Source organism: Planctomycetota bacterium, from assembly GCA_016872555.1.
In the GTDB taxonomy this organism is placed as follows: Bacteria; Planctomycetota; Planctomycetia; order Pirellulales; family UBA1268; genus F1-20-MAGs016.
Map to the genome: position 1 here is coordinate 57672 of VGZO01000011.1, position 49810 is coordinate 107481.

Annotated in this window: 40 protein-coding genes (1 of these 40 running past the window's edge); 16 read left to right on the top strand and 24 right to left on the bottom strand. The window is 71.5% G+C overall.

The genetic code is table 11. The annotated features are described in order from the left end of the window. On the bottom strand, positions 1-1918 hold the 5' portion of the coding sequence (locus tag FJ309_05650; protein MBM3954085.1) for a vitamin B12-dependent ribonucleotide reductase. It extends 1220 nt beyond the left edge of the window; only the first 1918 of its 3138 coding nucleotides appear in the window; its start codon is at positions 1916-1918; its stop codon lies beyond the left edge, outside the window. A gap of 712 nt (positions 1919-2630) precedes the next feature. Between FJ309_05650 and FJ309_05655 the strand changes: the two genes are divergently transcribed. The 3 genes from FJ309_05655 (at position 2631) to FJ309_05665 (ending at position 5714) form a co-directional block, all read left to right on the top strand. Continuing rightward, on the top strand, positions 2631-3158 hold the full coding sequence (locus tag FJ309_05655) for a type 1 glutamine amidotransferase (GenBank protein MBM3954086.1): 528 nt from the start codon (positions 2631-2633) through the stop codon (positions 3156-3158). 185 nt (positions 3159-3343) lie between these two features. Beyond that, on the top strand, positions 3344-3868 hold the full coding sequence (locus FJ309_05660; GenBank protein ID MBM3954087.1) for a transcriptional repressor: 525 nt from the start codon (positions 3344-3346) through the stop codon (positions 3866-3868). Between the two features lies 1 nt (position 3869). Beyond that, complete coding sequence (locus FJ309_05665) at positions 3870-5714, top strand: hypothetical protein (protein ID MBM3954088.1); 1845 nt, start codon at positions 3870-3872, stop codon at positions 5712-5714. A 5-nt stretch (positions 5715-5719) separates the two neighbouring features. On the opposite strand, the gene FJ309_05670 is transcribed toward FJ309_05665, so the two are convergent. After that, on the bottom strand, positions 5720-6772 hold the full coding sequence (locus tag FJ309_05670; protein ID MBM3954089.1) for a hypothetical protein: 1053 nt from the start codon (positions 6770-6772) through the stop codon (positions 5720-5722). A 60-nt stretch (positions 6773-6832) separates the two neighbouring features. Further along, a complete protein-coding gene (locus tag FJ309_05675) occupies positions 6833-7825 on the bottom strand; it encodes a hypothetical protein (GenBank protein MBM3954090.1) in 993 nt (330 codons plus the stop codon). A gap of 38 nt (positions 7826-7863) precedes the next feature. On the opposite strand from FJ309_05675, the gene FJ309_05680 reads away from it, so the two are divergent. After that, the gene (locus FJ309_05680; protein MBM3954091.1) at positions 7864-9126 is read left to right on the top strand and encodes a biotin--[acetyl-CoA-carboxylase] ligase; all 1263 of its coding nucleotides are present in this window, start codon (positions 7864-7866) and stop codon (positions 9124-9126) included. Here the strand turns inward: FJ309_05680 and FJ309_05685 are convergent. Beyond that, positions 9083-10180: a hypothetical protein gene (locus tag FJ309_05685; GenBank protein MBM3954092.1), complete on the bottom strand. Its 1098-nt coding sequence runs from the start codon at positions 10178-10180 to the stop codon at positions 9083-9085. The genes FJ309_05680 and FJ309_05685 overlap by 44 nt on opposite strands. 628 nt (positions 10181-10808) lie before the next feature. Continuing rightward, on the bottom strand, positions 10809-12029 hold the full coding sequence (locus FJ309_05690) for a myo-inositol-1-phosphate synthase (protein ID MBM3954093.1): 1221 nt from the start codon (positions 12027-12029) through the stop codon (positions 10809-10811). A gap of 138 nt (positions 12030-12167) precedes the next feature. Here FJ309_05690 and FJ309_05695 point away from each other — a divergent pair, with 138 nt between their 5' ends. Then, complete coding sequence (locus tag FJ309_05695) at positions 12168-13376, top strand: pyridoxal phosphate-dependent aminotransferase (GenBank protein ID MBM3954094.1); 1209 nt, start codon at positions 12168-12170, stop codon at positions 13374-13376. A 25-nt stretch (positions 13377-13401) separates the two neighbouring features. Here FJ309_05695 and FJ309_05700 read toward each other — a convergent pair whose 3' ends face one another. Then, complete coding sequence (locus FJ309_05700) at positions 13402-14067, bottom strand: DUF1080 domain-containing protein (protein MBM3954095.1); 666 nt, start codon at positions 14065-14067, stop codon at positions 13402-13404. Positions 14068-14129: 62 nt separating this feature from the next. Between FJ309_05700 and FJ309_05705 the strand changes: the two genes are divergently transcribed. Both FJ309_05705 and FJ309_05710 read left to right on the top strand, forming a co-directional pair. Continuing rightward, the gene (locus FJ309_05705) at positions 14130-14825 is read left to right on the top strand and encodes a hypothetical protein (protein MBM3954096.1); all 696 of its coding nucleotides are present in this window, start codon (positions 14130-14132) and stop codon (positions 14823-14825) included. A gap of 68 nt (positions 14826-14893) precedes the next feature. Continuing rightward, on the top strand, positions 14894-18655 hold the full coding sequence (locus FJ309_05710) for a hypothetical protein (protein ID MBM3954097.1): 3762 nt from the start codon (positions 14894-14896) through the stop codon (positions 18653-18655). Positions 18656-18688: 33 nt separating this feature from the next. Here the strand turns inward: FJ309_05710 and FJ309_05715 are convergent, their stop codons facing one another. From FJ309_05715 to FJ309_05740, 6 genes are all read right to left on the bottom strand, one after another. Further along, positions 18689-19894 carry an 8-amino-7-oxononanoate synthase gene (locus FJ309_05715; protein ID MBM3954098.1) on the bottom strand — a complete coding sequence of 402 codons (1206 nt, stop codon included), beginning with the start codon at positions 19892-19894 and terminating at the stop codon, positions 18689-18691. A gap of 4 nt (positions 19895-19898) precedes the next feature. Next, complete coding sequence (locus tag FJ309_05720; protein MBM3954099.1) at positions 19899-20366, bottom strand: EVE domain-containing protein; 468 nt, start codon at positions 20364-20366, stop codon at positions 19899-19901. A gap of 7 nt (positions 20367-20373) precedes the next feature. Further along, positions 20374-21063 (bottom strand): hypothetical protein, encoded by a 690-nt coding sequence (locus tag FJ309_05725; protein MBM3954100.1) that lies wholly within the window; start codon positions 21061-21063, stop codon positions 20374-20376. 159 nt (positions 21064-21222) lie between these two features. Further along, positions 21223-22770 (bottom strand): hypothetical protein, encoded by a 1548-nt coding sequence (locus FJ309_05730; protein ID MBM3954101.1) that lies wholly within the window; start codon positions 22768-22770, stop codon positions 21223-21225. Between the two features lie 303 nt (positions 22771-23073). Further along, positions 23074-23808 carry a hypothetical protein gene (locus FJ309_05735; GenBank protein ID MBM3954102.1) on the bottom strand — a complete coding sequence of 245 codons (735 nt, stop codon included), beginning with the start codon at positions 23806-23808 and terminating at the stop codon, positions 23074-23076. Then, complete coding sequence (locus tag FJ309_05740; GenBank protein MBM3954103.1) at positions 23805-25256, bottom strand: lactate utilization protein; 1452 nt, start codon at positions 25254-25256, stop codon at positions 23805-23807. Before FJ309_05740 ends, FJ309_05735 begins: the two co-directional genes overlap by 4 nt. Positions 25257-25455: 199 nt before the next feature. Between FJ309_05740 and FJ309_05745 the strand changes: the two genes are divergently transcribed. Continuing rightward, a complete protein-coding gene (locus FJ309_05745; GenBank protein ID MBM3954104.1) occupies positions 25456-27084 on the top strand; it encodes a type II/IV secretion system protein in 1629 nt (542 codons plus the stop codon). A 28-nt stretch (positions 27085-27112) separates the two neighbouring features. Beyond that, entirely contained in the window at positions 27113-28345 is a 1233-nt protein-coding gene (locus FJ309_05750; GenBank protein ID MBM3954105.1) for a CvpA family protein, read from the top strand. Between the two features lie 7 nt (positions 28346-28352). Here the strand turns inward: FJ309_05750 and FJ309_05755 are convergent, their stop codons facing one another. The 6 genes from FJ309_05755 to FJ309_05780 all read right to left on the bottom strand — a co-directional run bounded on the left by FJ309_05755 (position 28353) and on the right by FJ309_05780 (position 34601). Further along, the gene (locus FJ309_05755; protein ID MBM3954106.1) at positions 28353-29072 is read right to left on the bottom strand and encodes a (Fe-S)-binding protein; all 720 of its coding nucleotides are present in this window, start codon (positions 29070-29072) and stop codon (positions 28353-28355) included. Between the two features lie 32 nt (positions 29073-29104). After that, positions 29105-29989 carry a succinate--CoA ligase subunit alpha gene (gene sucD / locus FJ309_05760; GenBank protein MBM3954107.1) on the bottom strand — a complete coding sequence of 295 codons (885 nt, stop codon included), beginning with the start codon at positions 29987-29989 and terminating at the stop codon, positions 29105-29107. A 36-nt stretch (positions 29990-30025) separates the two neighbouring features. Next, positions 30026-31213: an ADP-forming succinate--CoA ligase subunit beta gene (sucC, locus tag FJ309_05765; GenBank protein ID MBM3954108.1), complete on the bottom strand. Its 1188-nt coding sequence runs from the start codon at positions 31211-31213 to the stop codon at positions 30026-30028. Between the two features lie 161 nt (positions 31214-31374). Further along, positions 31375-32229, bottom strand: a complete 855-nt coding sequence (locus FJ309_05770) for a hypothetical protein (protein MBM3954109.1) — start codon at positions 32227-32229, stop codon at positions 31375-31377. Positions 32230-32261: 32 nt separating this feature from the next. Continuing rightward, entirely contained in the window at positions 32262-33419 is a 1158-nt protein-coding gene (locus FJ309_05775) for a glycosyltransferase (GenBank protein MBM3954110.1), read from the bottom strand. Between the two features lie 207 nt (positions 33420-33626). Further along, positions 33627-34601 (bottom strand): SDR family oxidoreductase, encoded by a 975-nt coding sequence (locus FJ309_05780; protein ID MBM3954111.1) that lies wholly within the window; start codon positions 34599-34601, stop codon positions 33627-33629. A gap of 116 nt (positions 34602-34717) precedes the next feature. Between FJ309_05780 and FJ309_05785 the strand changes: the two genes are divergently transcribed. Next, positions 34718-35542, top strand: a complete 825-nt coding sequence (locus FJ309_05785) for a TIM barrel protein (GenBank protein ID MBM3954112.1) — start codon at positions 34718-34720, stop codon at positions 35540-35542. 28 nt (positions 35543-35570) lie between these two features. On the opposite strand, the gene FJ309_05790 is transcribed toward FJ309_05785, so the two are convergent. Together FJ309_05790 and FJ309_05795 are read right to left on the bottom strand one after the other, a co-directional pair. Continuing rightward, complete coding sequence (locus FJ309_05790; GenBank protein MBM3954113.1) at positions 35571-36947, bottom strand: DUF4147 domain-containing protein; 1377 nt, start codon at positions 36945-36947, stop codon at positions 35571-35573. After that, positions 36944-37798 carry a hypothetical protein gene (locus tag FJ309_05795; GenBank protein MBM3954114.1) on the bottom strand — a complete coding sequence of 285 codons (855 nt, stop codon included), beginning with the start codon at positions 37796-37798 and terminating at the stop codon, positions 36944-36946. The genes FJ309_05790 and FJ309_05795 overlap by 4 nt, the downstream gene beginning before the upstream one ends. A 229-nt stretch (positions 37799-38027) precedes the next feature. Here FJ309_05795 and ribB point away from each other — a divergent pair, with 229 nt between their 5' ends. From ribB to FJ309_05810, 3 genes are all read left to right on the top strand, one after another. Next, positions 38028-39236, top strand: coding sequence for a 3,4-dihydroxy-2-butanone-4-phosphate synthase (gene ribB, locus FJ309_05800; GenBank protein ID MBM3954115.1), 1209 nt, complete (start codon positions 38028-38030; stop codon positions 39234-39236). A 121-nt stretch (positions 39237-39357) separates the two neighbouring features. Further along, positions 39358-40308 (top strand): hypothetical protein, encoded by a 951-nt coding sequence (locus FJ309_05805; GenBank protein MBM3954116.1) that lies wholly within the window; start codon positions 39358-39360, stop codon positions 40306-40308. A 151-nt stretch (positions 40309-40459) separates the two neighbouring features. Next, the gene (locus FJ309_05810; GenBank protein MBM3954117.1) at positions 40460-43063 is read left to right on the top strand and encodes a TPM domain-containing protein; all 2604 of its coding nucleotides are present in this window, start codon (positions 40460-40462) and stop codon (positions 43061-43063) included. 52 nt (positions 43064-43115) lie between these two features. On the opposite strand, the gene FJ309_05815 is transcribed toward FJ309_05810, so the two are convergent. Then, entirely contained in the window at positions 43116-44165 is a 1050-nt protein-coding gene (locus tag FJ309_05815) for a PDZ domain-containing protein (protein ID MBM3954118.1), read from the bottom strand. A 530-nt stretch (positions 44166-44695) separates the two neighbouring features. On the opposite strand from FJ309_05815, the gene FJ309_05820 reads away from it, so the two are divergent. Then, the gene (locus tag FJ309_05820) at positions 44696-45601 is read left to right on the top strand and encodes a hypothetical protein (protein ID MBM3954119.1); all 906 of its coding nucleotides are present in this window, start codon (positions 44696-44698) and stop codon (positions 45599-45601) included. A 488-nt stretch (positions 45602-46089) separates the two neighbouring features. Here the strand turns inward: FJ309_05820 and FJ309_05825 are convergent, their stop codons facing one another. Next, positions 46090-47229 carry a DUF1559 domain-containing protein gene (locus tag FJ309_05825; GenBank protein MBM3954120.1) on the bottom strand — a complete coding sequence of 380 codons (1140 nt, stop codon included), beginning with the start codon at positions 47227-47229 and terminating at the stop codon, positions 46090-46092. A gap of 89 nt (positions 47230-47318) precedes the next feature. On the opposite strand from FJ309_05825, the gene FJ309_05830 reads away from it, so the two are divergent. Further along, positions 47319-47651 (top strand): hypothetical protein, encoded by a 333-nt coding sequence (locus FJ309_05830; GenBank protein ID MBM3954121.1) that lies wholly within the window; start codon positions 47319-47321, stop codon positions 47649-47651. Positions 47652-47859: 208 nt separating this feature from the next. On the opposite strand, the gene FJ309_05835 is transcribed toward FJ309_05830, so the two are convergent. Together FJ309_05835 and FJ309_05840 are read right to left on the bottom strand one after the other, a co-directional pair. Continuing rightward, positions 47860-48108, bottom strand: a complete 249-nt coding sequence (locus FJ309_05835; protein MBM3954122.1) for a hypothetical protein — start codon at positions 48106-48108, stop codon at positions 47860-47862. Positions 48109-48182: 74 nt separating this feature from the next. Continuing rightward, the gene (locus FJ309_05840; GenBank protein ID MBM3954123.1) at positions 48183-49358 is read right to left on the bottom strand and encodes a DUF1559 domain-containing protein; all 1176 of its coding nucleotides are present in this window, start codon (positions 49356-49358) and stop codon (positions 48183-48185) included. A 31-nt stretch (positions 49359-49389) separates the two neighbouring features. Here FJ309_05840 and FJ309_05845 point away from each other — a divergent pair. Continuing rightward, on the top strand, positions 49390-49810 hold a 421-nt coding region (locus tag FJ309_05845; GenBank protein MBM3954124.1), incomplete at its 3' end, for an ISAs1 family transposase.

Sequence of the window (49810 nt, forward strand, 5' to 3'; positions counted from 1 at the left end):
CGCGCTCATCGTAGCCCAGCGTCCGCAGCGCCAGCGGCACGGTCTGGTTGACGATCTTCAGCATCCCGCCGCCGGCGAGCTGCTTGTATTTCACCAGGGCGATGTCGGGCTCGATCCCGGTGGTGTCGCAGTCCATCAGGAAGCTGATCGTGCCGGTCGGCGCCAGGACCGTCGCCTGGGCGTTGCGGTAGCCGTGCTCCTGGCCGTGGGCGACGACGTCGTCCCAGATCCGCCGAGCGGCGTCGCGCAGCTCGGCGGGGCAGGCCGGATCGATCGCGTCGACCGCCGTGCGGTGCATCCGCATCACGTTGTTCATCGGTTCGCGGTTGGCCGCGAACCCCTCGAACGGGCCGACGGCCGCCGCCAGCTCGGCGCTGGTGCGGTTGGCGGCGCCGTGGAGGATCGCGGTCAACGCCCCGCACAGCCCGCGGCCGGCGGCGCTGTCGTAGGCCAGGCCGTTGGCCATCAGCAGGCTGCCGAGGTTGGAGTAGCCGAGTCCGAGCGGGCGGAACAGATGGCTGTTGCGCGCGATCCGCTTGGTCGGATAGCTGGCATGGTCGACGAGGATCTCCTGGGCGACGAAGAAGATCCGGCAGGCGGCGGCGAAGCGCTCGACGTCGAACGAGCCGTCGGCCCGGCGGAACTTCATCAGGTTGATGCTCGCCAGGTTGCAGGCGGTGTCGTCGAGGAACATGTACTCGCTGCACGGGTTGCTGGCGTTGATCCGCCCCGAGTTGGGGCAGGTGTGCCAGCGATTGATCGTGGTGTCGTACTGGACGCCCGGATCGCCGCACTTCCAGGCGCACTCGGCCATCCGGCCCAGCAGGGCGCGCGCCTTGTGGTGTGGCCCGGCCTTCGACGGGTCGGTCACCCAGCGCGTCGTCCAGGTGTCGTCGCGGTCGACCGCCTCCATGAAGTCGTCGGTGACGCGGACGGACAGGTTGGCGTTCTGGAACAGGATCGAGCTGTAGGCCTCACCGTTGAAGTTGGCGTCGTAGCCCCCCTTCTCGATGAGGATCCGCGCCTTCTTCTCCTCCTTCGCCTTGCACTCGATGAACTCCATGATGTCGGGATGGTTGATCTTCAGCGACTGCATCTTCGCTGCCCGGCGCGTCTTGCCGCCGCTCTTCACCACCGCGGCCACCTGGTCGTAGACGCGCATGAACGACAGCGGACCCGAGGGCTTGCCGCCGCCGGCGAGCTTCTCGCGCTGGCTGCGGAGCGTCGACAGGTCGGTGCCGGTGCCGGAGCCGAACTTGAAGAGCATCGCCTCGCTCCGCGCGAGCTCCATGATGTCTTCCATGTTGTCCTGGACGCTCTGGATGAAGCAGGCGCTCCCCTGCGGATACTCGTACGGGTTTTGCGGCTGGACGACGTCGCGCGTCGCCTCGTCCCACCGCCAATTGCAGGGGGCTCCGCTGACGCCGTATTGGTGGAACAGGCCGACGTTGAACCAGACCGGGGAGTTGAAGGCGCCGTGCTGGTGGACGCACAGCCAGGCGAGATCACGGTAGAAGTTCTCGCCGTCCTGGCGCGACTGGAAATAGCCGTCGGCGATTCCCCAGTCGGCGATCGTGCGGGCGACACGGTGGACGAGTTGCTTGACCGACTTCTCGCGCTGCGGGGTGTGGATCTCCCCGTAGAAGTACTTGCTGACGACGACGTTGGTCGCCAGCTGGCTCCACGCGGCCGGGACCTCGCAGCCGGTCTGCTCGAAGAGGACCTTGCCGTCCTCCCCCTTGATCGCGGCAGTCCGGAGATCCCACTCGGTGGTGTCGAACGGCGAGCCGACGTCAGTGGGGCAGAACGTCGCCGGCACCGCGAGCGGGCGACGCGCCGGCCGGCCCGACGGGCCGGTCTGGGAGCCCGTGCGGCCCGGGGCGGTGGCGGCTCCGGCGGTGGATTCGAAAGAGGTCATCGGCGGTCCTCCGGTCAGGCAAACGTGTCCACACCAACAAGTATACTACAGTATAGTTCCCGTGCCGCCGGCTCCCGGGTCGTCGGGGCGGGAATCTCCGGTGCCGGCCGGTGGCTCGGGCCGGAGATGGCTGGGCTCCATCCCCCCGGCTCAGGTGGTTCCGACAGGCTCCCCCCCGACCGGTTCCCGAGCGATCCGGTCGGCAGTCGGGAGCCAAGTTCGCGCTGCCCGGGACTCCCCCCGGCCACCACGGCATGTCAGGGGCGCAAAGACAGCGAAAAAGCAGATCCATCTGCATGCTATCGCAAGATCTGGTAGACGAGAGCTCGCGGACCACTTCATATGGTCCTCACGGAGCCGGGGCGTGAATGTAGCCACTGGTCGGGGGGAGTCAAGCCGCATTCGGCCAACCTTGTCCCGACGGTCGTAAGTCCGCTGGTTCCTTGGTTTTTGTGGGTGTTCTCCAGCCCTGGTTGCACCGCCGTGACCGACCAGCTTTCGGTGGGGGATCGCGACGGCGAGCGGCATGCCGGTCTGGCGGCGGACGCCACTGCCAAGCGTTCGCTCGCCAGCCGAGCGAACGCCGCGAACAATGCCCGGCGAGGGGCCGCGGGTTTCCCACCGGCCGAGCACGCGTGCATGAACGATCCGCAACACGACGAGGTGGCCGGTGAACGACACGATCGGGGTTGGTATCGGCTCCGGCCTGCGGATCCTGGTGATCGTCGGCCAGGACTACGAGGATCTCGAGCTGTGGTATCCGAAGCTGCGGCTCGAGGAGGCCGGAGCGCACGTCACCGTCGCCGGTCCGGTAGGTGGGCAGGTGTACTCCGGGAAGCATGGCTATCCCTGCCGCGCCGATGCGGCCCTCGCCGAGATGGAGAGCGCCGATTTCCACGGCGTCGTGATCCCCGGCGGCTGGATGCCCGACGCCCTGCGCCGTGACGGCAAGGTTCTCGACCTCGTCCGCAGCTTCGCTGCCGAGGGCAAACTCGTGGCGGCGATCTGCCACGGGGGTTGGATCCCGATCTCGGCCGGTGTGTACCGCGGCGTGCGGGTGACCGGCAGCCCCGGCATCCGTGACGATCTGGTCAACGCCGGAGCACGGTGGAGCGACGAGCCGGTCGTGATCGACGGCAATCATGTCACCAGTCGCCGGCCGGGTGACCTGCCGGCGTTCTGCCGGGGGATCCTCGCGGTGCTCGCGCAACGGGCTGCCGGCGGTCCCCGGACGGCGTGACGGGCACCGGCACCGCCGCTGGCCGGCACGCGGTCCGTGAGGGGCCGCGGTCGGCTCCGCGCGCGTCGCCCCGGCCGATCGGGGGATCCGGCCCCGGCGTGGTGGTTTCGAACGGGGCACGCGGACGACCGGGGGCCGCGTGTTCGGTGTCGGTCGGTGCGGCGGCCGTGGTACCATCCGGAGGTATGCCATCCGACCCCGCCATCTCCGTCGACGCGCTCAAGAAGACGATCCGAGCCCTCGGCCTGCGCTGCACGGCGGCCCGGCTGGCGGTGCTCCAGCACCTGATCGCCGCCACCGGTCCCGAAACGCACGCCGAGGTCTCACAAGCCCTGGTGGACACAGGCTTCGACCGGGCGACGATCTACCGCAACCTCACCGAGCTGACCGAGGCGGGTCTCGTGTCACGGATCGAGTTGGGGGATCATGTGTGGCGGTTCGAGATTCGCAAGGTCGGCCGCGACGGCACCCGGTCGATCAGCCACCCGCATTTCGTCTGCACCTCCTGCGGGGAGGTGTCGTGCCTCGACGACGTCGACGTCGCGATCACCCCCAAGCCGCCGGTTCGGCCGGCCGAACCGAAGCCCGCGCCCGCACGGCCGGGGCGGCCGCGCGCGGCCGCGGAGCGGATCACCGAGCCACCGGAGAAGCCGGCGATCCACACCGTCACCGACGTGCTCCTCAAGGGGCGCTGCGGGAACTGTGGGTGACGTGGCCCGTCTGGCGGGCTCATGGTTTCGGGCCTGTAGCCGGCTGATCGCGATCGTCCTCGGTCTGGCCGGAGCAGGCGTGGTCCCCTCCGCTCCGGCCGCTCCCCCGGCCGCCGTCGCGGCGGGGCTCGACGAGCAGGCCACGATCCTGCGCGGCCGCGCCGACGCTCTCGGAATCCGTGGCATCCTCCGCCTGGCACTCGAGGCGGCCGGGGCGGGCCACGATGCGGCGATCGTCGACGACGCGCTGTTCTGCGCGCGGTCGATGCAGGATCGGGACCCCGCCAGTCAGTGGGTAGGGAACTTCCGCTGGCGACTCGGCGACGAGCGGGTGATCGACGAAAACGCGGTCGAGTTCGCGGTGCAGCTGCTCTCGCTGATCGCGCTCGACCACCGTGCGCGACTCACGCCGGAGTCGCTGCGGCGACTCGACGAGCTCCTCGCCGACGCCCTCCCCGCGCTCCGCCGACACCGCGTGCCCCTCGGCCAGACCAACATCGCCCTGACCAGGATCTGGAACCTCCTCGCCCTCGGCCTCCTCGGCGACGCGGAGGCCCGGCGCGAAGGTGAGGAAGCCTGGCACTCCTGGCTCGACTTCACCCGCGCCCGCGGCATCACCGAAGCGCTCTGCCCGACCTACTATGGTGTCGACCTCGACGCCCTCGGCCTGATCGCGACCCGCGCCCAAGCAGACGTGGTGCGCGGGGAGGCACGGCAGGTCCTGGCGTACCTCTGGACGTCGATCGCCGCTCATTGGTACGCGCCGAGCGGCCGCCTCTCCGGGCCCCACGCGCGCGACACCGACTGGTTGTTCGGCCGTGGGCTACTCGACGAGCATGCCGCCGCCGCCGGGTGGATCCCGTTTCCGGAGGCGGGCGACGCCACCGAGTGGCTGCCCGGGAGCCGCCATGCCGGGCTGACGGTGTTCCGCACGGCCTGCCAACGGCCGCCGCCCCCTGTCGTCGATCGGTCACGGTGCAGCCGCGTGCCCCGGTTCGTCGTCGAACGCCACGGCACGCACCCCTGGCAGCGGTCCACCGACCACGTCGGCCGACTGGGCAGTATCGGCATCGCCGGCGAGACCCGCGGCGCCGAGGACAAGGCGCTGGTCGTCAACCTCGGCGGCGGCGCGACGACGGTCAACGTGACGCTGGTCTACGACGGCCACGGCGATCCCTACGGCCGGCGCCGCGACGTCGGCGCCGACGGCCACCGCAAGGCGCGCCATCTGCGGCCATTTCTCGTCAGCTCCCAGGACGGCCCGCGCGTGACGGCCGCCTGGCACCTCGATCCCGCCGATCCGGTGCACCGCCTCGAGGGAACGGAGCGGTCGGTCGCCGCCCACCTGCTCGTGCCGGCCGACGCCACGGTCTGGGACGAGGCCGGGCCGTGTGCCAGCGGGGCCGTGCTGCCGGCCGACGCGGTCGCGTTCGTCGAGCGTGAGGGAACCGTGCTCGCACTGCGCTCGGTCGTGCCCACCGCGACGGAACGCTCTCCGGCACGGTGGCGGCTGGTCGACGACGGCGCACGCCATGGCGCGCGGCGCCTCTCGGCGGAGCCGGCGGGGGGTGGCGGGCTGGCGGCGCTGCTGGTGATCCTCGACCTCGAACTGTGCGAGGGGCTCGGTGCTGCCGGCTTCGCCGCCTTGCGGAGGGAGTTCGCGGCGCGGGGGGTGACCGCCGAGCGATCCGCCGACCGTCTGGCGGTGCGCGGCAGCCTGCCGCTCGAGGCCGATCTCGTCGCCCGCCGGCCGCTCGCCTTCCGGCCGCTGCTGGCCGAGGGCGCCCTGCTCTTGCTCGACGGCGCCGAGGTCGGCCGGCCGCTGCTCGCGCCGGCGACCCCGTGAGCGGCTCAGTACCAGAGGCCGACGCGTACCAGGAAGGTGTCGTCGGGACGGTAGTCGGCGGTGTCGGTGACGTAGTACTCGACCAGCCGGCCGGTGACCCAGCCGGTCTCGACGCGGACGCTCGCGCCGAGATCGGCGGGGCGGCGTTCCCAACCGGCCAGCAGCCGGTAGTCGTGGTACACGACGACGTCGTCGGCGCCGTCGTCGCGCCGCACCGCCCACTGGTTGCCGCCGAACTCGCCGGCGAGGTACAGCCAGTGGCTCGCCCGGGGCCGCTCGGCAATCCGCCATGCCAAGCGCGGACGGGGAAAGATGAGCTCGTAGCGCCGGTCGTCCGCCGGGGTCCAGAGCAGGCCGCCGGCGGGCAGCAGATTGACGTCGTAGCGGTCGAGGTAGATGACGCCGGCCACGACCCGCAGCTCGTCGGTCGCCTCCCAAGCGCCGAAACCATGTCCGGTGATCCGCAGCGCCTGGGCGGAGTCGTTGTGGAAGTCGCTGTACCACCCCGGTGCGACCGCCAGATCGACGCCCAGCCGCGCGCCGGCCTTGCGGAGCCAGCGCGCCTGCAGCCAGGCGTCGTACAGGCCGGCCGGCAGGCCGGGGTCGGCCGGCCCCGCCACCTCGTCGACGAACGTCGCCCCGAACCCAGGCGTGAGCAGCAGGGGGGAGTCGACGGTCGGGGCGGGCAACCCGATCGTGAGGCTCGTGTCGATCGTCGTCAGCCCGAGGCCGTCGGATCCGAGGCGCGGCAGTTCGGTGACGGTGACGATCGCCTGCTGCAGGGCCCCCGGCTTGGCCCCCGGCGGGAGCTTGCGGCCGGCCGGCGGCTCGAACTCCTGCGGCGGTTGGCCGGGTGGCGCCAGGTCGTCGGGGAGGAGCGGCTCGGTGAGGTCTTGGGGGTCGCCCAGCGCCGCCAGACGGATCCGCGAGAAGAATCCCTCGTCGACCGGCGGCAGCGGGAGGAGCGCGCCGCCCTGGGGAGCGGGGAGGAGTGCCGGTTCCTCGGCGCCGGCCGTGCCGCATGACGCCGCCAGCGCCGCCACGAGCACCAAGCGCACGCACGGCCGTCGCGGTCGCGGGAGCGGTTCGCTGCGGGACACGGCGCCCCCTACGGTGCGTCAGTAGGCGAGGCCGAGCCGGAGCATGAGTGAGTCGGGCAGGTCCTGGATCTGCGGCGGGCCGTCGACGTAGAACAACTGCCGGTAGAAGACGTAGCCGACCTCGAAGCTGCCCGCCAACCCGAGCGGCACCTTGGGGACCCACTCGGCACCCACCGAGACGCGGATGTCGTTGTAATCGAACGGCGAGATCTGTCCGGTGTCGCGCCGGAACGTCCAGGCGCCGCCGCCGTACTCGCCGGCGACGAAGCCCCACACCGAATGGCGCCCCATCTCGGTGAATTTCCGCGCCGCCTTCGGGGCGGGGAAGAAGATGTCGTAGCGGCTGTTGGCGTCGGGCACCCAGGTGAGGCCGACCGCGGGGAGGAGCTTCACCTGATTGCGGTCGAGGTACACGATCCCCGCCTTGCCCTGCATCGTCGGGGTCAGCTGGAGGGTGCCGATCGCCCGCCCCATGATGCGCCAGCTTTCCCACACCAGCACGTCCCAATTGGTGAAGATCCCGACGCGGATCCCCAGTTCGGCGCCGAACAGCGGCGTGAACTGCGGGTTCCAGGCGGCGTCGAGAAACACGTCGTAGGTGCTCGGCGGCAGGTCGGCGAGCATCGTCGGGGTCGTCTCCGGGCCGTTCCACAACTGTAGCCCGAAGCCCGGGGTCACCAGCAGCGGGGCGTGATTGAGGTTGGCCTGCGAGTGGTAGAAGAACGGCAGGGCGAACGTCGCGGTGGTGTCGAATTCGTTGATGCCGACGCTCGTCCCGTTGCCGTCGCCGAAGATGTAGGCCCAGCTGCCGCGCACCCCTTGGTAGAGGCGCATCGTCTGCTGCATCGTGGGGTTCTGCGTCGACATGCCCTGGGGAAAGAGCGACGCCGGGGTGTTGCCCGTGCCCTGTGTCGGTACGAGCGACGGCGCGCCGGGCTGCCAACCGGGATAGCCCGGCTGTCCGCCGAGGGCCGACGGCGCCGACATCCCCGTGGCGGGGGCGGCTGGCATCCACTGCCCGGCCTGCGGCGCGTAGGGATCCCAACTGGATGGGGGTGGAGCGAGCGGCGCGCCGAACGTGGGGTTCTGCGCGATCCGGTCGAGCGACGACGGGGCCGGCGCCGGCAACGGGACCGTCTGCGCGACCCCGTCGGCGGCGCCTGCGAGGGCGGCCAGGACGAGGAACGGAAACGGACCTCTTCTCCGCACGGTGGGCTCCGCCGGTGGCGTGTCGACGCGCCGCGCCGGCTCGTGGCAGCGGCGCGGAAAGGGAGTCAATCCTGGCGGGGGTACCGCGCGGTCGGCGCGCCGGTCAAGGCCGGGACGACCGGGGGCGGTCGAGGGGGCCTGCCCATCCTGCCCCGGCTCGCTGGCCACCGCGGCGTGCCGGTGGACGGTGCCCTGCCGGTCCGCCGACAATCGCCTGCGGTTCACCGGACGTGGCCGTGCCGGTCGTCGCACGCCGTGCGATCGACCGATCGCCGTGGGTGGAAAAGAGCATGACGTCCGCCGCCGTCGATCCGATCGACTCCCCGGCCCTCCGCGCCCTTCTCGGCGGTGGCGCTGTCGAGCACCTCGGCGTCACGGCGTCGACGATGCAGCGGGCGCGGGAGCTGGCGGCTCTTCCGGCCGCCCTGCTCCCGGCGGTCGTGGTCGCCGATCGGCAGACGGCGGGGCGCGGGCGACAGGGGGCGGCATGGTGGCAGGCGCCCGGCAGCCTGACGACCAGCATCGTCGTCGATGCCCGTGACCTCGGCGGCGCGGAACCGGCGGCGTGGTGGAGCCTGGCGGCGGCGGTGGCGCTGGCCGCCGCGCTCGAAGACCTCGCGCCCCGTGTCGTGCCACGCGTCCGCTGGCCCAACGACCTGTTCGTCGACGGGCGGAAGCTCGCCGGGATCCTCGTCGAACGTGTCGGCGAGCGCCGCGCCGTGTTCGGCATCGGCGTCAACACCACCGGCAGCGCCGCTGCCGCCCCGCCGGCCCTCCGCGACCGCGTCGCCACCTGGCCCGACCTCACCGGCGCGATCCTGCCGCGGCAGGCACTGCTGGTCGCCTTGCTCCCGCGGCTGATCGGAGTGGTGCGGGAATGTGCGGCGCGGCCGGGTCGCCTGGTCGAGCTGTACAGGCCGCGCTGCGGGCTGGCGGGGAGCGACCTCACCGTCTACCAGGGGCCCCGGGCCCTCTCCGGACGGTGCCTGGGGATCGATGCCGACGGGGCGCTGGTCCTCGACACCGCAGCCGGACGGCTCCACCTCGCGAGCGCCAGCCTCACTCCCCCGCAGGCCGTGTGGCGCGGCGACGGGGCCTCCTGAGGGCGACGACGCACACCTCGCGGCCGCCACTGGCCAGCTGGCGGACGCGCGGCGCGTAGCCCCAGCCGCGGATCGTCGCCAACCACCCGTCGAGGCCGGCGGCGCGGCCCCATTCCGGCAGCTTGAGCGTGGCGATGATCCCCCGGGCGCGGACACCACGGGCGGTGGCGATCCGGCCGAGCGCTTCCAGCGTGCTCGTCGGGTCGATGTTCATGTCGGTCACGATCCAGTCGAAGCCGACGAGCTCGCGGAGGCGGACGTCTCGGGCGCGCTTCCGCCAGTGGGTGAAGCCGGGATGCCCTGCCACGCGCGGGTCGACGAGCGCCGGATCGATGCCCACCACGCCGAGCCCGGCGGCGAGGAGCCGCTGGCTCGCCCCGCCCGGTGCCGCTCCCAGCTCCACCGCGCGCTGGCCCGGCTCCAGGTCGACGGCGAACGCCGTCAGCGCCTCGTCGAGCTTGAGCCAGGCGCGCGACACCATGTCGGCGGGCGCCGTCACCGGGATCACGCCTCCGGGATGCCGGCCGGGCACGCTGCCGGCACGGTGCCAGCCGACCCACCAGCGGCGCTCGTCGTCGATCACGACGTCGACCACCGGCGCGCCCTCGGGGGCAGTGCCGGGTGTCAGCCCCGGGATCGCCGCCACCAGCGCCGCCTCGGCCCGTGCCACTGCCGCGTCGGGAGGGTCCGCCGTCTCCCGCGACGGCCGCGGGTCGCGCTGCCAGACATGGAGGTGACTGGCGGAGGCGGCCACCGGCAACGCGGCGACCGCGGCGGCCAGGGTCGCGGTGTCGGCTCCGGTGACCTGACCATGGCAATGGACGAGCGCTCGGGCGAAGGCGCAGGCTGCCAGCCGCCCCGCCGAAGGGTCGTCGGGTACGCGCGTCGCCGGGGGCAGCCGGATCGTGACCACACCGCGGCGCCAGGCGCCGGGGCGTGCGCCGGGGAGGAGGGCGAGGAGCCGGTCGCGGAGCACCTCTTCGGCGCCGCCGTGACACGTGGCGAGGAGAAACTCGCCACCCGGGAGGGGCGCTGTGGAGGGGTCGGCGGCCATCCCGTCGATCCTAGTCTGTCCGTGGACGAAGCCATCGATGCCCGTCGTCCACGGGGGCGACCGCGGGAAACGCCGCAGGTTCCCCAGGTCGCGTCCGGGGGCCGGCCGCGTTGCTTGCGGTCCCCCACCCACGCTGCCGTGATGCCGCCGGCGGGAAAAAAATCAGGCCGGCCCGGGCGCCCAAGGGCCCGGGCCGGCCTTTCTCGTCTGGTCGTTCGCAGGTCCCGGCAGTGGTGTCAGGGAAGCCGCAGCGGTGAGGGAAATCCCGTCACCCCTCCTGCTTCCCGGCAGCCGCCGGGAGAAGGACTACTTGTGGCCCTTCTTCTTCTTGGCGACCTTCTTCTTGGCCGCCTTCTTCTTCTTGGCCATGGGTATGGCTCCTTGCCACGAGCGCCCGCGCACAACCACGACCGATCCCTCGGGCACTCTCTCGAAGGGATCGGTCGACGTCTCCATCCGTGATCGACTCGTGACCGCGACGGGTCACGTGCACGAGTTGTGATTGATGCCGCGGAAATCTGTCAAGAGAAGTCGGCGAAAAAAATCGTCGACCGGCGCGCCGCGCCGCACCGTGGCAGGTGGTCGAGCGCCGTCACCGCGCCGCGCGATCGCTCTGGATGACGGGTGGTCAGCAGGTGCCGCGATGACGCGCGGCGAGGTCGCGCGCCCAGCCGTCGAGCAGCGCGAACTGGGCCGCGAACGACTGCTCCTCGACCCCGAGCGGGCTCTTGAAGAAGCAGGCCAACCAGGGGAGCACGCCCCGTTCGCCGGCGCGGTGCGCGCGGTCGACGAGCCGGACCAGATCGATCACCAGCGGCGCGGCGAGGATCGAGTCACAGCCCTGCCAGGTGAACTGGAGCGTCATCGGAGTGCCGAGAAAGCCGCGGAAGTGGACATGGTCCCAGGCCGTTTTCCAATCGCCGAGGCTCCTGATGTACTCGATCGAGACATGGGTCTGGGGGGCGTAGCCGAGGATCGCGGCGAGGAGATGGTCCTTGCTGCGGATCTTCGTCGCCTTGTTGCGCGGGTCGTCGAGGACCTTGCCGTCCATGTTGCCGAAGATGTTGTGGCCGACCCAGCTCATCACCTCGAGGTGACGGGCGGCGAACATCGGTGCGAGGACGCTCTTGAGGAGCGTCTCGCCGGTCTTGCCGTCGCAGCCGGCCGTCGCCACCCCATGCCGGGCCGCCCGCGCCTGGAGGACGGGGGGCGTGGCCCCCGTGGACGGCGTGAAATTGACGTACGACGCCCCGGCCGCGAACGCCGCCAGGGCGTACAGACTGCTCGGCGGCAGGGGGCAGCCGGCCGCGTCGTCGAGCGATCGCTCGAGGGCCGCGTCGTCGTCGGGGAGCGGCCGTGACGGAGCCGGTTCGGTCGAGGCGACGTTGACGACGACCACGTGCCCGAGCCCCTCGGACGTGGCGAAGGCCTCGATGTCGGCGCGGAGCCGGTCGATCGCCGCGCGCGGTGTCTCCACCCGCACCACGCCCGGCTCGTCGGCGAGGCCGCGGATCGTGTCGCCGGCGGCGACGACCGTGCCCGGTCGGATCCGTGCCTCGATGGCCGCGAACGAGTCGGCGGCGGCGTCGAGGACGTCGGGGGTGATCGCGCGGCTCTCGGTCCACATCCGCCGGGCCTCGTCGCCGAGCCGCCCGGAGCGGATGTCGTGGCCACCGATCACCAGATCGGCGAAGTCGACGAGGCCGAGCGCGGAAAACGGTTCCAGCGCCGTCACCAGACCGATCGGTTCGGCCTTGCCGCGGGACAGGGCGGCCAGCCCCGTGATCACCGTCGTCGCCACGCCCCCCTTCGCTCCCACCAGCCACAGCCCGGTCCGATGGCGCGGCATGGAACGATCTGCTCGATGTCAGGAGGCGCGGAAGCGGCTGCGAACGCCGCGAGACGGAGGTATCATTTGACCGTTTTCCGCGGGCGTCAAGGCTGCATGGCGACCGGCCCACGGGCACGGCTCCACTCCACGGGCATCATGAACGCGACGACGGCGCGATCCAATCCCCTCCACACCGCACGGCGGATGGCGGCGCTCGAGCCCTCGGCGACGTTGGCGATGGCGGCGCGGGCCGCGGCACTCGCCGCCGCCGGCAAGGACGTCATCGACCTGTCGGTCGGCGAGCCCGACTTCGCCACGCCGGCACACGTCTGCCGTGCCGCCGAGGAGGCGATCCGCTCCGGGAAGACGAAATACACGCCGGCCGCGGGGATTCCGGCGCTCCGCGCCGCGGTGGCGGCCGATTTCCGGCGCCGGGCAGGGCTCGAGGTGTCGCCGGCGCAGGTCGTGGTCAGCAACGGGGCCAAGCACGCCCTCCACAACGTCTTCACGGCGCTGCTCGACGACGGCGACGAGGTCATCATCCCGGCGCCCTTTTGGGTCAGCTACGCGGAGTTGGTGAAGCTCGCCGGCGGCGTGCCCGTGATCCTCCCCACGCGGCTCGAGGACGATTTCAAGCTCGCCCCCGAGGCCCTCGCGGCGGCCCTCACGCCGGCGACGCGGATGCTCCTCCTCTGCTCGCCGAGCAATCCCACGGGGGTCGTCTACACCCCCGCCGAGCTGCGGGCACTGGCCGACGTCGCGGTGGCCGCCGATCTGGCGGTCGTCGCCGACGAGATCTACGACCAGCTCGTCTTCGACGGGCGGGAGAACGTCTCGTTTCCGACGCTCCGCCCCGGGCTGGCGGAGCGGACGGTGGTCGTCGGCGGGGTGAGCAAGACCTACTCGATGACCGGCTGGCGGATCGGCTGGACGATCGCCCCCGAACCACTGTCGCGCGCGATCGGCAACCTCCAGAGCCAGCAGACGAGCAACCCCTCGAGCATCTCCCAGCACGCGGCCGTGGCGGCGCTGACCGGCCCGCAGGACTGCATCGGGGAGATGCTCGCCGCCTTCCAGCGGCGCCGCGATCTGGTGGCCGGACGGCTGGCGCGGATGCCGGGGGTGCGGCTCCCCGACATCGGCGGAGCGTTCTACGCGTTTTTCGACATCGCCCCGCACCTCGCCGCCGGGCGCGGGATCACGACCAGCGCCGCCTGGTGCGAGCAGCTGCTCGAGCGCGAACAGGTCGCCCTCGTCGCCGGCAGCGCGTTTGGCGCCGAAGGGCACGTGCGGATGAGCTTCGCAGCCGCCGACGAGAAGCTCGTCGCCGGCCTCGACCGGATCGAACGGTTCCTCGCCGGCTGAGCGCTGCCGGCCGCCGGCCCGTGGCCTACAGCTCCCGTGCCCGGAGATCGCGGAACTCGACCTGCATCACCAACCCGGCGTGGATCTGCAGTCCGATCGGACCGGGATCCTTGTACTTCGCGTCGGTGTAGCGCGACACCTGCTGGCCGTTGAGGAACACCGTGAAGGTGTCCCCCCTGGCCTCGACGCGGATCCGGTTCCAGTCGCCGGGGCGGAGCAGCTCGCCGGCCCGCTTGGCCTGAGCCTCCTCCGGGTACTTGCCGACGTAGAACGAGCAGGTCATGTCGCGCTTCAGGCTGCGCGAGACGCCGATCTGCACCTGGACCTCGGGCTTGCGGAGCATGAAGCCGCTGTCGATCTCCCCGGTCCAACGGACCTCGCCTTCGAGGATCACGTCGCCGTAGGACTTCTCCGTGTAGAGCATCGAGCCCTTCTTGGCCTCGTCGTTGGCACCGACGAGCACGCCGTCGACGACCTTCCAGTAGGGTTCGGCAGGGGCCTTCCAGCCCGACAGGTCGCGGCCGTTGAAGATCGGCGGGAGCTCCGGCTCGGCGGCGATGCCCAGACTGGCCAGCGCGACCACGGCCGGAAGCACCAGCCAGCAACTTCGCCACGCGGCGGGCACCGTGGCCGGCCGGTGCCAGGTGGGCTCGACGGCAACACGGCCAGGCGACAGGAAGCAACCGCTCATGGGAGGATGTCCCCGGGGACTCGTGACGCCACGCACGCCATGACGCACCACGCGCGCCGAGTATAGCCGTGAGCCACCAGCCACCGTCGCGCCGCGCCGGCTTGATCCTCGCCGGGGGCCGTGGCCGGCGGCTCGCCGGGGGCGCGCCGCAGGGTAAGGCCGGCATGTCGACGGCAGGGCGCAGCTTCCTCGCCCACGTCGCCGCCGCGCTGTGGCCGGTGGTCGACGAGGTCGTGGTGGTGGCCACCGCGGACACCGTCCTGCCGACCGATGCCGGTCCGGTGACGGTGGTCCACGACGGCGCTCCCGGCGCCGGCCCGCTGGCGGCGCTGGCCGACGGGCTGGAGTGGATCGTGGCCGCCGGGCGGGCCGAGGCCGTGGTCGTCGCCGCCGTCGACATGCCGCTGCTCACCGCCGACCTGCCACGGTGGTTGCTCACCCGGCTCGCCGCGGCCGATGCCGGCGGAGAGGGCCCGTGGTGGATCGTGCCGTGGGCCGACGGGCATCCCCAGGTGCTGGCCTCGGCCTTGCGCCCCGCGCTGCTGCCGAGCCTCCGCGCCTTCCTCGCCACCGGTCGGCGCGACCTGCGCGGGTACCTCGGCATCCTCCAGGGGCTTGTCCCGCCGCGCGTGCACGTGGTGGGTGCCGCGGGTGGAGACGTGCCTCCCGCCCCGGAGGCGTTCCTCGATGTCGACGAGCCGGCCGATCTCGATCGTCTCGCCGCCGCGTGGAGGCACCGCGGCGCGGCCGGCATCTGACCTACGGGAAACCGGCGGTCGACTCCTATACTCCGCACCGTATGGAGCCGCTCGAGCAGGGAAGCAGCGTGGCCCGGAGGCCGCGGCGCCGGTGGCGCCTGTGGGCGTGTGCGGCGCTGACCGCGGCCGCGGTCTGGTTCGCGCCCCAGGTGGTCGTCCTGACCAGCGCCCGCGATTGGCCGCTCCACTGGGCCAGCGCCGGCCTCGACGGCCGGCTCTCGAGCCGCGCCGCCGCCTGGACGTGGACGGGCGGGATCGAGTATCGCGACCTCGTCCTCACCGATGCGACCGGCCGGGTGACTGCCGCCGCGCGGCGCGTCGGGCTCGACCGCGGCCTGCTCGCCCTGGCGGCGACGCCGCACGATCTCGGCACGGTCCGGATCACGGCCCCGGAGGTGATCGTCGAGGTCCGGCGCGGGGGGAGCAGCATCGAAGACATGCTCGCCCCCTGGCTGGCGAGGGTGTCGGCCGCGGCCCCCTTCCGCTGCGATCTCGAGGTGGTCGACGGGGTCGTTCACCTCGTCGACGGCACCGACGGCGACAGCTGGCGGATCGCCGAGGTCCTTGCCGCGGTCGGCTGCGGCACGACGGCCGACGACGGGTGGACGGTGGCGGGCGTGGTCGTTCACTCCGGCCAACCGCCGCGCGATCTGGCGGCGGCGTTCGGGGCCCCCGCGCCGGGGGCCGGGGACCGACCGCCGCGCCCGGAGGGCCGTCTGGCCAGGACGACGGTCGCCGCCGGCGCCACCGCGATCCTCGCACGCGCGGGGGGGCTGTCGATCTCGGCGCCGCCCCGCGCGGCCGCCGGGGCGCTGGCCGTCAGCGGCAACGCCGTGCCGCTCGGGCTGTCGCGGGTGGTGGCGACGCGCTTCGATCAGGCGTGGCATGCCGGCGGCACGGCCGACATCCGCCTGGCGATCCAGCTCCCCACCGCCGGGGGCGCGGCCGACGGGCTGGCGCTGCGCGGCGCGATCAACGCCGCTCCGCTGGTGATCCTCGCCGGGCCGGCGCCGCGCGAGGTCGCCGGTTTCGAGCGCTGCGACATCCCGCTCGATGTCGTCCTCGGCGATGGGCAGGTGGTCGTGCGGACGCTGACCGCGACGGCGCCGGCATTGAAGGCCGAGGCCTCCGGGCGGCTCGCCCTCCCGACCGCCGGCGTCTGGGAGTGGGCCGACACGCTGGTGCGCGACGATTTCGCGCTGGCGATCGACGTCGATCTGGCGGCGGCCGCCCGCGCCGTGCCCGGTGGGCTCGAGGTCCGCCCCGACGTGCGGATCACCGGTGGGAAACTGCAGGTCGCCGCTGCCGCCCACGCCGCCGGTGCCGATCGGCTCCTCGAGATCCAGTTCGAGGCCCGCGATGTCGCGGCGGTCCAGGGGGAACGGCCGCTGCGCTGGAACGCCCCGTTGGGAGGCTGGCTGCGCGGCCGTCTCGAGCCCGGCCGGTTCGGCCGGCTCACGGTCGAGGAGGCACGGCTGGCCGCTCCGGGAATCGAACTGGCGGCGCGCGGCGACCGCGACGAACTGGCGGTCGAATGGACTGCTGACCTGGCCGCGGTCGTGGCCGACGTCGGGGAGCTGGTCGACGTCGGCGGACTCTCGGCCGCGGGGCTGGTCCGCGGCCGGGTCGACATCACCGGCGGTGGTCCCGTCCCCGGGGCGACGGCGGTGCGGCTGGCGGCCGGCGTCGAGCGCATGGCGATCGGCCTCCCGGGGCGCCCCGAGTGGCGCGACGACGAGTTCTCGGTCACCGCGTCGGGGTCCGGTTCGGCGGTCGTCGGTGGCCTGGTGGTCGACAGTGGCACGCTGTCGTGCAGCGCCCCGGGGGACATCCTCGAAGCCCGGCTCACCGGGGGCGCGCTGGTCGACCCGTCACGGCTCGCCGCCTGGCTGGGCGGCCGCACGCCGGTGGGCCGAGTGGTGACGCCCGCGCCGATGGCCACCGACGGGATCCAGGTCGACGTCGCCGTCGGCGGCGACCTGGCCGCCTGGCAGCGCCGTTTCGGCGCCTGTGCCGGGGCCGTCCTTCCGGTGACGAGCGTGGCCGGTCACGTCCAGGCCCAGGCGACGCTCGTCGGCAGCGCCGATGGCTGGCGCGTCCTCCGCTCCAGCGCCGAAGTCGACAAGCCGGAAGTCGAGGTGGCGGGACGGCGGATCGCCGAGCCACGGTTGCTGGCCAGCGCCGCCGGGAGCTGGCAGACCGGTGGCGAGGCCGAGATCACCGCGGCCGAGATCCTCACCGCGACGATGTCGGTGCGGACCGGGGGGCTCGCCGTGCGCCCCGCCTGGGCCGGTCGCGGGGATCTGCTCGAGCGCCTCCGCGGCCGGGCCCAGTGGCAGGCCGACCTGTCGCGGCTCGCCGACTGGCTCGGGACGGCGCCGGCCGGTGCCGGCCACGAGCTGTCGGGGCGCGTGTGGGGGTCGGTCGATCTGGTCGACACGCCGACCGGGCAGAATCTCCGCGCCGAGATCGCCGGCAACCATCTCGCGCTGACCGAGATCGCCGCCGCCGGTCCGGGGCGCACGGTGTGGTCGGAGCCCGATGCGGCGCTGGCCGTGGAGGTGACGCGGCCCGGTGGCGGCGACCCCGCCGCGCCCCTGGCGATCGACCGGCTGACGCTCTCCTCGGCGACGCTCGCCGTCGCCGCCGCCGGCGCGCTCGGGGAACCGGCCGGGCGCCGGGTGGTCGAGCTGGGTGGCACGCTGGCGGTCGACTGGGACCGGCTGTCGGCGCTGGCGGTGCCATGGACGGCGGGACGGGTGCGGCTCAGCGGCGGGGGACCGCGGCCCTTCCAATTCCGCGCCCCGCTGCGCTCGGCGCCGCCGAGCACGGCCCGGCGTGCGGTGCCGTTTCCCGCCGGGTGGCTGGCGGGGCAGCCGGCCGGTGCCCCCGACGACGCCATCCTGCCCGTCGAGATCACGCCCGATCCGGCCGCCACCGGGGCGCTGCGGAACGTCGTCCTCGACGCCGCCACCGCCTGGAACGCCGCCGATCTCGACGGCCTGCCGTTGGCGGCCGGGGAGATGCCGCTGCGGCTGCTCGAGGGGCAGCTGGTGTTCGGGCCCTTCGATCTGGCCGCCGCCGGCGGACGGCTCCGCGGATCCCCCTGGCTGCGCCTCGAGCCCGGGCCCCTCGAGCTGGTCGTGCCCCCGGGACGGATCGCGGAGCGGATCACGGTCTCGACCGAGATGGCGCAGCGCTGGATCGCGTTCGTCTCGCCGCTGCTCGGCCGGGCGACGCGGACCAGCGGCTGGGTGACGATCGACGGCGCCGGCGCGCGGCTGCCGGTCGCCGACCCGTGGTCGGGGGAGGGGGCCTGTCAGGTGACCTTCGAGAACCTCGAGGTCACGCCGGGGGCGCACGTCAAGCCACTGGCCGACCTGATCGTGCGCCTCCAGTCGGTGGTCGATCCACGGTTCGCGTTCGGCGACAAGGCGGTGCTCCTCCGCGTCCGGCCGGAGCCGGTGCGCCTCCACCTCGCCGGCGGCCGGCTGTGGCAGGAGGGTTTGGTGATGGACATCGGGCAGTTGGTGGTGCGCAGCGCCGGCAGCGTCGGCGGCGATGGCGCGCTGGCGATGGAGGTCGAGATCGCGCTGCGCGGCGACCTCGTCGGCACGACGCCGGTGCTGGCGAAACTGGTGCGCACGCCGCTGCTGGTGCCGCTGTCGGGGACGATCGAGCAGCCGCGCTTCGATGCCGCGGCGATCGACGCGATCATCGCCCGGATCGTCGACAACACCGCCGAGGCGGTCCTCCGCGACGGGGTCGGGCGGGGGCTCGAACAGCTCGAGATCCTGTTCGGCAATCCCCCCGCCCCGGCGCCGCGGTGACCGTCCCGCGGGCACCAGCGGCGCGCCCCGTCCTCAGCCCGTGGCGAGCGCCGCCACCAGCCGGTCGAGATCGTCGACGGAGTGACTCCACGACAGGCTGACGCGGAGCAGGCTTTCCCCCTCCGGCACGCTCGGCGGGCGGATCGCCGGCACGAACAATCCCGCCTCCGCCAGCCGCTTCGAGCGCGCGACCGCGGCGGCGGCGCTGCCCACGATCACCGGGAGGATCGGCGTCGCCTCACCGCCGACGGCCACGCCGACGGCGGCGAGCCGCTGCCGCAGCGCCGTGGCGGTGGCCAGCAGCTCGGTGCGCCGCTGCGGTTCCTCGGCAAGCAGCTCCACGGCGCGCAGTGCCGCTCCGGTCACGGGAGGCGGGTGGGCGGTGGAGAAGATCCACGCCCGGGCGGAGTGTTCGAGCCACTGGACGAGCAGCCGGTGGCCGGCCACGAACCCGCCGGCGGCGCCGAGCGCCTTGGAGAGCGTGCCGACGCGGACGTGGACGCCGTCGGCGCAACCGCTGGCCTCGACCAGCCCGCTGCCCCGGGCTCCGAACACCCCGGTGGCGTGGGCCTCGTCGACCATCAGCATCGCCCCGTGGCGCGCGGCCAGCGCGCACAGATCGGCCAGCGGCGCCACCGTGCCGTCCATCGAGAACAGCGCGTCGGTCACGATCAGCTTCCGGCCGGGAGGCGCCGAGGCGAGGATCTGCCCGAGGGCGGCGGCGTCGCGGTGCGGGAAGACGGCGACGGTGGCCCGCGACAGGCGGCAGCCGTCGACGATGCTCGCATGGTTGCGGGCGTCGCTGGCGATCGTGTCGCCGGGGCCGACGAGGGCGGCGATCGTGGCGGCGTTGGCGGCGAATCCGCTGGCGAAGAGGAGCGCCGCGTCGGTGTCGAGAAGCCGGGCGAGGGCGCGCTCGAGGGCGGCGTGCGACGCGGAGCGGCCGCTCACCAGCGGGCTGGCTCCCGCGCCGAACCCCTCGGCACACGCTGCCCGCGAGGCCGCCCGCGTGAGCCGGACGTCGCCGGCATAGCCGAGGTAGTCGTTGGCGCCGAAGTTGACGAGCCGGCGCCCGTCGAGCACGACCTCGCGCCCCTGCCGGCCATGGCGCATGCGCCTCGGGCGGACGAGGTCGCGCTGCCGGAGTCGGTCGAGGCCGTCGGCCACCCACTGCAGGGGCTCGGGCAGCGGCCCGGCGGGGCGCTGGTCGTCGGCCGGCGGTTCGCCGCGGCAGGCCATCGCGTCAGGCCTTCCGTCGGGACAGCGCCACGACCGCCCGGAACTGCGCGGCACTCACCGGCATCACCGACAGCCGGCTCCCCTTGCGGAGCAGCTCCATGCCGGCCAGCGCCGCCACGCCGCGCAGCTCGTCGAGCGGCAGCCCCCGGGGGAAGATCTCGACGAGGCGGACGTCGACCGTCGACCAGACTGGTTCGGCGGCGGTCGCGCGGGGATCGTGACCGGGGCTCCGCGGATCGAGCGCGGTCGTGTCGGGGCGGGCCGTGCCGACCACCTCGACGATGCCGACGACGGCCGACGGCGCGGCATTGGAGTGGTAGAACAGGCAGCGGTCCCCGGCGGCCATCGCGCGGAGGTAGTTGCGTGCCTGGTAATTCCGCACCCCGTCCCACGACGTGGTCCGGCGCGGTGCCCGGGCGAGATCATCGATCGAGAACGTTTCCGGCTCGCTCTTGACCAGCCAGTGGTTCATGCGCCTGTCAGCGACGCGGGCCGCCGCCCGGGGTCATGCCGCGCTCGCGCATCCGCCGCTCGACGGCCCCGAAGAATTCGTTGAACCGCGCGCGATCCTGCGGCGTCGAGCGGTCGAGCATGTTCTTCCGCCAGGCGTTGCGATCCTCCTCGGAACGGCTCCGGGGGGGCCCCTGCGGCGCTCCACCGCTCCCTTGGCCCCCCTGCCCGCCCTGTCCCTTGGGAAGCATCGAGGCGAACTGCGACCGGTTTCCCTCGAACAATTTCCGCATCGAGTCAAAGCCGTTGATCTGCTGGTCGAGGTAGTCCTGCCGCTTGTCGGGTGGGGTGGTGAAGTAGCCGTCGATCTTGGCCTTCATCGAGGCCATCATCACCTTTTCCCCCTCCTTGAACGCCGCCTTGCGGAGATGTTCGGGCAGGGCTTGCAGTTTGCCGAACCACCCCACCGCCGCGGTCACTCGGGCGGCCATGTCGAGCATCCCCTTGGGGGGATCGGTCGGCGGGTACTGCTTCGCCAGGTCCTGGGTGAATTGCCGGAACTCGATGATCCGCGGATCCTCGCGCGACGACCACCACCACCACACCAGGCCGGCGATGGCGGCCAGCGCCAGCACCGCCAGGGCGATCCACGCCCACGTCCGCGAGTCGGTCTTCTCGGAGAGGGACTGCCGCGCCGCGGCGGCATGAACACTCGGCATGGGTCGGGCTCCGGAAGTCGGCGAAACCGTGAGCCTCGATTGTAGCGCCGGGACGCGGGCGGGGCAGCAGGGAAAACGCCGGTGATTGATGAAAAAAGGCGGGGGGTCGGGCGTCAGGCGCCCGACCCCCCGGGAAAACCCTCGCTGGGACGCTGGTGATCAGCAGCCCTTCTTGAAGAGGCCGCAACCCTTGCGGGCCTTGCCGCAGCCGGCGTTGCCGTTGCCGGAGGCATTGCCACAGCCACAGTCACCGCCGTTGGCGCCGCCGTCGCCGCAGCCGTTGCCCGAGCCGTTGCCGCCACACGGGTCGACCGGCACTTCCTCGCAGATCGTCCGGCAGACCTTGACCGGGACCTGCTTGGTGACGCAGTGGGGGACGCAGACCGTGTAGCTCTCGGTCTTCGTCTCGCACACCGTGTCGAACAGCGTGACGGTGTAGGTGCAGCTCTTCTGCTGCGGGACCATCACCGTGTAGCAGACCTCCTTCGAGCGGCACTCCGGGACGCACTTGTTGACCGTGTAGGTCGCGGTCCGCGTCTCGCAGCGGAACTTCGTGACGCAGTGGGTCTTGGTGCGGGTCTCGGGGACCATCTTCGTGACGCAGTAGGTCCCGGTGCGGACCTCCGCGCGGCTCTTGTTGACCTTCACCATCCGCGTCCGCTGCTCGGGGACGAACTTCGTCACGCAGTAGCTGCGGGTCCGCTCCTCGCAACGGCTCTTGTGCAGGCACTTGGTGCGGCTCCGCGTCTCGCAGCGGAACTTGGTGACGCAGTAGGTGTAGGGGACCTGCTCCGTCACACACTCCCACTTCGTGGCTTCGATCTCCCGGGTCTCGCAGGTCGGCACCCACTTGCGGCAGCAGACCGTCTTCGGGCAACAGGGGTTGCCGTCGGCGTCGTACTTGCCGTTGGCCGAGATTTCCTTGACCTCGGTCTGCCAGCTGCCACCGCGGACCGTGACGGTCTTGGTGAACTTGCTCGGCACCCGCTTGGTGACCGAACGGAACCCGGTCATCTGCTCGGTGTAGGGGACGCGCACCGTGTAGGTCTCCTCGACCTGCTCGGTGTACGGCACGCGCACCGTGTAGGTCGCGGTCCGCTCCTCCTTGACCGGCACCATCACCGTGTACGCCTGCTCGACGCACTCGGTGTAGGGAACCTTCACCGTCCAGCTCCGCGTCCGCTGTTCCTTGACGGGGACGCAGACCGTGTAGGACTTCTCGATCGTCTCCGTGTAGGGGACGCGCACCGTGTACTCACGGGTCCGCGTCTCGGGGACGATCGTGTTGACGGTGTAGTTCACCGTCTTCGTCCGGGTCTCCGGCACCATCACGGTGTAGTTCCGCGTCCGTTCCTCGGTCCGCGGCACCCGCTTGGAAACGGTGTAGGACCGCTCCCGCTGCTCCTTTGACCATTCCCGAACCTGGACGTCACGCATCTCGGTGACCCACTCACGGCGCTGGACGGTGCGCGTCGCGGGAGCGGCAGCGGCACCGTCGGCGATCCCCGCCGACTCGGCGACCGGGGCCGACTCCGAGATGATCGCACCCTCGGCGGCCGGGGCGGCCGGCTTGGCGGCACCGCCGACGAGCACCGAGTTGTCCTTGACCCCCTCGATCACGGCGTCCTGGCCACGGGCCAGCCCGTTGCCGCAGATCGCGGCGGCGGCCACCCAGGGCAGGAAGCCGAACGACAGACTCTTCTTCACGGAATCCTCCAATTGGATGAAAAAACAGACGCGGTTGACGGTTCGCGAACACCGAAACCGGTTCCGGCCGCGGCTGTCGTCCCCAGTCGACGGCAGCAGGTGGCGCGGAGCCCGGGTCGAGCCTGTCGGTGGCCTCCCCTGGCGGCGGTCGGGCAGCGGATACCAGGCGCTGTTCCGCGACCGCCAGGGTTTGCGCGGGCGGCAAACTCACAGGAGGTGATCGGGTCACCGCGACCGGAAAACTCACCGCGGTCGAAAAATGACCGGTGGTGCCGAAAACGAGGATCGTGACGGCGCGGCGTGTCAGCCGACGATCACGACCAGCAGCTCGCGCGGGCCATGGGCGCCGAGCACGAGGATCCGTTCGATGTCACCGGTGCGGCTCGGCCCGGTGACGAACGAGAGCATGCTCGGCAGCGCCCCGGAATGCCGCCGCCGGACGAGCGCCAGCGCATCGGCGAGCGTCGCCACGATCTGGTCGGCGGTGGCGATCACCAGGTGCACGTGGGGCACGACCGACAGACCGCGGCCGCCGCAGGTGGCGCTCGAGACGAGGATCGAACCGGTCTGGCTGACGAGTGCCTCGCAGGCGCTGATGCCGGCGTCGCAGGCCTCGAGGGCATCCTTCGCCGCCGCGGTCCCGTGGGCGGCGGCACCGTCGACGCCGTGCGTCGCACAGGGCACGCCGGCGAGGAGCGGCACGACCAGGGGGTGGTCGTGGTAGGCGACGCGCTTCCAGTCGCGCTCGCGTGCCACGGCGAACACCAGCTCGGTGGCGGCGGTGAGGTCGGGGACGCGGTGGACGGCAGCGCGGAGCCTGCCGAGGTTGTCGACGAGGATCCGCATCCGCTCGTCGGGTGTGTCGCCACCGTCGGGGAGCCAGGGGCGTGCCGCCTCGGCGGGGAGGATCGCCAGCCCGCCGGCCGGAGGGGCCGGCGCGTGGGCGAGGTGGGGAAGCGGCGCCGGCTCGGCCAGCGCCTCGCGGACCCGGGCGAGGATCGTGTCGCGCGCCGAGCGCTGCGGCTCCGAATCGCTCATGCCCCCCTCCGGGCGCGCCACTGGCTGCGGAACGACCGGCGCGGCGCCGGCGGCAGGTCGCGCGAGGAGAGCCACTCGCGCAGCAGCGGCGGGCGGAGGCGCTTCGCCAGCGGCAGCGTCAGCCGGCCGAGCCGACCGGCCAGCGCGAACAGCCACGGCCGGGCCGCCACGAAGGCGAACACGCGGTGCCCGAACCGCTCGCGCCGGTCGGGGGCGGTCCGCGCGGCGTTGCGCCGGTTGTGGAGGAGGTGATGGTGGATGTCGATCCGCACCGGGCAGGCGGCGGAGCAGGCGCCGCACAGCGAACTGGCCCCGGAGAGGTGGTTCCACTCGGCGAGGCCGCGGAGGTGGGGCGTGATCACCGAGCCGATCGGCCCCTGGTACGTCGTGCCGTAGGTAAAGCCGCCGACGTTCTTGAAGATCGGGCAGACGTTCAGGCAGGCGCCGCAGCGGATGCAGTGAAGGGCGTCGCGCTGCTCGGCATCGGCCAACAGCATGGTGCGACGGTTGTCGAGGAGCACGAGGTGCATCTCCTCGGGGCCGTCGCACTCCCCCGCGCGCCGCGGACCGGCGTACAGCGTGTTGTAGCAGGTGAGGGGCTGGCCGGTGCCGGCGGTGGCGAGCATCGGCAGGAGCACGGCGAGGTCGTCGACCCGCTCGATCACCTTCTCGATGCCGGCGATCGCGATGTGCACGCGCGGCAGGCCGGCCGTGAGCCGGGCGTTGCCCTCGTTCTCCGTGATCGAGATCTGGCCCGTCTCGGCGACGAGGAAATTGGCACCGGTGATGCCGACGTCGGCCTCGACGTACAGCCGCCGCATGTGGCGGCGGGCGATCATCGTCAGCTGTTCGGGATCGGATGTCGGCTGGCTGCCGAGGTGCTCGGAGAACAGCGCGCTGATCTCGTCGCGGCGGACGTGCATGCAGGGGAAGACGAAGTGGTAGGGGGGCTCGCCGCGGAGCTGCTGGATGAACTCGCCGAGGTCGCTCTCCACCACGGCGTACCCCTCGGCCTCGAGGGCGGCGTTGAGGTGGATCTCCTCGCTGGTCATGCACTTGCTCTTGATCACGGCCTTCGCGCCGGCGGCGTGGACGAGATCGAGGACGATCCGCCGCGCCTCCGCGGCATCGCGCGCCCAGTGGACGACGCCACCGTTGGCGGTGAACGCGGCTTCGAACCGCGGCAGGAGCTCGTCGAGGTGATTGACCGCCGCCCACTTGGCGAGGCTGGCGGCATCGCGCGCCTGCTCGTAGTCGCGGTACCGGGCCTGCTGGGCATCGCGCGTCCGCTCGTAGCCGGCCAGGGCGCGGCGGATGAATCCACGGCGCGGCTCGTCGCCGGCGCTGACGGCGGCGTCGTGGAGGAAGCGGCGCTTGGCGACGCCGTGCCCGCCATCGTCGTCCGCCGGAGCGGGATGGCTGCCCGGCGACGACTGGGGAGCGATCATGAGCGTGTCACCGAAGGGGCCGGAATCCGGACGACCCGATGATAGCCGTGGCGGCCGCGCCAACGGGGTCGTGCCGTGGATTTCAGCCCCCCGACAGGGTAGAACACGGGGGTCGATCGGGGCTCTTCACGATCGACCCCCGCCGGTTCCGATCCCGCCTCCGCCCCGCTTCCAGCAGTGGCGCTCCCGCGCCGTCGGCATGGTTCCATACGCAGCCTTCGAGCGGTTTTTCTACCCCGGCGGCGTGTGGATCGCCCTGGCGGTGGCATGGGCGGCGTCGTGCATGTGGGTCGACCGCGACGCGCGCGTGACCCTCGGGCGCTCGATGCCCTGGTCGTTGCTCTACTGCCTCGTCGGCGTGCTCTTCCTCCTCGCCGGCTATTACCAGGGGCTGGCGAGCCTGCCGCTGTTCATCCTCGTCGTGCCCGCGGCCCTCGTCGGCTACTGCGCGTACCGCGACACCAAGGCCCCGCCGTTCGACAAGATCCTCCATCCGCGGACGGCGGTGAGGATGATCCGCGCCGTCGCCGAGCCGATCGGGCTCGGCCCGACGGTCGACAAGATCTTCTCCCAGCCGATCCGCGCCGTGGCGCGTGGCCCGGCACAGATCCAACTGGTGAAGAAGGACGGCACGGTCGTCGACAGCCGGGGGCGGGACGAGACCTCGCGGGCGGTCAAATCGCTCCAAGACATGTTCCTCAAGGTGGTGCCGATGCGCGCCACCGACATCCACATGGAACCCAAGAGCAGCGACGAGATGGTCGTCCGCTGCCGGATCGACGGGATGCTCCAGAAGGTGTCGGAACTTCCCTCCGAGGAGGGTCGCGCGGTCCTCTCGGCGATGAAGGTCCTCGCCGACATGGACATCGCCGAGCGCCGCCGCCCGCAGGACGGCACGTTCGCGGTGATCATGGGAGAACGCCGGTTCGACGTCCGTGCCGCCAGTGCGCCGACCAATTACGGCGAGAAGATGTCGCTGCGGCTCCTCGACGCCGACGGTGGGATGGTGAAGGGGGGGCTGGCGAAGATCGGGCTCAAGGACTCGATCCTCAAGCCACTCCGCGAGATCTGCCAGCAGCCGCACGGGATGCTGATCGTCTGCGGCCCGACCGGCTCGGGCAAGACGACGACGCTCTACTCGGCTCTCGGCGAGATCGACGTCTATTCGCGGAACATCATCACCATCGAGGATCCGATCGAGTACCGGCTCGAGGGGATCTCCCAGACCGCCGTCAACAACGCCGCCGACCTGACGTTCGCGAAGATCCTCCGCTCGGTGTTGCGCCAGGACCCCGACGTGATCCTCGTCGGCGAGATCCGCGACAAGGAGACGGCCGAGATCGCCATGCAGGCGGCGATGACCGGCCACTTCGTGTTCACCACCCTCCACGCCAACGACGCCCCGACGACGATCACGCGGCTGCTCGACCTCGGCGTCGATATCAGCCTCGTGCAGTCGGCCGTCACCGCCGTCCTCGCGCAGCGCCTCGTGCGGCTGCTGTGCGAGAAGTGCAAGGAGCCCTACGATCCCCCGGCCGAGGAGCGGCAGCGGCTCGGGATCCCGCTCGATCGCAAAGTCACGCTCTACCGCGCCCGTGAGCAGGGGTGCCCGCAGTGCCTCGGCACCGGCTACAAGGGGCGGACCGGTGTCCACGAACTGCTCGTGTTCGACAACGCGATCCGCGACCTGCTCGTCGGCCGCCCGAGCGTGCAGGTGATCCGGGCGACGGCGCGGAAGGGGGGGATGCGGACGCTGCTCGACTCGGGTGTCGGCAAGGTGCTGGCCGGACAGACGAGCGTCGACGAGGTGGTGCGGGTGCTCAAGTGACGCGCCGCGGCTCGGGGCGACACGGGGGGTGACGATGCTTCTGGCCGACGGCGTGCTGCAGCAGTGGGGCGACCTCGTCGCCATCGCGGTGGTGATCGCGATGGCGCTGGTCGGCCTGCGCAGCGGGCTGTTCGTGGCCACGCTGTGGGGCCTCAGCGCCCTGGTGGCGGTGATGGCGGGGTTGGCCGGCCTCGACCGCGTCTCCGAGTGGTTGCGGGTGGCGGACGCTCCCCCCGTGTACCTGGCGGTGATGTCGTTCGTCGTCGTCGCCGTGGCGATCGGCCTCGGTCTGCGCGTCGCGGTCGGCGGGTTCGTGCAGGAGGACGAGGTCCGCTTCCCGCCGCTCATCGACGCCATCGGCGGCGTCGCCGTCGGCGGGCTGGCGGGGATGATCGTCGCCGGCGGGCTGCAGATCGCGCTGTCGATGGCGCCGCTGCCGGCGTGGGCGGGGCGCCTCGACCCACGGCGCCAGATCGATTTCGGGACGCCGCTCCTCCAGGCGTTCGCCCGCTGGGCCGAGCCCGACGGGAAGCTCCGCGCCGTGCTCCTCGACGGCGAGCCGGGACGCAAGTACGACCCTGCCGAAGACGCAAAACCGGCGGCGACACCCCTGGAGGACCTCGAGCGGAAGCTCAACCCTTGGAAAAACAGCGAGGTGTTCGCCGACCTGAATCTCAACGGCACCCGCGAAGAAGACGAGCCTTTCGAGGACGCCGACGGCGACGGCAAGTTCTCGCCGCTGACGAGCAACAACGACGCCAACGGCAACCGCTTGCGCGACGTCGGCCTGCTCGAGCGCTACCGGCTCGGGCCGTGGCTGACCGTCTCCGTAGGGCGCGAAGTGCCGCCGAAACGCGACGGGGACGCCCAGGCACGGCCCGAGGCGACGCTCGCCCAGGGGCAGCCCGTCGCGCCGCCGACTCCGCCGGCGGCAACTCCCGTCGCCCCGGCCCCGACTCCGGCGCCGCCGCCTCCCGTGACGCCGGTGCCGCCGACACCGGTGGACAAACAGACCGCCGACAAGGTCGTGATCCGTGTGACCGCGGCGTCGGCTTTCGATGCCGAGGGGCTGACCGAGCGGCTGTCGAAGGCGTTGGGAGTGGTGGGAAGCACCTGGACGCGGTCGAGTGACGTGACCGTGATCACGCTGCCGTTCGCCGGCAAACTCAAGGACGTGGTCGCGGCGATCACCGCCGCCGATGTCGGCCTGGTGTCGCAGACCGACCCCGCGACCCGCACGATCGCCGTCGTCGTCGAGTGAGGCGCCTTCACGCCGTCCGCGCCAGCACCTCGGCGAGGTGGATCGTGCGGATCGCCTTGCCGTGCCGCGACAGCCAGCCGTCGAGCTGGAGCTGGCAGCTCGGGTCGGACGAGACGATGTAATCGCATTCGGTGCGCGACAGCGATCCCGCCTTCACCTCGGCCATCGCCGTCGAGATCATCGGGTACTTGACGCTGAACAGTCCGCCGAATCCGCAGCAGCTTTCGCGCTCGTCGCATTCGACCAGTTCCAGGCCGCGGACCGCCGCCAGGAGCCGGCGCGGGGCCTCGCGGATGTGAAGTTCGCGGAGGCCGTGGCAGCCGTCGTGGTACGTGACGCGGTGGGGGAACACGGCGCCGACGTCGTCGACGCCGAGCCGGTCGACGAGAAACTCGCCGAGCTCGAAGGTCCGCGCCGCCAGATCGAGCGCCGCCGCCTCGTGGGGCGTGCCGGCGAGCAACTGCGGGTAGAAGACGCGCATCATCGCCACGCACGAGCCGCTCGGGCCGACGACCGCCTCGGCGTCGGCGAACAGCGCCACTGCCCGCGACGCGACCGTGCGGGCCTCGTCGAGGTATCCGGCGTTGAACGAGGGCTGGCCGCAGCAGGTCTGGGCGGGGCGGAACACGGGATGGTGACCGAGCCGTTCGAGGACGGCGGCGACCGCCATCCCGACCTGGGGGCTCATCTGGTCGACGAAGCAGGGGATGAACAGGTCGACCTTCATCGGCGCTCCAGCACGGCGAGGACCGCGGCTCGCTACCGCCGTCCGCCCCGGGCCATCGCCCGCACCACCGCCTCCCCCATGTCGGCCGGGCTGTCGGCGACCTCGATCCCGGCGGCGCGAAGCGCCTCGAGTTTCGCCGTCGCGGTCCCCTTGCCGCCGGAGATGATCGCGCCGGCGTGGCCCATCCGCTTGCCCGGCGGCGCGGTGCGGCCGGCGATGAACGCCGCCACCGGCTTGGTGACGTGGTGGCGCACGAACTCGGCCGCTTCCTCCTCGGCACTGCCGCCGATCTCGCCGATCATGAGGATCGCATGGGTGTCGGGGTCGGCTTCGAACAGCGCGAGGATGTCGATGAAACTCGACCCGACGAGCGGATCACCGCCGAGGCCGACGCACGAGCTCTGGCCGTGGCCGAGGCTCGTGAGCTGCCACACCGCCTCGTAGGTGAGGGTACCGGAGCGGCTCATCACGCCGACGTGGCCGGGGGTGTGGATGTAGCCGGGCATGATCCCGATCTTGCACTGCCCCGGCGTGATCACACCGGGGCAATTGGGGCCGACGAGCCGGCTCTGCGAGGCCTTCACCACCGGCAGGACCCGCGCCATGTCGAGCACGGGGATCCCCTCGGTGATCGCGATCACCAGCTCGATTCCCGCGCCCACCGCTTCGAGGATCGCATCGGCCGCGAACGGCGGGGGCACGAAGATCATCGTCGCATTGGCGCCGGTCGAGTCGACCGCCTCGGCGACTGTGTCGAACACCGGCAGACCGGCGACCTCCTCGCCCCCCTTGCCCGGCGTCACGCCGCCGACCATCCGTGTGCCGTACTCCAGGCAGCCGCGGGTGTGGAACTCACCGACCCGCCCGGTGATGCCCTGGCAGATGACGCGGGTGTCGCGGTTGACGAGGATGCTCATGATCGGTCGGTATCCGGGAGCGGACGGCGGATGGCTTCAGGCGCGGCTGGCGGCGGCGACGACCTTCTTGGCGGCGTCGGTGAGCCCGGTCGCGGAGATGATCGTCGTCCCGCTTTCGGCGAGGATCCGCCTTCCCTCCTCGACCTCGGTGCCCTCGAGGCGGACGACCAGCGGGACGGTGAAACCGACCGTCTTCGAGGCCTCGACCAGCGCCGTCGCGATCGTCGTGCAGCGCATGATCCCGCCGAAGATGTTGACCAGGACCGCCTTCACCGCGGGATCGGAGAGGATGATCCGGAACGCCTCGGTGACCGCCTTGACGTCGGCGCCGCCGCCGACGTCGAGGAAGTTGGCCGGGGCGCCGCCGTGGAGCTTCACCAGGTCCATCGTGCTCATCGCCAGTCCGGCGCCGTTGACCAGGCAGCCGATCGTGCCGTCGAGCTTGACGTAGGACAGGCCGGCGGCGGCGGCGCGGATCTCGGCCGGCTCCTCTTCGGCCTCGTCGCGCAGGGCGACGACGTCCTTGTGGCGGAACAGGGCGTTGTCGTCGAATGTCATCTTGGCGTCGAGCGCCACCAGGGCCCCGTCCTCGGTGAGCACGAGCGGATTGATCTCGAGCAGCGACGCGTCGAGCCGGACGAAGGCCCGCGTCAGGCTCCCGAAAAACTGCTCCGCGGCCCGCCACGATGCCGTCGGCAGGCCGAGTTTCGCCGCCAGGAGCCGGGCCTGGTACCCCGCCAGCCCGCGATCGGCGTCGAACGGTTCGGAGAGGATCGCCTCGGGGGTTTTCGCCGCCACCTCCTCGATGTCGACGCCACCGGCGGTACTGGCGATCAGCACCGGCGACCCGACGCGCCGGTCGACGAGGACGGCGCAGTACAGCTCCCGGGCAATCCGGCAGCCGCTCTCGACGAACACCTGGCGGACGGTCTGCCCTGCCGGCCCGGTCTGGACGGTGACCAGCGACTTGCCGAGCAGGCCCCGGGCGATCCGGGCCGCGTCGTCGGCGCTCCGGGCCAGTTCCACGCCGCGCTGGGTGGAGCCGGTGACCTGGCCCTTGCCCCGTCCGCCGGCATGGATCTGCGCCTTGACGGCGCAGACCGGCGTGCCGAGGGCGGCGAAGGCGGCGGCGGCTTCGTCGGCCGTGCGGGCGACACGGCCGGCAAGGACCGGCACGCCGGCGGCACGGAGCAGATCCTTGGCTTGGTATTCGTGGATCTTCATGACCGGCCCGGATGGGGGTGGAGACGGGGGCCCCAAATATGGCAGGAACCCGGGCCGTTTCCAAACGGCGCCGCACCGCAGACAGGGGCGAAAGTGATCGGCCCGGGACGAGGCCGATGGCGGCCCGGGAAACGCAAGGCATTTCCCATGGCGCGGCCGCGTCAGGCCGCGACCCGTTTGATGTGCCGATCGACCAGCCTCAGGTCGCAGCCGATTTCGCGCAGGTCGCGCCGCACCCGCCCGAGGTCGAGACGGTAGTGGTTGGTGCGGAACAGTCCGACCTTGACGTACGGCACGCCCGCGGCGAGGAGGCGGCGGTAGGCCAGTTCCGACGGGTTGTGGGGGAGCCGCCGGGCCTTCCGCAGATGTTTCCAGCTCCGCAGCGGATCGCCGAGCGACAGATGCGGCAGGATCTCGCCGGCCGAGAGCCGACCGGCGTGGGTGCCGTCGAACACCGCCGCGGTCGACAGCCCCGCTGCCGCGACCATCTCCGACAGGCCCAGTTCGTAGCGGTCGATCACCCGTTCCTTCGACGGCTGGGGGACGACGTCCTCCCAGAAACGCCGCCATGCCGGATGGTCGAGGAGCCGGCGCCGGGCGGCGAAGAACCAGCTCTGCAGGTGGGCGCAGCATCGGCCCGCGCGGCTGGCCGGCGACTGGTCCGACCGCACCATCCCCCAGAAGTCGGCTCCGGCGACGCGCGGGTGGGTGAACGCCGCGGCGGGATCCCACAACGGACCGTAGACGCTGTCGTTGACGCACACCACCTCGTCGAAGGCGGTCGTGTCGCCGAGCGCTTCGAGGCCCGCGCGCCAGCTTCCGAAGTCGTAGCCTTCGTTGACTCGGGGGACGAACAGGTCGACGACCCCCGCGAGCTCGCCGGGTAGCCGCCCGACCGTGGCAGACACGAGGACGATCCGGTCGGCGACCGAACGGTAGGCGGCCAGGGCGGCACCGACGTACGGGTCGACGACGCCGTGGCGGTCGAAGTGGGCGAGGATGATGGCCCGGCGCATCCGACACCCCGCAATCCCGCCCCGGCCCGCGGTCAGGCCGCCCGGCGGTGAATCGACCGGAGGCGTTCCTGGAGCAGGCCCGCCCGGCGCAGCGGCAGGCTGTGGTTGCCGGAATCGGGCAGGAACTCGAGCAGCCGCGGGAGGTGTTCGAGCGTCAGGGCCGCGGCGTGGTACTCGCCTCCGGCGAGCTGCTTCTCGACGGTGCGGATCGCCGAGCCGGCGTACCAGCGGGCACTGGCCTGGCGGACTTTCCCGCGCTGCTCCTCCGGCAACCGCGCCGCGTTGATGGCGATCGCGCGGATCAGATCGGGCCAGATGGCGCCGCTGGAAAGGAGGCGGGTCGATTCACTGTGGCGATGGCGACGGTAGACGGAGAGGACGCAGGGGTCGTACCAGACCGGTGCGTCCGCGGCGATCCGGACCCACATCTCCCAGTCGACCGCCTGCCGGAGGTCGGTGCGGAAGCCGCCGAGCCGCTCGTACGTCGCCCGCGGCACGACCGCCGACGGTGTCTGCACGCGCTGGCGTTCGGCGATCCGTGGCAACCATCCACCGAGCACTCCGGCGGTCCACTGCTGGCGGGACGTCGTCTTGATGAGGCGGTCGCCGCCGTCGACGATCCGCGTCCGGCAGAAGGCCATGCCCAGCGCGGGAACCCGGCGGAACCCCTGGTCGACGCGCTCGTAAAACCCCGGCAGGACGTAGTCGTCTTGGTGGAGCAGGTGGACCAGTTCGCCACGGGCCAGGGCGATCGCGCGATTCCAATTCGGTCCCAGACCGAGCCGCTGCCGGTGGAGGTGGATCTCGACCCGGCCGTCACGATCGACGCTCCTGACCAGCCGACGCACGTCGGAGGACCGCGAGCCGTCGTCGACCACCGCGATCTGCATGGCCGTCGTCGTCGGCGCCTGCGACAGCACGCTCGACAGCGCTCGCTCGAGCGAAATATCCGGCTCGAACGTCGGCAGCATCACCGAGATCCGCGGCCGCGGAAAACCGCCCTCGAGCGGCGCGATCGGCGGCGGGTGTCCGCCGGATGGCGGCTGGCGATGGCCAGGGACGACGGATTGGAAGGGGGTGTCCGCCATGAACAGATCGTGTCGATCGTCGCGTAACGAGAGGCACTCTTTCGCCAGGCCCAGCGGCAGCAGGGGGCCTCGGAATCCGAACGTGGACACTCGGTGATGCATCGCGGTCGAATTCCAGGCACACCCTTCGGGAGTCTGGAATCGTCTTCCCCGACCGGAGGACTCAAGACGTTCCGGCAGGGTTTTCCCAGGTTGCCCAAGGCCCGGATCCGGAGCCTGCGACGCGGGAGCCGGGACGTGATCGGAGGAAGCCTCCGCTCGGGCTCTGCAGAGGGGCTACGCGGGCCCCTGTGATGGCGGAAAGACCATCTAATAGTTCGGTGTCGGAGCCCGGTATTCGGAGAGGTTGACCGAGCGGAACCAGTCGATCGTCCGGGTCAGCCCGTCCTCGAGGGCGATCGTCGGGCGCCACCCGAGCCGCGATTCCGCCAGCGTGATGTCGGGACGGCGGCGCTCGGGATCGTCCTGGGGAAGCGGCCGCTCGACGAGCGGCGACTTCGAACCGGTGAGCCGGATCGTCAGTTCGGCGAGTTGCCGGATCGTGAACTCGCCCGGGTTGCCGATGTTGACCGGCCCGTGGAAGTCGTCGGGTCCGTTCATCATCCGGATGATGCCCTCGACGAGGTCGTCGCGGTAGCAGAAGCTGCGCGTCTGGTTACCCGACCCGAAGATCGTGATCGGCTCGTCGGCGAGCGCTTGGCGGATGAAGTTGCTGACCACGCGGCCGTCGTAGGGGTGCATCCGCGGGCCGTAGGTGTTGAAGATCCGGACGACACGGATCCGTGTCTTGTGGACGCGCTGGTAGTCGAAACAGAGCGTCTCGGTGGCCCGCTTGCCCTCGTCGTAGCAGGCCCGCGGGCCGATCGGATTGACGGCGCCGCGGTAGCTCTCCGACTGCGGGTGGATCTCGGGGTCGCCGTAGATCTCGCTGGTCGAGGCCTGGAGGATCTTCGCGCCGCAGCGCCGCGCCATGCCGAGCATGTTGATCATGCCCAGCACGCTGGTCTTCATCGTCTTGATCGGGTTGTACTGGTAGTGGCCTGGCGCGGCCGGACAGGCGAGGTTGTAGATCTCGTCGACCTCCAACCAGATCGGGTGGACGATGTCGTGACGGATCAGTTCGAAGTTGCCACGTTCCAGCAGGTGGGCGACGTTGGTCTTCTGGCTGGTGAAGAAGTTGTCGATGCAGATCACGTCGTGGCCTGCCTCGACCAGCCGCTCGCAGAGGTAGCTGCCGAGGAACCCGGCGCCGCCGGTGACGAGAATCCGCTTCAGCGATGCCATGAGGGGCTCCGACATGGTTCCAGTGTCCCGAACGGTGTACCATCCGCTGGACCGGGTGTCACCGGATCACCGTTTTTTCAGGCTTACCGTTCTGCCAGGCCTCCCGGAGGGCGCTCATGAAGGGCCGCATCAACCACTCGCTCGTCTACTGGTGCTACAACATCGCCGGCGACCATTGGGATCTCGAGACGATGTGCGGGATCGCCAAGAAGCTCGGCTGCACGTCGATCGAGATCCTCGAGGCCGAGCATTTTCCGACACTCGTCCGCCACGGGCTGTCCTGCGCCCTGGCCGCCAACGGCATGCCCGGCGCGCCGTTCATGCGCGGCTTCAACAACCCGCGCTACCACGACGAGGTCATCGAGCGCACCAGCCGCACGATCGACGCCTGTGCCGCCCACGGGATGCCCGCGGTGATCGCCTTCACGGGATACAAGTGGCGCGACGCCGACGATCCTGCCAGCGGCGAGATCAGCCGCGAGGAGGGAGCGGCGGCCTGCGTGGCGGGGCTGAAGCGGATCGCCACCCACGCCGAGCGGAAAGGGGTGACGATCTGCCTCGAGCACCTCAACACGCGCGACGACACGCACCCGATGAAGGGCCACCCGGGCTACCAGGGAGACGATCTCGACGAGGTCGCCGACATCGTCCGTCGCGTCGGCTCGCCGCGCGTCAAGCTGCTGTTCGACATCTACCACGTGCAGGTCATGCACGGCGACGTCATCCGCCGCCTCGAGCAGTGCCGTGACGTCATCGGCCACGTCCACACCGCCGGCTGCCCGGGCCGCGGCGAGCTCGACGACGACCAGGAGATCAACTTCCCGCCGATCATGCGGAAGCTCGTCGACATCGGCTACCGGGGCTACGTCGGCCACGAGTTCATCCCGACCCGCGACGCCTTGGCCGGCCTCGAACAGGCGGTGAGCCGCTGCGACGTCTGACGGGAGCAGGCGCGGGTCGGGCCCGCGGTCACAGGCGCGCGAGCACGACGCGCAGGTCGGCGACGTTGGTGCCGGTGGGACCGGTGACGATCAGGCCGCCGCCGCGCGACAGGAGCGGGCCGGCGTCGCAGCGCGATAGCGCCGCGGCGACCGCTCCATGCGCCCCTGCCAGCCGGCGCGCCACCGCGGCGTCGACGACGCCACCGGCGGCGGCGGTCGGGCCATCCTCGCCGTCGGTGCCGAGGCTCGCGATCACCAGCCCTTCGGGCCACTGGCCGCCGGAGCCGTCCGGTTCCGGGGCGAGCGCGCGCTCGAGTGCCGCCAGCACCGTCTGCTGGTTGCGTCCTCCTTCCCCATGGTGGTCGGGGACACGGACAGTCGCCTCACCCCCCTCGATCCACGCCAGCGCCGCTCCCTCCCGGCGCGACGCCGTCAGCAGGGCGTGGCCGATCCCGAGGAGTCGGTGCCCCGCCTCCTCGGCCGGTTCGTCGGCCGCCGGTGGTCGCGGCGCGTCGACGGCGATCCGGTAGCCGAGGTCCTGGGCGGCCGCCCGCGCCGCCGCGACGGCGGTGGCGTTGTTGCCGACGACACGGTGGCTGACGTGGCACCCCAGCGGTGTGGTCCAGTCGGGGCCGGTCGGCCGGGGCACGGCCGCCGGACCTACTGCGCCGGCGAGCCGGGCGCGGATCGCAGGGGCCGTCGCGGCGGCGATCCGGAACTGCTCGAGCACGGCCCGGGCCGCCGCCGGATCGGGCGGGGCGGGCATGCAGGGACCGGAGGCGATCAGGTCGAGCGGGTCGCCGATCACGTCGGAGAGGACGAGCACGACCATCCTCCCGGCGCGGCAGGAGCGTGCCAGGCCACCGGCCTTGACCCGGCTCAGCGCCCGCCGGACGGTGTTGAGAGGCCCGATTCCCGCCCCGGCGCGCGACAGCTCCCTGGCCACGCCGACCGATTCGGCAAGCGCGATCCCTTCGGACGGTGCCTCGAGCAGGGCCGAGCCGCCGCCGGTGATCACCGCGATCGCCAGGTCGTCGGGAGCCAACGCACCGACCAGGTCGAGGATCTGCTCGGTCGCCGTGACGACCGCGGCGGTCGGCTCGTTGCACCCCAGCGGACGCGTCGCTCGGATTTCGATCCCCCCGCACCATGCCCCCAGGCCGTCGGGCACGCTCACCAGGCCGGTGACGCGCTGCGGGTCGACGCCGTCGCCGGCGAGTCTGGCCGCGACCACCGCGGCCATCCCGGCCGCCGCCTTGCCGGCGCCGACGACGGCGATCCGGCCCACGTTGCCGACGGGGATCGCGTCCGCCGGCAGCGCCCCGACCAGCGCCCCGGGAGTGACCGCGGCCAGGGCCGCGCGCCAGATCCGCGCGGCGTCGTCACGCGGCGGGCCCGGGGTCACGGCGCGGAGTCCGGGGAGAGGTTCTTCGGGTCGAAGCGCGACAGGTCGATGCCCCCGCGCGCCTCCTCCTCGAGCAGCTTGACGCGCATCTCGAGCCGCTCGAGGCGGCGCGCCAGCGCCGCCGGCGACTCGGCGGCGACACCGGCCGGCGCGGGGCGCGGCACCGCCGGATAGCCGAGCTGGCGCTGGAGGGCGGCGAAGAAATAGATCGGATCCTTGCCGCGGTTGGCCCGGGCGATCCGTCCTTCGCGCTCGCCGAACAGGATCACCCGGTCGGGGCCGGTGTCGGGGCGGCCGGCGAGCAGCGCGTCGCGTTTTTCCAGGCGCCAGTACTCGGGGCTGCGGACGCTCACCAGATCGGCGAGGTCGACGAGCCCGACCTGGCGCGACACGGTGCCGATCCACTCCTTCCAATCGCCGTCGAACAGCGGATCGTCGGCCACCGCGAGCAGGCCCCGGGCGTAGTCGAGGCGGTTGCGCGACAGGCTCTCGAGCCGGTAGAAGAACAGCCCCTGGGGCGTGGCCCCCTCGGCCCGGTAGGTTGCCTCGCGTTCCAGCACCGCCAGGGCGGTGCGGACGTCGAAGCGCCCCGACTCCTCCTCCGCCTCGTGCATCACGAAGGTCTGGAAGGCGCTGAAGTAGTGGGGCAGGCGGGCCATCGCCGTCGACAACGTGCCGACGAGCTTCAGTTCGCCGACCATGTAGTCGATCGCCATCGGCAGCTTCGACGTCGCCAGCACTTCCTCGCCGATCGCGCGGAGCGCTTCCTGCGCGGCCACGCCCCCGGCGATCCGCTCCGCCAGCACCCGGAACAGGTAGGCCTGTTCGATGTATTCCTCACGGTCGAGCATGCCGTTCTCCGCCGCTCCCGAGGCCCTCTCCGCCGGTCAGTCTCCAGCGGCATCCTATAATCGGGGTGCCGCTGGACCGGCGCCGGAAGAGGTCCGAGCCGCCCGTGGACGACGTGGGCCGGCGCCGGAGGCCGGCGATCCGGGAAACCGCCGTGGTTTCCCCCGGCGCGAGCAGGGACGAAGGCCAAGGCGGGCTTCGGCGACGGGCAGCGGGACCGCAGGGTTTGAGATGCCGCAGCAATTTTCCACCGTCGAGGCCGCCGTCGCCGCCATCCGCCGCGGCGAGATCGTGATCGTCGTCGACGCCGAGGATCGGGAAAACGAGGGAGATTTCGTCTGTGCCGCCTCCCTGGCCGGGGCGGCCCAGGTCAATTTCATGCTCCGTCACGGCCGTGGCCAGGTATGCATGCCGATCCTGCCCGACCTCGCCCGGCGCCTCGACCTGCCGATGATGGTCGAGACCAACTCGGCCCCGTTGGGCACGGCGTTCACGGTTCCCGTCGATCACGTCTCGGCGCGGACGGGGATCACGGCCGCGGAGCGGGCCACGACGATCGCCGCGATCCTCGATCCGGCGACACGCCCCGCCGACCTGGTGCGGCCGGGTCACCTGTTTCCCCTCGTCGCCAAGGAGGGAGGCGTGCTGCGGCGGGCCGGCCACACCGAGGCGGCCGTCGATCTTGCCCGGCTGGCCGACCTCCCTCCCGCCGGGGTGCTCTGCGAAATCCTCGACGACACCGGCAACCGGGCCGATCGGGCCACGCTGTTCGCCCTGGCGGCAGAACACCGGCTCGAGATCATCTCGATCGAGGAGCTGATCCGCCACCGCCGCGTGCGCGAGAAGCTCGTCGAGCGGATCGCCGAGGCCGACCTGCCGACGCGTTGGGGACCGTTCCGGATCATCGCCTACGACGTCCGCTTCGAGGCCCAGCAGCCGATCGTCCTCGTGGCCGGCGACCCCGCCGCCGCGCCGGCGGCATTGGTCAGGATTCACTCGTCGTGCTTCACCGGCGACCTGCTCGACAGCCTGCGCTGCGACTGCGGCGACCAGCTCCACATGGCGCTGGAGCTGATCGGGCGCGAGGGGAGCGGCGTCCTGGTCTACCTGCCGCAGGAGGGGCGCGGGATCGGCCTGGTCGAGAAGATCCGCGCCTACCAGCTCCAGGACCGCGGCCTCGATACCGTCGAGGCCAATCTCGCGCTCGGCTTCAAGGCCGACGCGCGCGACTACTGCATCGGCATCCAACTGCTCAAGGACCTGGGCTTGCGCCGGGTGAGGCTGCTGACCAACAACCCCAAGAAGACCGACGCCTTCATCTACGGCGGGTTCGATCTCGAGGTGGTCGATCAGGTGCCGATCCTGCCGCCGGTGCACGAGTACAACCGGCGGTACCTGGAAACGAAGCGGGAAAAGCTCGGCCACCGTTTCCCGGGCTGAGCGCCGCGCGTGGTCCGGCGCTGGCATGGAGTGCGCGGCCAGCCGCCGGATACACTGCACGTTCGAGAGGCGCGAGGCCACCGGGCCACGTTACAGGAACCCTCCGACAGGGAGCCTTGGCATGCGGCAGTTCGCGACGTTTCCCGGGTGGAGTCCGGCCCGTGGTGGGGACCGTTCCTGGCGACATGTCCTCGCCGTCGCCAGCGTCGTCCTCGGCACGTGCCCCACGGGGGTCGCCGTCGGTGACACCGCAGCGCAATCGTCCGCTGCCGCTGCGGCGCCGGCCAGCCCCGGCCCTGCTCCCCAAGGGCCGCTGCTGGTCGACCAGATCCTCAGGCGCTACGACCTCAACGGCGACGGCAACGTCGACGAGATCGAAGCGTCGATCGGCCAGGCGAAGATCCGTCGTCACCGGTCCCAGCAGCGCGCCGAAAGCAGCATCGATCCGGTCACGTCGCGGCCGCGGTCGCAGTCGGACCCCACGGCCCCGCTCGGGTTCCATCCGGGGGGCACGACCGCGGCGGAAACCCCTTCCCCGCCCGCTGCTCCCCTGACCGGTTCGGCAGGCTCGTCCCGGTCGGAGCCGGCGGGGACGAGTGCCTCGGCAGACCGGCAACGGCGGATCATGGAGGTGATCGATCCGCGGCGCGGTCGGACCACCGATCCCGACCCGCGCGGCGGGACCGGCGCGGAGGCCGCTCAGCGGGGAGCCTCGACGACTCCTGCCCCCACGACGCCGCAGCCGTTCGGCTGGATCCCCGGCGGCGACGGCACGGTGTTTCGGGGAGGAAGCTATCCACTGCCCGATCGGTCACGCTCCTCGGCGTCGCGGCGTGGAGGCGGTGCCGGGCCGCTCCTGTCGGGCAGCCCGGGAGCGGCACCGCGTGGCGGCGTTCCGTCACAAGCGCGCCCGGGATCGGGCACCGGCTCCACACGCTACACGACCCCTCCCTCCTCGCGCGCCACCGTGCCGCAGCCGTCACGCGGCGGTGGCAAGACATCCGGCTCGTCGGCTGCCCCGTCGGGGAGTGGCGCCGGGGGTCGCGCCGGGAATGGCTCCGGGGGTCGATGACCGCGGCCGCGGCGGGCCGGTTTTTCCGCGGACTGTCGGTCGTAGCCGCGGCGACGGGTCCGCCGGCCCGTAGAATTCCCGTCCGATCCCCCGCCGGGTGGATGGCAGGGTGTTGCCTGCCCGGGTGGACGTGGTGCGTGGAGCGAGGATCGTGATGCGTTCCCAGAGCGGATTGGTCGTGCGCCGAGGCTTCGCGGCGGTCGTGGTGACCGTGGCCCTGTTCGCCGTGCTGCCGGTGGCGTCGGCCCAGGAGGGGGAGAGCGCGACAGGCGGCGTCGCCGTGGGTGGGGTTCCGGACACCTTCGACCGGCTCCGGGAAAAGATCGCCGCGGTCCGCAATGAATCCGGCCGACAGTACCGGGTGATCGTCCTCGGCGACGGCGACGGGCGGTCGGCGACGGAACTGCTCGACGACGTCCTCACGCGCTGGCAGCGGCAGCGCGACGACAACTCCCTCTCGGGGCTCGGGGCCGGGTTCGAACCCGACCGCGACGTGACGATCCTCGTCGACCAGCAGGGCCGGGCGATCGCGATGCGCGTGCCGGAGAAGCTCCGGCGCCAATCGGGGCTCGACGAAAAGACGATCCGCTCCGACCTCATCGAGCGCGTGTTCGCGGCGCGGGCCGGCGATGCCGGTGTCGCCGACGGGTTGGAAAAACTGATCGCCGCGACGGAGAACCGGATTCTCGAGGCCGCCAAGCGGGAGCAGGCGCGGGTCGCCGCCGAGCAGGCGCGGGAGGAATCGGCGCGGATGTTCCGCACGCAGACCCTCCCGGCACTGCTCGTCGGCTCGGCGCTCGCCCTCGGGCTGGCGGCCGTCGCCGCGCAGTGGCTGCGCCACCGGCGGATCGTGCGCGAGGCCCGGCGGAAGATGGCGGCGTTCAAGGAGGAGGTGGTGGCGCTGTCGGACCTGCTCGACGAGCAGCAGGAGCGCCACCGCATGCTGCCCCACGCCGATCCCGATTTCCGGACGCCGATGCAGGGGCAGACGCAGGCCACCTACGAAGGCGTTCAGGAATCGATTCTCCGCTACCGTGAGCGCTGGCTGTCGCTGATGGAGGTCTGGGAGAAGGCCGAGAACCGCATCAAGGACGAGTGGTGGCTGGGAACGGCGGCCTCGCGCGACGTCATCTCCCTGCTCGAATCCGCCGCCGCCCGGCCGCCGCTCGCCGATGTCGCCGGTGCCTGCCGCGCACCGCTGGATCAGCTCGAAGCGGCCCACGAGACCGGCCGCGACCTGGTCGGCCGCCTCGAGACACGGCTCGGGGCGGTCGGCAAGCGCGTGGCGGCCCTGGCCGCGCGGGGACGCTCGGGGGCGTCGTTCCAATCGGGCCTCGCCGAGGCGAGCCGGGCCCTCGATCTGTCGCGTCACGACGTGGAGAGCGATCCCGTCATGGCCCGCGGCCGCTTGGAGGGGTCCCTGGCGGCGCTCGACCGTGGCGACGAAGCCCTCGCCGCGTTCGAGGCGGCCGACGACCGGCGCAAAGGCGTGGTCGGTGCGATCGACGGGGCCGAGGCCCTCGTCCGCACGCGGCGCGCCGAAGGCTGGTTGCTCGCCGAACCGGGTGCCGATCCGGCGACCCACATCGCCGCAGCGCGGCACCACGAGCAGGTCGCCGCCGGGCTGCTCGACGCCGGCGAAGTCGAGGCGGCCGCGGGCCATCTCGACGCCGCCGACCGTGAGGTTGGCGAGACCCTGGCGCTGGTGGAGAACGTCGCCGCGGCCCGGAAGCGCTGCGAGGAGCTGCTGCCGACGCTGGTCGCGCGGCTCGACGGCTTCGCGACGGCGCGACAGACGGCGACCGACGCGTTGCGCTGGCTGGCGGCGGCGGCGGCCGATGACTCGTGGGACGACATCGCCGACAATGTCGCAAAGGCCGACGAGGCGCTGTCGCGGGCGCGGGCCCTCGTCGGCGAGGCGCGCGTGGCGGCCGAACCCGGCCGGCAGCATTTCTTCCGCGCCGTCGCGCTGTTCGAGGAAGCCGCCCGGCAGGTGGACTGGGCCTTCGGTTGCCTTTCGGCCATCGGCGAGCGGCAGCGCGAGATCGCGACCCTCGCCGAGGTGCTTCCCGGCCGGATCGCCGACTCCGGCGAGCGCTTCGCGGGCCTCTCGGAGCGGCTCGATCGGCAGCGCACCGACCGGGCCCGGGCCAACGAACAGTGCCGCGAGGCGGGGCGACTCGTCGAGGTCGCACAGCGCTCCGTCCGCGTCGACCGGCCCGACTTCCCGCGCACGGCGCAGGTCGTCGACGCGGCCGACGTCGCCCTGGCGCGCGCGGTGGAACTGGCCGACGACGACGATCGGCTCGCCCACCAGGCGGCCAGCGCCATCGAGGAAGCCGACGGCCTCGTCAGGCGCGTCGCGTCGTGGTACGGCGACGGGGTGTCGGCCGACGTGACGGGAGCGGTCAGGGCCCTCGATGCCGCCCGGACGGCTCTCCACGCAAAGCGCTACGAAGACTCGATCGCGGCGGCGGGCGAAGGCTCGCAGCTCGCCCGCGAGGCCCATGCGGCCGCCACCGCCGAGGCCCGCCGCCGTCGTCAGCAGCGCGAGATGGAAGCGCAGCGGCGGCAGATGGAGGAGGCGTTCGTCAGGATGTCGCGCGGATCAGGCCCGTGGGTCATCCAGCTCCCCACCGGGCGGATCGCCGGGCCCGATCCGTGGAGCACGCTCGGGCCGGGAGGGCGTGGCGGTGGCGGTAGCGTGACGGGCGCCGGCGGATGGTCGAGTGGCACGGTCGAGGGGCGCTGGTGACGGTCCCGGGCCCGGTGTGGATGGGCCGCGGGCACACGTCGCCCCGTGACGGTCAGCGGATGTCGACCGGCGCGACGGGAAGCGTCGGCGTCTCTCCCGGGTTGCTCCGGGAGCCCTGAGGCTCGGAAGGTCGAGGAGACGCGTCCCGCGCTGGCTGAGAACGGGTCGCGACCCTGGCACCGGGCTGTGCACGGTATTCGCGCGCCGCGATTTCCCGCTCCAGGGCCTCGACACGCGGTCTCACGGGCAGCGGCATCCGTGCCCGCTGTGCCGGCGTGTCGATCGGACCGTGGAACAGCACCCTGCCGCGGCGGTCCTGGACGAGGAGTTTGAGCCCGTCGCCGGGAGTGAGCTTGATCGTGTAATCGGGGCCGGAGTCGACAAGCGTTCCGTCGTCGAGCCGGTCACCGACGGCGGCGGCCGTCAGCGGCTGGCTGGCGCCCGCCGGGACCACGGTCGACGGGGTGGTCGCTACGCTACTCCCACCCGCGCTGGTCACCGTGCCGGCCCTGTCCGCGGCGCCGTCGGGGGGCGCGTCGACCATCACCGACGGGTGCGGTGGTGCCGCGGCGCGATCCTCGCCGCGCGGTTGGGGCCAAGCACCGCTCGCCCCCGCCACGGGGCGGCCGGACAGCGAGACGGAAACCGGCTTGCCGCCGCGGATCAGGTTGCATTCGAGCGCCGCGTCGGAAGGCGACGAATCGATCAGCGCCTCGAGATGCTCCGGCAGGAGGAGCCACTGCCCGTCGAGGGCCACCAGCACGTCGTGCCGGCAGATTCCCGCCCGGGCGGCGAGTGAATCGGGAGCCACGCTCATCACCACCAGGCCCCGGCCGCGCGGGAGCGCGAGCTGCTCGCGGATGATGTCGGGTGCCCGCGCCGTGACCATCCCGGCGGAGGGGAGATGGCGTCCGGTCGCGGCGATGTCGCCGACGGGAAGGATATGGCTTCGCAGCGGTGCTGCGGCGGGGGTGGCCGCGGCGTCGGTCGGGCCGCGTTCGACGGGCGGATCACCGAGGGCCGTGGCCGCGAACGCGACGAGGCATCCGCCGAGCGTTGACGAGACATCCCGCAAAGCGATCCGTCGATGGGCTGTCGGCATGGCACGCTGACCAGGAGAGGGGCGCGGACGGAGACCACCACGGAGGCTTTTGACGTTTCCGTGCCGCGGGGGCCAGAGAGGTTTTCCCGGTCGGGCGTACGCCGCGGAGGCGGGTGAAACGGGGGGGCCTGGCGAGGCTGTCGACTCCTCGCGCGATCCCGTAAGCCGGGGCGGTGGGGAATCGTGGACCGGCGGTCACCCCATCGGCCGAACGAACGCTCCCCGGGAGGCCGATGGACGGCTGGGAGGGTTCGCCGGCGCGGACCTGCCGAACCGGTCCCGCGGAGCCTCGATCCATGACAGCGGTCTGCCATTTTCACCGCCACCCGTCGTCCTCCTGCATCACGGCTGCGGCGCTCGGCATGGCGCTGGTGTTGACCGCAGGGTCGGCGCGAGCCGACGACGGCGATGCCGTGCCCGACACCGCGGCCGTCGTCCCCACCGCCACGGAAGGCGACGACGACGAGGACGCGGTCGCCGAGGAGCGGCCGGTCGCCCCCTCCGCCCCCAAGGCGCCTCCGCGCCGGCCGGTGCTCGTCCCGGGCACCGGCGAGGTGCTCGCCGCCGTCGGCGATGACTTCGAGGACGAAGGGTGGTCGTGGAATTACGCCCACCCGAAGAGCTCCGAGGAGCAGGACAAGCGCGTCCGCACGCCGACCGCCCGGAGCCGCAACGGGAAGTGGTTCGAGGGGCTGAAGCGCGGCACCCCCGACGTCGTCAAACGGATCCCGCTGCCATCTCCCGGCCTCGAGGGGAGTGAGCACGGCCTGCTGATCGCCACGCTCCGCGCCGGGATCCCCGGCCGGATCACCTACCAGGCCCACCAGGACGACCTGATCCACAACATGCAGCGGGTCACGGGGCGTGGCATCCCCGCCGCCGACAGCCCGAGTGTCGTGACGCGCGTCTATCTGCCGCCGTTCGAGCAGTGGGAAGACCGGAGCGGACCCACGTTCGGCTTCCGGGCGGGCTGCTACACCTACGCGATCATCACCGCCGACGATCATCCCGACGAAGGCGAGTGGGGCCTGGAGGAGTACTGGCCGGGGATGTTCATCTGCTTCGAAAGCGCCCATGACGGCCGCCGCAAGGAAGATTCCGCCTACCTGCGGATTCGCGGCGGGCGCAACGGCGGCGAGATCCGCGGGCCCCAGATCAGCGAACTGGGATGGTGGACGCTCGGGCTGTCGTTTTCCCCCGACGGCCAGGTCCACTACTTCGCCAGCCCGGGCGTCGACGAGCTCACGATGGACGACTACATCACGTCGCAGTACCCGTATGGATACAAGACGCTGTGGTTCAAGACGTTCTTCTACAACGTCCTGTCGCGCGACGACGGCAAGACCTGGAGCACGCCGTGGGTCGTCGACGACCCGAAGGTCTACCGCGTGCCGCGGCCCCAGGTCGCGCGGACGAAGCGCTCGACGACTCGCTGAACTGGAGCGGAGCGCCTCGAAAAAACACAGGACCCCCGCCCTCGCGGACGGGGGTCCTGCGCCCTGCTTCTTCACCATCCCTGCTCCGTCCCGACGACCGGCCGGCGACCGTCTTCAGTGACGGTCCACCACGCCGTGCGGCGGAACGATTTCGTCGTGCGGTCCCCCGCCCGCGGCATTCCCCGGCGGGGAGCGCCGCATTGGGTCAGGGAGCGTCGATCGGTTGCGCATACTGCGGTCCGGCGGGCTTGCCCGCCGCGGGTTGTCCCGGAGTCGGCGCCGACGGGGCTCCACTGTTCATACCCTTGGGCCTGAGGTTGGAAGACGCCGCGCCGGGAGCCGCCGTCGGGACGGTGCCCGCCGGTTTGGCCCCGCCACAGCCCGCAGCCAGCGCGGCGGTCACGAGAACCGTTCCCACTGCCAGACGACACGAATCGACCATGGTTGCTTTCCTGGAAGAAGGAGACGAGAACCTGCCCCGCTGACGGTCAGTCGAGAGTGACGTTGTCACTGTCCTGGGCACCGCACAACGACACCCAGGTGCCGTAGGCGGTCGACGGCGACAGGGGGCGCACCGAGCCGTCTCCGAACAGCGTCATCATCAGGTTGGCCGCGTGCATGCTGCTCGGCAGGCCCCACGAGAAACCCTTGCCGTTGGTGCCGCAGTTCTCGCCGGCGGTGTTGCCGCAGCAGTTGCCGTTCGTGCCGTCCGGGCAGAACCCGAAGTCGGCGTAGAACGGCGCGTGGCCCCACGTCATCCCGGTCCAGCCGTTGCCGGCGTTGCCCGCACCCCAGTCGATGAAGCCGCCGGCCGTCTCCTGCATGAAGATCGTCTTGCTCGTGCCGTCGCTGACGGCCGACAGCTTCACGCCGACGGCCGGCACCTTCAGGTACATTCCGGGGCTGGTCGTCGAGGAGGTGTTGGTCTTGTCGCTGTACTGGAACGGGCCGATGTACTGGCGCAAGGCCACGTCGGTGATTAAGCCACGGTTGAAGAGGTAGTCGGTCAACGCGAGGCCGTCGACGGCGACCGGGGTCGATGCCCGGCTGTAGATGTAGAAGCTGTACATCGGCGACGAGCCCAGCCCCGAGCCGGCCCCGACGAGGTTGGCGCGGAAGTCGACGTTGCCATACCCGACGGCGGTGATCTGGATCACGCTGTTGATCGCCGACGCGTTGTTGGTCGAGAACGACGACGGGCAAAGGAACGACGGGACGGTCGGCTTGGAGACGCCGAACCGGCCCTGCGGCGGCGACGAGGCGCGCGGCACGTTCCAGGCGACGCCCGACGCCCACCAGCTCGCCGTGGTGCTGATCTGGCCGTTGTCGAACGTGGCGTGGGTGTTGGTCTCTTCCATGTAGGGCAACAACCGCCAGTGGACGCCGTTGAACCTCTGGTCGGCACCGGGGGGCAGCGTCTTGTTGTTGCTCTCGTAATTGAGGATCCCGAGGCCGAGCTGCTTCATGTTGTTGGTGCATGCCGACCGCCGGGCCGCCTCGCGCGCCGCCTGCACGGCCGGGAGCAGCAGGCCGACGAGTGTGCCGATGATGGCGATCACCACGAGAAGTTCGACGAGCGTGAAGCCCCGTCGCCGCGAGCCGGCGTGGAGCCGATCGAAAGCGTTCATGGAAGGATCCTTTGAAAACAGGGATGAAACGAAAAACACAGGGACTGACAACGGATCAAGATTGAAGACTGTCGACGGGAAGAAAACCGATGAATGATCCCGCCGTGCTGGTCACCGATTCAAAACCGCGCTTTGTCATCGACCCACACCGCGCGAGGTTCCTCGACCGAAGCGGCACGGACGTGCGCGCGCACACGCGCGAGCTCAACGCCGTGTCGTCAGCGATCGAGCGGCAGTGGCTCCGCCTCCACCCAAAACCCCATCTCTTTCTTAAGCCATCCCAACGAAAAATCAACAATTCAGCAAAGGTCATGCCACAAGCGTGCAGGTGCTGTTTTTCAAATAGTGCCGATAAACGTCGGTTTTCCGGCAAATTCGCGGCGAACCGGCGAGTGCTCACGACCTGTCCGTGCCTGATTTGAAGATTGTGCTGCCCGCAGAATGCGCAGGGCTGGGAGGCAGCGGCGCTGGCGGACACCCCCTGAACGAGGGTGTGAAACGCCTTGAAAACGAGCGAGGCCACCGGACCGTTCGATCCGGTGGCCTCGCCACAATTGAGCACGCGTCCGGATCGACCGCTTCGCGCCCCCGCCGAATCACCCCGGCGGGAACCGCGTCACGGCTGTCCGGTCAGGGAGTCTCGATCGGCTTGTCGCTGACCGAGTCACCGCGCGACGGCGGCTGCGCCGGAGTCCCAGCGGCCGCCGCCGGGGGCGGACTCCCTTCGCCGACCGGGCGGAGGTTCGCCCCGCCCCCCTGCCGCTTGGGAACACTCGCCGCCTGATTGCCGCCGCTGCAGCCGCAGCACAGGGCCAAGGCGACAAGCGAGGCGCTGGCGAGAAGGACGCCAGTGCGATTGCCAGGAGCAGTCATGATCATCGTCGAGGATTCCCGTTTGGAGGAGTGCCCGCGCGGGGCGAGAGCCGAAGACACCGGACGACACCGTCGACGCATCAGTCGATGTTGACGATGTCGCCGTCCTGGGAACCGCACAGCGATGCCCACGTGCTGTAGTCGACCGACGGGCTGGTGAACCGCACCGATCCGTCGCCGTACAGCGTGCCGATCAGGTTCGCCGCGTGCATGCTGCTCGGACGGCCGGCTCCCTTGCCGTAGCCCTTGCCGTTGGGGCCGCAGTTGTCGGTGGCGGCATTCCCGCAGCAGTTGGGATTGGTGGCATCGGGGCAGAACCCGAAGCTCGACGTGAACGGGGCGTGACCCCACGACATCGCGCCCCAGCCCTGCGGGGTGAAGCCCGACATGAATCCGCCGGCACTTTCCTGCATGAAGATCGTCTTGCTCGTGCCGTCGGTGACGGTGGCGATCTTCATTCCGACCGCGGGCACCTTGAGATACATGCCAGGGCTGGTCGTGGAGGAGGTGTTGGTCTTGTCGCTGTACTGGAACGGTCCGAGGTACTGGCGATAGGCCATGTCGTGGATGTAGCCACGGTTGTAGAGATAGTCGGTCAGGGCGAGGCCGTTGACCGCCGTCGGATTGCTGGCCGTGGTGTAGTAGTAGGTCGTCAGCGCCAGCGCACCGGTGGCGACGCCGGTCACGCTGCCACGGAAATCGACGTTGCCGAAGCCGTGGGTCGTGATCTGGACGACGTTCACGATGCTGCCCGGGCTGCTCGCAGCCATGCCCGACGGGCAGAGCCAGGTGTTGATGCCGGGCTTGGCGACGCCGAAGCGCCCCTGCGGGGGCGTGGCGGCGCGGGGCACGTTCCACGCGACCCCGGACGCCCACCACGACGCGCCGGTGCCGTACTCGCCGTTGTCGAAGGAAGTGGCTGCCGCGGTTTCCTCCATGAACGGCAGCAAACGCCAGTGCATGCCGTTCATCCGCTGGTCGGTGCCCGGCGGTAGTGTCTTGCGGGTGGACTCGTGATTGAGGACACCCAAGCCGAGCTGCTTGAGATTGTTGGAGCACTGGCTGCGGCGGGCCGCCTCACGCGCCGCTTGGACGGCGGGCAGGAGCAGGCCGACGAGGGTGCCGATGATGGCGATCACCACGAGCAGCTCCACCAGCGTGAAGCCACCCCGCGGCCCAGGGCAATCGCATCTTCTGAGAGCGGCACAAGTATTGCGGTGAGTCGTCGAAAGGCAAGCGGGCGGCGGTGGCCGCACGTCGTTTCGCCTGTGTCACGGAGGACGACTTGTGATTGTTTCAACGACGCCGGTAATTCGTTCACACTTCGAGGACCTGACCGACCCACGGATGGAGCGGACGAAGCGTCACCTGCTGATCGACATGGTGGCCATCGCCTTGTGCGCGGCAATCTGCGGGGCGGAGGGCTGGGCTGACGTCGAGCGGTTCGGCAAGAAGAAGAGGGAATGGTTTGCCCGGTTTCTCGAGCTTCCCAACGGCATCCCGTCGCACGATACGTTTGGGAGGGTGTTCGCTCGACTCGACTCGTCCGAGTTCTACGCCTGCCTGCAACGATGGATCCGGTCGCTTAACCAGGCGGTTTCGGATCATGGAGTGCGGCTGGATGGCAAGACGCTCCGGCATTCGTTCGATACGGCTGCAGGCAAGGATGCCCTGCACCTGCTCAATGCATGGTCCAGTGATCTTCAGG

Bases quoted from the DNA above. Each gene is read 5' to 3' on its own strand.
- FJ309_05660 (MBM3954087.1), top strand. From the start codon at position 3,344: ATGCCATCCGACCCCGCCATCTCCGTCGACGCGCTCAAGAAGACGATC.
- FJ309_05675 (MBM3954090.1), bottom strand. From the start codon at position 7,825: ATGCCAGCCGCCCCCGCCACGGGGATGTCGGCGCCGTCGGCCCTCGGC.
- FJ309_05680 (MBM3954091.1), top strand. From the start codon at position 7,864: ATGGGGGTGGAGCGAGCGGCGCGCCGAACGTGGGGTTCTGCGCGATCC.
- FJ309_05685 (MBM3954092.1), bottom strand. From the start codon at position 10,180: ATGGCCGCCGACCCCTCCACAGCGCCCCTCCCGGGTGGCGAGTTTCTC.
- FJ309_05690 (MBM3954093.1), bottom strand. From the start codon at position 12,029: ATGCCGCGCCATCGGACCGGGCTGTGGCTGGTGGGAGCGAAGGGGGGC.
- FJ309_05695 (MBM3954094.1), top strand. From the start codon at position 12,168: ATGAACGCGACGACGGCGCGATCCAATCCCCTCCACACCGCACGGCGG.
- FJ309_05700 (MBM3954095.1), bottom strand. From the start codon at position 14,067: ATGAGCGGTTGCTTCCTGTCGCCTGGCCGTGTTGCCGTCGAGCCCACC.
- FJ309_05715 (MBM3954098.1), bottom strand. From the start codon at position 19,894: ATGGCCTGCCGCGGCGAACCGCCGGCCGACGACCAGCGCCCCGCCGGG.
- FJ309_05720 (MBM3954099.1), bottom strand. From the start codon at position 20,366: ATGAACCACTGGCTGGTCAAGAGCGAGCCGGAAACGTTCTCGATCGAT.
- FJ309_05725 (MBM3954100.1), bottom strand. From the start codon at position 21,063: ATGCCGAGTGTTCATGCCGCCGCGGCGCGGCAGTCCCTCTCCGAGAAG.
- FJ309_05735 (MBM3954102.1), bottom strand. From the start codon at position 23,808: ATGAGCGATTCGGAGCCGCAGCGCTCGGCGCGCGACACGATCCTCGCC.
- FJ309_05740 (MBM3954103.1), bottom strand. From the start codon at position 25,256: ATGATCGCTCCCCAGTCGTCGCCGGGCAGCCATCCCGCTCCGGCGGAC.
- FJ309_05745 (MBM3954104.1), top strand. From the start codon at position 25,456: ATGGTTCCATACGCAGCCTTCGAGCGGTTTTTCTACCCCGGCGGCGTG.
- FJ309_05755 (MBM3954106.1), bottom strand. From the start codon at position 29,072: ATGAAGGTCGACCTGTTCATCCCCTGCTTCGTCGACCAGATGAGCCCC.
- sucD (MBM3954107.1), bottom strand. From the start codon at position 29,989: ATGAGCATCCTCGTCAACCGCGACACCCGCGTCATCTGCCAGGGCATC.
- sucC (MBM3954108.1), bottom strand. From the start codon at position 31,213: ATGAAGATCCACGAATACCAAGCCAAGGATCTGCTCCGTGCCGCCGGC.
- FJ309_05770 (MBM3954109.1), bottom strand. From the start codon at position 32,229: ATGCGCCGGGCCATCATCCTCGCCCACTTCGACCGCCACGGCGTCGTC.
- FJ309_05775 (MBM3954110.1), bottom strand. From the start codon at position 33,419: ATGCATCACCGAGTGTCCACGTTCGGATTCCGAGGCCCCCTGCTGCCG.
- FJ309_05780 (MBM3954111.1), bottom strand. From the start codon at position 34,601: ATGGCATCGCTGAAGCGGATTCTCGTCACCGGCGGCGCCGGGTTCCTC.
- FJ309_05785 (MBM3954112.1), top strand. From the start codon at position 34,718: ATGAAGGGCCGCATCAACCACTCGCTCGTCTACTGGTGCTACAACATC.
- FJ309_05795 (MBM3954114.1), bottom strand. From the start codon at position 37,798: ATGCTCGACCGTGAGGAATACATCGAACAGGCCTACCTGTTCCGGGTG.
- ribB (MBM3954115.1), top strand. From the start codon at position 38,028: ATGCCGCAGCAATTTTCCACCGTCGAGGCCGCCGTCGCCGCCATCCGC.
- FJ309_05805 (MBM3954116.1), top strand. From the start codon at position 39,358: ATGCGGCAGTTCGCGACGTTTCCCGGGTGGAGTCCGGCCCGTGGTGGG.
- FJ309_05815 (MBM3954118.1), bottom strand. From the start codon at position 44,165: ATGCCGACAGCCCATCGACGGATCGCTTTGCGGGATGTCTCGTCAACG.
- FJ309_05825 (MBM3954120.1), bottom strand. From the start codon at position 47,229: ATGAACGCTTTCGATCGGCTCCACGCCGGCTCGCGGCGACGGGGCTTC.
- FJ309_05830 (MBM3954121.1), top strand. From the start codon at position 47,319: ATGAATGATCCCGCCGTGCTGGTCACCGATTCAAAACCGCGCTTTGTC.
- FJ309_05835 (MBM3954122.1), bottom strand. From the start codon at position 48,108: ATGATCATGACTGCTCCTGGCAATCGCACTGGCGTCCTTCTCGCCAGC.